The sequence below is a fragment of the Erwinia sp. JH02 genome (assembly GCF_013074405.1).
Taxonomy (GTDB): Bacteria; Pseudomonadota; Gammaproteobacteria; order Enterobacterales; family Enterobacteriaceae; genus Erwinia; species Erwinia rhapontici.
On record NZ_JABANZ010000002.1, the window covers coordinates 748,612 to 806,282 of the forward strand.

A 57,671-nucleotide genomic window follows, 5' to 3' on the forward strand; every position below is an offset into this window, starting at 1 on the left:
TTCCCGACGGGGAAAAGGTTAACACTATTAATTTTCACGCCCCCTCGTTTCACCGTAACAGGCAACCCTGAGCCCGCCTGACCCGCAGCCACCTTGTCTCGCCGCGTATGTCGCCCTCACACATCAGCCGATCCGTCTGCACGCCCTGCTTATCAATTATTCGGATTTCGCCACATTAACTTAAACAAAGGCTAAACCACAGTGATCCAACCCCCTGTAACCTCACATTTTCCTGTCCACCTTGAATGTTGCCAGGGATAATTTGTTGCGTTAAATTAATTCGTTACATTTTTGATTCATCACTTCGCAGGCACCTGACAAGGATTGCGTCACAGACAGGGTAAAAATCGATCTCATGGTTTCAGAATGGTTATCGCTACTCTTTTTTACTGCATCAGCTTCTCTCTACGCATGGAAGGCGGGACGTCATAAGCTGTGGTTTTCTGCGGTGCTGGCTCTGCTCGGCATCTATATCATTCTTAATGCGTCCCTGTTTGCCAGTAACTATTTTACCGGTGAAGGCATTAATGACGCGGTGATTTATACGATTACCAGCAGCCTGAGCGGTGCCGGATTACAGAAGTATATTCTGCCGGCAGTCGGGCTATTAATAAGTTTATTCCTGGTTTTTTTATTATTATCCTGGGTATTACGACTGCGAAAAAGCCACAATTACAGTCAACTTTATAGTGCGCTGGCACTGTTGCTGGCGCTGGCATCGATAAAAACCACACCGGCGTATCAACAAGTGACTGCATTAATAAAGTCACAGGTCAGCAAAGGGGAGTCGGACTTTGACGCCCACTACAAAGTGCCGGGAAAAACCCTGCGCGGCGAGCGTCCGAACCTGGTCTATATCTACGCGGAGAGCCTGGAGCGCACCTACTTTGATGAAAACGCGTTCCCGAAACTGGCCCCGGAGCTGTCTGATATCAAAAACAGCGCGGTGGACTTCAGCAACACCGAACAGCTTCCCGGCACCGAATACACCATTGCCGGTATGGTGGCTTCGCAGTGCGGCATCCCGCTGTTTGCGCCGTTTGACGGCAACGCCTCCAGTTCACTGTCCAGCTTTTACCCGCAAAACATCTGCCTGGGTGACATTCTGAAGTCCTCTGGCTATCAGAACTATTTTTACCAGGGTGCCAGCCTGAGTTTTGCCGGAAAAGATCTGTTCCTGTCGTCCCACGGCTTCGACCATATGTATGGCTTTAAAGAGCTTTCAGGCGTGGTCAAAGACCCGAAATACCGTAATGACTGGGGCTGGTACGACGATACCGTGCTCGACATCGTGTTTGAGAAATACCTCGAACTGGCGCAAAAAAACCAGCCGTTCTCGCTGTTTGCCCTGACCGTGGATACTCATCATCCCGATGGATTTATCTCACGCAGCTGCCAGCGCAAGTCGTATCCGTTTGAAGGCAAAGAGAACAAATCCTTCGCCGCCGTGGCCTGCGGTCAGGAGCATATCGCAAAACTTATCGCGAAAATCCGTGCCACACCGTACTTTAAAAACACCATTATTGTCGTCAGCTCCGATCATCTGGCAATGAACAACACGGCGTTTAAATACCTGAATCAGCACGACCGCCGCGATCTGTTCTTTATGCTGCGCGGTGATGATGTCAGCAGCCGGATCATCAACGTTAAGCGCAGCACGCTGGATAACGGTGCCACGGTGCTGGATGCCATGGGCGGCGATAACTTTATCGGCCTGGGCCGCAGCAGCCTGTCGTCAACCTCACTTTCCACCACTTATCTCAATATCAAAGAGAAAATTAATCAGTGGAAGCCGGACGTGATCCAGCTGTGGAACTTCCCGAAAACGATCTCTGATTACAAAGTCGATACGGAGAAAAATACCTTTAGTTTCTCCGGCTCACATTTCAAGCTACCGCTGTTGCTCTCCGTGATGCCCGGCAAAATTGAACCGAAGTTCGATACCTGGCTTGCCACGCCACTGAAGCAGCAACTGGCAAAATTCGCGCCTGATGAAAAGTTTGTCTGGATTGATCGCTGCTACAAGATCGGCAGCGTGTGGGATGAGAAGCTGGCGATGCACAGCGGCCTGTGTGTGGCGAACGGTACGCTGAATACGTCCCCGACGATCTCAGAGGTTCAGGCGGGCGGTACGCTCGGCAAGATTACCTTCCCGGCGAAAACCGTATCGAGTGATGAACAATATCAGCGCAGCGTCACGCAATTACAGATTGCTGATGTCGACCTCAAGTATCGTTCTGACAGCATCCTGTTTAACCTGCCTGGCCTGCCACAGCAGGTACAGAAAGTGTCGGGTCTCTCCTACGTTGAGCCCTGGGGCCGCTGGTCCGATGCCAATCTGCTGCCACAGATTACCGTGCAGTATCTGGAGCCGTTACCTGCCGACTTTACGCTGACGCTGACCGCGCGTGCCTTTGGCGAGAATGCCCTGCGGCCGATCACCGTCAAGGTAGGCGAGTGGCAACAACAGGTCACTTTTGGCGAGCAGGATAGCACGCTGACGCTTCAGGTCAGCAATCCCGGGAAGGTGCGCGACATTGTGATCATACCTCCCGCGCCGGTGGAGTCCAGCGTGGGTGTTATTGATGGCTTTGCGGCCCGAAAACTGGGCGTTGGCCTTGTCAGTCTGCGGGTTACCCCGCAGCCCTGACAGGGCACGTTTTCTCCACAGGAAAAACTTGCAGATAAAATCAGAAAATCTACTATAAAGCGTTATCCATTTACTGACAGGGATGCACGCCCTTTGAAATCATCGCTTTATGCTTTTCTGCTGCTCCCTGCGCTGGCGCTGCCACTGCAAAGCCAGGCACAACCCAAGCCCGATCCGCTGCTGGCGTCGCAGACGGTCGAACGCTACGCCGACAATATTTTCTACAACACCAAAGCCAGCGGTATGGCAATGGTGGCGATTGATGCCAACCAGCGAATTTTTGTCAGCCGCGGAGTCACACGTCCCGGCAGTGCGCAACGACCGCAAAAAGATTCACTGGTGCGCATTGCCTCGCTCAGCAAGCTGATGACCAGCGAAGTGATGGTCAAACTGGCCGAAGAAGGCCGGCTTCAGCTTAACGATCCTCTGAGTAAATTCGCCCCGCCTGGCAGCAAGGTGCCCAGCTTTAACGGCCAGCCGATTCGCCTGATCAACCTGGCGACCCACACCAGCGCCTTACCGCGTGAGCAACCCGGCGGCAAAGCGAATCGCGCTGTGTTTACCTGGCCGACCAACAGTCAGCGCTGGAACTGGCTGCGCACCGCACAGCTTAAATGGGCGCCGGGTGAACGGGCAGGTTACTCTAACCTCGGCTTTGACCTGCTGGGTGATGCGCTGGCCCGCGCCGGGGGCAAACCCTATCCTGCGCTGTTGCAGGAAAAAGTCACCCGTCCCCTGGGGATGAAAGACACCACCTTTACGCCTTCTCCTGAGCAGTGTGGCCGTCTGATGATCCCGGCCAAAAGCCCAAGCCCGTGCAATAACTCGCTGGCAGCCATCGGCAGCGGCGGCGTTTACTCCACACCGGATGATATGGGCCGTTGGATGCAGCAGTTCCTCGCCTCTGATGTTCACAGCCGCAGCCCACAGGCAGACCGTCTGCAAACCATGATTTATCAGCGCAGTCAGTTAACCAAAGTCGATGGGATGGATGTACCGGGCCGCGCCGATGCACTGGGAATGGGTTGGGTGTATATGGCACCGCGTGACGGCCGCCCTGGCATTATTGAAAAAACCGGCGGCGGCGGCGGTTTCATCACCTATATGGCGATGGTGCCGCAGTACAGTGTCGGGGTATTTATCGTGGTCGCCCGCTCACCGGAGACCCGTTTTACACCGATGAGTGACGGCGTAAACAACCTGCTGACCGAACTGATTGGCAACACCTCTGGCAGTGCCCAGCTGGCCGCCAGCATTATGGCTAACTGATCCCTTCCCTGCGACAGACGCTGTTACGCCAGCGCCTGTCGCGGGACATCTGCAATTTGCGAGACGTTTAATCCTGTCTGAGCTCATCCCCAGGTACTGACTGAGGCTGACTGTGTTCCTCGACCTGCAACGGCGTCACATGATGCCGTCTGGGGGTTCTCAACAACTGTTCACGCGCCAGCAGTTGCCCACGTTTATCGTAATACCGACTGGGCCAGATCTCCGACGGATGGATTCCCAGTGCAGCGGCAATAATGAACTCCCCTTTTGGCCAGGGCCTTTTCAGGGCATTAGCCAGTGTTCCCGAACATAATCCTACCTTGCGGGATAACTCCGCCAGCGATGTCTGCCGTTTCTTGATCGCCGCGATGATATCGGCGGGGTGCATATCAGTTTTTTTCTTCATGCCTTCCTCTGCTTGTAAGCCAACTCCTGTTATCTTCCAAATTCAACACTAAGCAATACTTAGTACATTTTACACGAGCAGCTAAGAGAATCCTGTTAATTATTCAGAAGTCAGGATCGACATGCTGCCACATCGTTTGAAAGAAGCCCGGGTAAGGAAAGGGATATCACAACAGAAGCTTGGTGTTTTAGCAGGGATTGACGAAGCTACCGCCAGCGCACGGATGAACCAATATGAGCGCGGTATACACGTCCCTGACTTTGAACTGATGTGCCGCCTGGCTGAAGTTCTGAGTGTTCCTTCCTGCTATTTTTACACGGTTGAAGATGAACTGGCCGAGCTGGTGCGTTTGTGGCATCCTGAGACCAAAAAACCTTAATCCCGTGCCCGCCCTGCCTTACAATCTCTGGTTATAACGCCACCCTTTTTATCATAAGCCCCGACATTGACTCCGTGCCTCGTTTGCGGTTGTTTGTTACGCCTTCAGCTTATTGAAATTAAGGAAAATAACGTGGATCTTACCCTGAGCCGTACTGTCAAAACTGCCGCGCTGATGCTGGCTATTCTGCTCGCAGGCTGTGACCAGAAAAATAACGATGCCCACACGATTAAAGTCGGTGTGATCAACGGCGCTGAACAGGATGTGGCCGAAGTAGCCAAAGCCGTGGCGAAAGAGAAGTACGGGCTGGAGGTGGAACTGGTGGGATTCAGCGGTTCACTGCTGCCGAATGACCCCACGGCGCACGGCGATCTCGATGCCAACGTGTTCCAGCATCGTCCGTTCCTCGAACAGGACAACAAGGCCAAAGGCACCACCCTGGTCGCGGTAGGGAATACCTTTGTTTTCCCGATGGCGGGCTATTCGAAAAAAATCAAACAGATTAGCGAGCTGAAAGACGGTGATACCATCGCCATTCCGAACGACCCGACCAACCTCGGGCGTGCGCTGCTGCTGCTGCAGAAAGAGAAGCTGGTCACGCTGAAAGCGGATACCGGACTGTTGCCAACGGCGGTGGATATTACGGCCAACCCGCTGCATCTGAAGATTATGGAAATGGAAGGCGCGCAGCTGCCGCGCGTGCTGGATGACGCTCAGGTGACCGTGGCGATTATCAGCACCACCTACCTGCAACAAACTGGCCTGAACCCGGTACGCGACAGCGTATTTATCGAGGATAAACAGTCGCCGTACGTCAATATCATCGTGACCCGTGAAGACAATAAAGACGCGCCAAACGTGCGTGACTTTATCAAATCCTACCAGTCACCTGAAGTGGCGGCCGCGGCGGATAAGATCTTCAACGGTGGTGCGGTAGCGGGCTGGTAAGCGGAAAGCGTCAACCACGCGGTAAGCCGCATGGTTGACGTATTACTCAGTGCAATAACCACTTCGCATGGAGAGCGATCGCCGCCGGGCGGATCGCCTCAATGCTCTGCTCGTACGCTTCCGGCGTCAGCGTTTCCAGCTGGGAGAGGTTTTCTTCCTCGCCGTGCAGGGCAATCGCCGCCAGCGCAGGCTGCAAGGTGGCCGGCAGTGACGACCAGTCGCCCAGCGCCACGCCTTTCAGATAACCGCAACACCAGTCTTCCACCACGACAAACTCCTGATCGTCCACCGTGTTCAGGCCAAACAACGGCTCAAACTGGTCAGGATATTCATTCAGGCGGTCCGCGATATCGTTCATATGCTGGGCGATGAGATCCATAAACTGCTCAAACTCTTCATCCGACTCCCATTCCGGGTCATTCTCTTCGCCACCCCAAATCAGCGGCAGCCAGACCTGCGGCTCAACCAGCACCGGACCGGAGAGAATAGCGGTGAACAGGCCATCCAGTTCAGAGGCATCCACCACCGACTCTTCGCTGCCATATTTGATTAAGACATCGTCCAGCCATTCCAGCTCTTCTTCCGTCAATGGTCCTTGTTGCATGCTGTTACCTCGCTACGCATATCGGTTTTCACCCGGCGTTTACCGGTTTATGGGGGGTATTTTGGTTGCCAGGCAGGGAAAAAGCCACCGCCATCACGTTATATTTGCGGTTAACGCGGTGGCGTGCTCACCCTGCCCGATGGCATCCAGGCTGAGGCCGTGCGTTTTTACTGGATCTGCGCGGCGGTTCAGGCTATTAACATCCGGTAAAAATATTCCAATGGATACACCATGAGACGGATAGCGTTACTCTGCTTTACCCTTTCCCTGGGCGCCCATGCGGCGAGTTTTGACTGCACCAAAGCCAGCAGCGTCAGCGAGAAACTGATCTGCACCACGCCTGCCCTGTCCCAGGCTGACGACCAGTTGGCAAAGGTTTACCGCGAGGCCAAAACCGCCAGCGGCAACAGCAGTGAATTCCGGCAGATGACCAAAGAGAACTGGGCGCTGCGCGAGCAGTGCAAGACCGCCGCCTGCCTGAGCGAGTGGTACAGCCGTTCACAGCAAAAATATGTGGCGCTGACCACTCCGCCCCCCACCGCCTGCCCGGAAGAAGGCACTGAAGTGACGCTGACAGGTAAGCTGCTGCGCATCACCTTCCCCGGCCCGCCGAACTACGAGAGCGTTGAACAAGGCGATGAAGCCGAGGTTTACTGGGTATTGCAGGCGGATAAGCCAGTGTGTGCGGATGATGCTGCTAACTGGGGAGACCAGGCACAGATGCAACTGCTGGTGCAGGCAGGCATGTATAAAACCCATCGCCACCTGATCGGCCAGCGCGTGCGCGTTAACGGTTCACTGCTGTTTGCCGAGACGGGTCATCACCATACGCCGATGATGATTGGGGTAGGGAAACTGGAGGCGGAATAGTCTCCCGGCGCGCATAAAACGCGGTTATCGCCTATCGTTGAGCAACCCTCCCCAAAACGGAGTTTGACTATGTCACCGCTATTCGTCCCTGCGAGTCATTTCAGTATTGTGCAACTCAGTGACATTATGACCACCTGCTTTCAGCAGTATGTCGTACCGCTGTCGGTCACCCCGGACTATTTCGCCGCGCGCTTCTGTTCCGAAGGGCTGAATTTCACTGAGTCATTGGTGTGGATGCAGGGAGAGCAGCCGATCGCCATTGCGCTGGTCACGACCCGAGGCCTACGGGCACGCATCGCCGCCTTTGCGCTGCACCCGGACGCTCGCGGCAACGGGCTGGCGAAGCCAATGATGCTGGCGCTGTTATCCCGGCTGGCTGAAAAAAACTATGTTCAGGTTGCGCTGGAAGTGATTGCTGAAAACCGTGCGGCGGTGGCGCTTTACCAGGCGCTGGGCTTTGAAACCCGGCAGACACTGCTGGGCTTTACGGGTCAGGAGTCACCCAACGGCCCGACAAGCCCGCTGCCCATCGCCACTACCGACGCGTTGTTACGTGCTATCTGGCGCGCCCCGCAGAATGAGATCCCGTGGCTGCTGGACCCTCTCTCCTTTCCCGCGTTGCCCTGCCAGGTGGTTCGCGATGGCGAGCAGGCATGGGCCGTGATTGACTGGCTGACGGGTGCCCCGCAGTTGCGCTATTTGTTTGTCGAGCCCGATTTCCGCCATCAGGGGCGGGCCCGTACGATACTGGGTAAGATAAATGCGCACTATCCGGGGATCCGCACGCCGGTGTCTGTGCCGGAAAGGTTTGCCCCGTTGTTTATTCAGGCGGGGTATCAGCAGGTGGCATTACAGCAGTATGAGATGGTGAGCAGTCTGGATAAATAACCTCCCCTGAGCGGGGAGGCTCGGCATCAGTCAGGATTGAGAAATCAGCGCTTAACACTGTCGATAAAGGTTTTGCGTGCCGTTTTCGAGCCCAGACGCTCCGCTTCATCCAGCAGTTTCAATGCCTTATCAACATCACCCGCTTTGACTGCTTTCGAAATCGCGTCATTAAAGTAGCGTTCAGAATCGTCGAGCATCGGTGCGTCCGGCTTCGTCACGGCTGGCGCCGCTGCCGGAGCTGTCCTGCCGACCATGACAGGTGCCGCCGCCGGGGCCGATGACGGGAAGACCTGACCAATCATCACGTTGCCACTCTTCTGCTCGGCAGACACTTTGAGGCTCAGCAACCCCGTTGTCGTATGGCGGGCAATCGGGTCCGGGATATCCGGCACAGCGTTACCCACGCCCGCCGCATAGGCTTTCGCCGGGTTCACCATCTGCGTTGTCTCTGCCAGATCTTGACGCGTGGTATACACCAGCAGGTAAATTTGTTTTTGACCCAGCGCAGGCGTCAGTTTCAGTGTGCCTTCCAGACGATCGCTGGAAACAATGCCCGGCTGCTGATACGGGAAGTAGCTGGAGGGGTAGAAAGCCGCCGGACGCATCTGTTCATCCAGCACTAATACATTCGGTGCATACACCGTTTTCCCCGTCGCAATACTGCTCAGGGTGATTTCAAGCGATCCCCGGTCGGCAGGCAGTGCAAAGGCCGCAACGGCCCCCTGAATATCCCCCTGATTAATCGTGGCGCTGGCAGTGCCGAGCGTCACATCCTGCGTCACTGGCGGCACCAGCGGCGTCCATGAAAGCGTGTGTAAGGTCTGGCTCGCGATCGCCGGTGCGGTACTGGCATCCTGCTGCGCGGCGTAAACCCCGGCAGGCAACGCCGCCAGCAGGCTCAGCGACAAACACAGTGACAGCAGATTTTTTCTCATGGTTGTTTCCTTTTGATCACCTGAAGGCTGGCGGCTATCCACTGATATACCGCCAGCCAGCGCTTCTTAGCTCATGTTGAACGCGGCTTTTTCCAAACTGTTTCGTGTTGCTGGAAGGCGGCAAGCGGCCAAGTCCCCGGGAGCGTAGATCACTACGTGACCGGGGCGAGGCCGCGCAGCCAACGCATCAGCAGCGCGAAACAGGAAGGAAAAAGTTACCACCAGATTTCCATTTGCGCGCCGAAGGTCACCTCATCATCATTGCCACGGCTGAAAGTACGCGCACTGGTGTCATTCATCGCTAACCCATTGCTGGTGCCGGTATCCGTGTCATAACCCCACTTCTCATCCCAGTTCGCATAGGTGGCGAACACGCGGATGGCCGGGCGTGACCAGATGCTGTTACCCGCCTGCCATTGCTGGGCCAGGGTCACTTTGTACTGGCCGTTACGATCGCCGGTGCGCTGGGACTTCACGTTGTCGTAACCGACTTCCAGCAGGGTGCTCATGATCGGCGTCCATTTGTACATTGGACGCATGCCCACGGTGTACCAGGTGGTGCCGTTGTTGTTATCACGGTCAACGTCCTGATACATGCCCACATACATCAGGCTCCAGGTGTCGTTGAAATCAATCGCACCGTGGTCGAGCACGCGCACCATGCTGCCGTTGTTGTTGATCGCCGAGCCGTTAGAGTGGCCGTTTGCCGCGCCCTGGCCCGGATCGGTCATCGAGTCTGCCGCATACTGCAACACAAACTTGTTGAAGCCGTTATAGATACTCTGCGTGTGTTCTGCCGTCAGCAACCAGCCGTCTTTGGTGGCATCGTTCGCCAGGGAGTAGCCATCACGCGCATTAGCACGTCCGTAATCCACGCCCAACTCCAGCACGCCGCCGGGGTTAGTATTCAGCCCGGCAAGACGCACGTCGAACACGTCATTCGAGGTGGCCACTTCATTACGCTGGTCGGCGATATAGCCGAACGACCCGCCGCTTTCGGTGTTACGCGTTGCCGCCAGAGACAACTTACCAAAGCCCAGATCGATATCTTCCAGACCGGCACCCGGGCCGGAAATATCCCAGTAGTAGAAGTCGATCATGTGGACGTCATGACGCTGATAGAAGCGCTTACCGGCCCACATGGTAGAACCTGGCAGCCATTCGATCAGGTTTTTCCCTTTCACATTCGCTTCGCGGAAAGCCGGATCGGTTGACTCCCAGTCATTCTGCTGTGAAACGGAATAGGCCACGTTGGTATCGAAGTAGAAGCTCTTGTCCCCTTCTTTCCACACTTCCTGGCCCAGTTTTAATTCTGCATAGGTTTCGCACTCGTTACCCAGACGGTATTTGCTGTCTGCCCCGGTCGCTTTGAAGCACTGCTGCTCGCCGCCGCTGCCGGACCAGCCAATGCCCGAACGCGCATAACCGGTAAAATCAACCGCCATCGCTTGTGTAGAAAGGATACCGGCAGCCACTGCCAGCGACAGGGAAGCAATACGCATTGTTCTCATCATTTTCTCCTGTAGGGGATCGCGTGCTTTCAAACGCCGGGTTCCGGGTGTAACCGGCGACATGCCGTTCCGTCTTCGCGGAACAGATGACAGCGGTGTGGCGGCAAACCAATGGCGAATGTTGCACCTTCTTCTACCAGCACCACGTCATTCTGGCGGTACACCAGGTTCTGACGAATGGCCGGAATTTGGATATGAATCTGTGTTTCGTTACCCAACTGCTCAACCACCTGTACCTCACCGGACAACGTGACCTCAGCCACGTCACTGGGCAGCAGATGTTCAGGACGAATGCCCAGCGACAGATTGCTGCCGACGATCACCTCCGTGCCCTCTACAGGCAGCCAGACCTGCTGACGATTAGGCAGCTCAACCTGCACACGCGTGGGTTCCGCTCCGGTGACTTTGACCGGCAGGAAATTCATTTTGGGGGAGCCGATAAATCCGGCGACAAAGCGGTTAGCAGGGTAGTGATACAGCTCAAGGGGCTTACCGACCTGGGCGATATGTCCGGCGTCGAGCACCACGATCTTGTCGGCCAGCGTCATCGCTTCCACCTGATCGTGCGTCACGTAAATCATGGTGCGCCTGAGGCGCTTATGCAGACGGGAAATCTCGATACGCATCTGAACGCGCAGCGCGGCATCCAGATTAGACAGCGGTTCATCCAGCAGGAACACCGTCGGTTCCGCCACCAGCGTACGACCGATCGCCACGCGCTGCCGCTGCCCACCCGACAGGGCTTTTGGCCGGCGATCCAGCAAATGGGCCAGTTGGAGCACCTCAGAAACCTGGTTGACCCGTTGATTGATTTCGGCTTTTTTTGCCCCGGCCAGCTTCAGGCCGAAAGACATGTTCTCGGCCACCGACAGGTGCGGGTAGAGCGCATAAGACTGAAAGACCATGCCGATGCCGCGCTCTGAGGGCGGCACGTCGTTCATGCGTTTATCGCCGATCTTCAGCTCACCGGAGGTGATGTCCTCAAGGCCGGCAATCATGCGCAGAAGCGTTGACTTGCCGCAGCCGGAAGGCCCGACAAACACCACAAACTCGCCTTCTTTTATCTCCAGGTTGATATCACTGGAAATCACCGTCTTGCCAAACGCTTTGTACACGCTGTTAAGGGAAACGCTCGCCATCCTGAACTCCTGTACTTGACGCCTGCGAGAAAACTCGATGCAACGAAGAGTGAAGGAGTGGTGGGTAAACGTAATCACCCGTAACAAAGTTTTTCATGGCGGAGGCGCAGGGAGGACGGTCACTTCATGGCAACGGCTGAAAGTTCACTGCCCCGCTCAAATTCGTGATCGGGGTAGCAAAAAATGAAGCCACAAACTGAGCCTTCCACCACATAACGTCTGAGAGTGTCGGTGGGATCACACTCTGAGGGCCGGGGGCGTAGAGGGGGGGATGATGAAGGCAGAGCAGGTTGAATCCACACTGGCGCCGTACCCTGTCATTCCTTCTGTGACACGAGCAATACCGACTCCTAACAGGATAAAAAAGGATTGGATTATGACTCTCAGCATCAAGGTTCCTTTCGTTAAAAAAGTCGTTAAACAGACCCTGGCCCTCACCGCGCTCGCGACGCTGGTGCTCTCTTCCTCTGCGTTTGCCAAAATCGAAGAAGGCAGGCTGGTCATCTGGATCAACGGTGACAAGGGCTATAACGGCCTGGCGGAAGTCGGTAAGAAATTTGAAAAAGACACCGGCATTAAAGTCACCGTCGAGCACCCGGATAAGCTGGAAGAAAAATACCCACAGGTGGCCGCGACCGGTGGCGGCCCCGACATCATTTTCTGGGCGCACGATCGCTTCGGCGGTTACGCGCAGTCCGGCCTGCTGGCTGAGATCAGCCCGGACGCGGCCTTTAAAGATAAGATTTTCCCCTTCACCTGGGATGCCGTCACCTTCAACGGCAAGCTGATCGGCTACCCGGTCGCGGTGGAGGCGTTGTCGCTGATTTATAACAAAGACCTGATCAAAGAGGCACCGAAAACCTGGGAAGAGATCCCGGCACTGGACACCTCGCTGCGGGCGAAAGGCAAAAGCGCCATCATGTGGAACCTGCAGGAACCCTACTTCACCTGGCCTGTCATCGCGGCTGACGGCGGGTATGCCTATAAATATGAGAACGGCAAATACAACATCAAAGACACGGGCGTGAACAATGACGGTGCCAAAGCCGGTTTACAGTTCATTATCGACTTAGTGAAAAACAAACACATCAACGCCGACACCGACTACTCCATCGCCGAAGCCGCCTTTAATAAAGGCCAGACCGCCATGACCATCGACGGTCCGTGGGCGTGGTCGAATCTCGACAAGAGTAAAATCAACTATGGCGTTGCCCTCCTGCCCACCTTCCATGGCAAACCGTCTAAGCCGTTCGTCGGCGTGCTGACTGCCGGTATCAATGCCGCCAGCCCGAATAAAGAACTGGCGAAAGAGTTCCTGGAAAACTACCTGATCACCAACGAGGGCCTGAGCGCCGTCAATAAAGACAAACCGCTGGGCGCGGTCGCGCTGAAATCCTATCAGGAACAGTTAGAGAAAGATCCGCGCATCGCCGCCACCATGGCGAACTCGAAAAACGGCGAAATCATGCCAAATATCCCGCAGATGAGTGCGTTCTGGTATGCCGAGCGCAGCGCCATCATTAATGCGGTGAATGGCCGTCAGACCGTTGAGCAGGCGCTGAAGGACGTTGAAACACGCATTACCAAGTAATTAACGTTAACTGACTGATGCCGTTGAGGTCATGAAATAAACGGCAGAGAGCCAACCCGCTCCCTGCCGTTACTACAAGGATAGCCCCTATGCCAGTAGCCCAAACCGGTCTGACCGCTGACAAAAAATGGCCGTTGCGTCAGGTGATAAAATGGCTGGCCATTGGCCTGCTCACCTGCTTAACCGGTTATCTGATCGTGCTGATGTATGCGCAGGGTGAATATCTCTTTGCCGTTCTGGCGCTGATCCTCTCCAGTGCCGGCCTGTACATTTACGGTAACCGCCGCGCGTATTCGTGGCGCTATGTCTATCCTGGCCTGGCCGGGATGGCGTTATTTGTGCTGTTCCCGCTGGTCTGTACTATTGCGATTGCGTTTACTAACTACAGCAGCACTAACCAGCTGACCTTTGAACGTGCGCAGTCGGTACTGATGGGCCGTGAATTCCAGGGCGGTAAAGCACTGAACTTTGCGCTTTATCCGGCAGGCGAACAGTGGCAGCTGGCCCTCACTTACCCTGACAACGGTGAGGTCCTGGTTTCCCCGCCTTTCACCTTTAACGCGTCGGCCCCCCAAACGCTGACCATGACGCCGCAGGCTACCCCCACCGGGGAGAAAGCCGGGCTGCGCGTGGTCACCCAGAACCGTCAGGCGCTCGGCCAGTTAAGCGCCAGATTGCCCGAGGGTGCCACGCTGCGCATGAGTTCACTGCGCCAGTTCTCCGGCACGCAGCCGCTGTATCAGTTGAACAAAGAGAACCAGCAGCTGACCGATGCCCAGTCCGGCGTGGTTTATCAGCCGAACCGCGAGACAGGGTTTTATCAGGCGGTGAACGCCCAGGGAGAATGGCAGGCAGAGAAACTCAGCCCCGGTTTTACCGTTGGCATCGGCTGGGGCAACTTCCTGCGCGTGCTGCACGATGACGGCATCCAGAAGCCGTTCCTTTCTATCTTCGTCTGGACGGTTATTTTTGCGCTGCTCACCGTGGTGCTGACCGTTGCCGTCGGCATGGTGCTGGCCTGTGTGGTGCAGTGGGAGGAGCTGAAAGGCAAAGCGGTGTACCGCATCCTGCTGATCCTGCCCTATGCCGTTCCGGCGTTTATCTCCATTCTGATTTTCAAAGGGCTGTTCAATCAGAGCTTCGGGGAAATCAACCTGATGCTGAATGCGCTGTTTGGCATTAAACCGGCGTGGTTCAGCGATCCCTGGACGGCGAAAAGCATGATCATCATCGTCAACACCTGGCTGGGGTATCCCTACATGATGATCCTGTGTATGGGCCTGCTGAAGGCGATCCCGGACGATCTCTACGAGGCCTCGGCGATGGACGGCGCAACGCCGATGCAGAACTTCTTCCGCATTACGCTGCCGCTGCTGATCAAACCCCTGACGCCGCTGATGATCGCCAGTTTTGCGTTTAACTTTAATAACTTCGTGCTGATCCAACTGCTGACCAACGGCGGGCCGGATATGCTCGGCACCACCACCCCGGCCGGGCACACCGACCTGCTGGTGAGCTACACCTATCGCATCGCCTTTGAGGGCGGCGGCGGGCAGGACTTCGGGCTGGCGGCGGCGATTGCCACGCTGATCTTCCTGCTGGTGGGCGCACTGGCTGTCGTCAACCTGAAAGCATCACGCATGAAATTCGACTAAGGAGTGATAACAATGCCAATGGTAAAACCGAGGTCGCAAAAAGTCAGGCTGCTGGTCACACATCTGTTACTGCTGAGCTTTCTGGCGCTGATCCTGTTCCCGCTGCTGATGGTGTTTACCATCTCGCTGCGCCCGGGCAACTTCGCCACGGGCAGCCTGATCCCGGATCAGGTCTCCTGGGATCACTGGAAGCTGGCGCTGGGGATCACCGTGACGAACAGTGACGGCAGCCTGACGCCGCCGCCGTTCCCGGTGCTGCTGTGGTTATGGAACTCGATCAAGATCGCCGGGATCACCGCCGTGGGAATAGTGGCGCTTTCCACCACCTGCGCCTATGCTTTTGCCCGCATGAAGTTTCGTGGCAAAAGTTCGCTGCTGAAAGGCATGCTGATCTTCCAGATGTTCCCGGCGGTGCTGTCACTGGTGGCGCTCTACGCCCTGTTTGACCGCCTGGGCATTTACATCCCGTTCCTCGGGCTGAACACGCATGGCGGGGTGATCTTCGCCTATATGGGCGGCATCGCCCTGCACGTATGGACGATCAAAGGCTATTTCGAAACCATCGACAGTTCGCTGGAGGAAGCTGCCGCGCTGGACGGTGCCTCGCCGTGGCAGGCGTTTCGCCTGGTGCTGCTGCCGCTGTCGGTGCCGATTCTGGCGGTGGTGTTTATTCTGTCGTTTATTGCCGCCATTACCGAAGTGCCGGTGGCCTCGCTGCTGTTGCGCGATGTGAACAGCTACACGCTGGCGGTGGGAATGCAGCAGTACCTTAACCCGCAGAACTATCTGTGGGGCGACTTCGCCGCTGCCGCTATTCTCTCAGCCATCCCGATTACGGCGGTGTTCCTGATTGCCCAGCGCTGGCTGGTGGGTGGCCTGACGGCGGGTGGGGTGAAGGGTTAGTTTATAGCGATGTTTTTGCGCGTTATCCCGGTAACGGGTGTAGTACTTTTCCCTGTGTCCTGGGCGGCTGAATAAGCCGCCCTTTTTTATGTCAGGTCAGCGAGGGGTTGCTGCTGTGAGTTCTGAACAGCCACGCTACAAGGGCCTCTCGCAAAGGCCGCCCACTGGGGGCTCCCCACCAATATTAATGGCTGACAGACTGGCTTCAGGTCTGAGGCCAGTCTGAGCACGCCGGATCGGCAACAACCGCCTCCCTGCGGGCCTCGGCACGCACCATCCCTGGTGCGTGACGTCCGGCTTACCTCAGACTGGCCCCATCCCCGCAGAACGATTGTTCGCTGTAAGTTTTAAAACAGCAATAACATGACGCTCTCTGCGAATTGGTTTGGATGTTGACCTGGGTTTTGACGTTCAGGCGGCATTCAGCAGCGCTGAGGAAGCACAGCGGGAAAGCGAAACGCCCTTGACGTTGACCTGGACCATCGTGCAGACCTGCGTCACTGGTCGATCGGAACAGAAGACCGGCCACGGATAATGCCCGTGTAGTTTTATAGGAATACCTCAGTGGCCGCCCCCTGATTATGATGGTTTTTACCCAACAAAAAAGGGTTCCCCCACCAGAAGGAACCCTCTTTTTACTGCATTAACCTCAGCTTACCGACACCTTACGCCGCCGTTTATCCAGGTCCTTAATCAGCTTATTCACCTGGTCATCCGCGAACATTTCCTCCAGCGTATGGGAGAGCTTACGCCGCCAGTTCGGATACTCATCGCTGGTGCCCGGTACGTTCACCGGGGTGGACATATCCAGCCAGTCCTCTGGCTGCAAGCCCAGCAGCGCGCTGGCGCTGTCGGCCACATAGCGTTGCAGGCCACGGTTAATCACCGGGGTCATCGCCATCAGCTCCGCATGGCTGCCGGTTTTCTTCGGAATGCAGTCGTAATGATGCAGCCCGTCGAGCAGCCCCTGACGCGCCCGTGCCCGGTCGAGATACAGCTCCTGCAACACGCTCTCGTCGCGATACAGTCCGAGCATTTTCCCGAGCGTCAGATCGTCTGCCTGCCAGTAGCCGCGCAGCGTCGGCAGATCGTGCGTGGTGATGGTGGCCATCGCCTGCACCGGATACGACTGCGGCGCACGGAAGTTGTTCTCTTCATCGCGCTCAAAATAGAGCACCTTGTAGGAGTAAACCCCGCCCTCGCGCAGCTTGCTGACGATCTCCACCGGCACCGTGCCCAGATCTTCGCCGATCACCATACAGCGATGCCGTTGACTCTCCAGCGCGAGGATCGCCAGCAGATCGTCCACCGGATAGTGCACATACGCGCCTTTATCCGCCGTCTCGCCCGCCGGGATCCACCACAGACGCAGCAGCGCCATCACATGATCAATGCGCAGCGCGCCGCAGTGGGTCATATTGGCCCGCAGCAGATCGATAAACGGCTGATAGCCCCGGTTGACCATCACATGCGGGTCCATCGGACGCAGATCCCAGTTCTGCCCCAGCGGCCCAAGGATATCCGGTGGCGCACCCACCGACGCTTTCAGGCAGTACAGTTCGCCGTCGCTCCAGGTTTCAGCGCCTCCGCCCACCACGCCCACCGCCAGATCGCGGTACAGCCCCATCGACATCTGCTGCTGCTGGCTGGTGTGATAGCACTGCGCGAACTGGGTTTCCGCCAGCCACTGGAGCCACAGATAAAACTCCACCTCCTGCGCGTGCTGCTCGCAGAACGCCCGCACCGCCGGGCCGCGGGCGTCATGATACTGTTCCGGCCAGTGGTTCCAGCCCGTAGCGATGCCGTTTTCCTGCACCAGATGTGCGTACAGCGCATCAAAAGCGGCCTGTAACCACAGGCTTTCGCCCCCCTGGCGGGTAAAGTTTGCCAGCGCTTTAACCTGCGCATCCTGCGGCTTACGCCCGAGGAAATGCGCGTACGCCAGGCGCAGGCCTTCCAGCTTCAGCGGCATCACGCCGGCGTAGTCCACCTCGTGGCTGGCACGTGCCGCCGTTAAGCGTTGCTGCGTGTCGGGCAACCGCCACCAGCGCTGTGCCGCCTCGCTCTGCCTGAAATCGTCCACCGCGCTGACGTCGATATAGACAACGTTCAGCCAGCGGCGCGACGACGGGCTGTAAGGGCTGGCCGCCGCCGGGTTGGCCGGATAGAGCGCATGGATCGGGTTCAGCCCGACAAAAGCCCCGCCGCGTTCGGCAATCTTTTTCAGCAGCAGATTGAGGTCGCCAAAATCACCGATGCCCCAGTTACTGTCCGAACGCAGCGTATAAAGCTGCACGCAGGCGCCCCACAGTTTTTTTCCGGCCAGCAAGGCGTCCGGTTCATAGCAGCGCTTCGGGGCAACAATCACCCGGCAATCCCACGTCTGCGCGTCCTGCGTCAGGGTCAGCTGGTGGTAACCCGGCGGGATTTTCCCCGCCAGCGCCAGCGTCATTTTGCCGCTAATCCGGCCGCGCTGGGTGGCCCCACTCTCCAGTTGCAACGTCCAGAGGTATTCACCGTCGCCCTCGACGGGCAGCGCCAGACGCTGGCCCGCGACGAAAACTTTTACTCCCGGCACGGGCGTGGAGGCCTGGCGGCGCTCCCCCGTCCAGCCCATCGCGGTTAACAGCTCGCGTTTGGTTTCCGCGGCAATCGCCTGCTGCTGCCCGTGCGCATTAATAAAGCCGGAGGAGATCCCCGCCTCCCTGGCCGCCTGCTCCAGTGTGTTGTGCTCCATGGGGGCTCCTTAGCGTTTCGCCTGCCAGATACGCTGCTGATAATCGCGGATCGAGCGGTCTGAACTGAACATCCCGACGCGGGCGGTATTGAGGATGGTTTTACGCGTCCACTCATCGCTGTTGCGATACAGGGCATCCACCTTCTGCTGCGCGGCGCAGTAATCCGCGAAATCGGCCAGCACCAGATACGGATCCCCGCCTCCCAGCAGGCTGTCGAGCATCAGGCTGAACGCCTGCTTATCGCCATTGCTGAAGAAGCCGTTTTCCAGCTCTTTCAGGATGCTGTCCAGGTGCTTGTCTTTCTTGCGGATGCTCAGCGGATCGTAGCCACTGGCCTGCAACGCTTTCACCTGATCGACGGTGTTGCCGAAGATAAAGATATTGTCTTCGCCCACCTGTTCGGCGATCTCGACGTTGGCCCCGTCGAGCGTGCCGACGGTCAGCGCGCCATTCAGTGCCAGCTTCATGTTGCCGGTGCCGGAGGCCTCTTTACCTGCAGTTGAGATCTGCTCGGAGACGTCCGCCGCCGGGATCATCAGCTCCGCCACCGAGACACGGTAATCCGGGATAAACACCACTTTCAGACGATCGCCCACCAGCGGATCGTGATTGATCTTCTCTGCCACCTGGTTGATGGCGTAAATAATGTTTTTCGCCAGGTAATAGCCCGGCGCGGCTTTGGCACCAAACAGGAACACGCGCGGTGCCATATCCCTTTGCGGGTTATCGCGCAGCTGGCGGTAGAGCGACAAAATGTGCAGCAGGTTGAGATGCTGACGTTTGTACTCGTGCAGACGTTTGATCTGCACGTCGAAAATCGCTTCCGGGTTAAGCACAATTCCGGTGACCTGCTTCACGTACGCGGCCAGTGTGATTTTGTTATCACGCTTAATCTGCTGATAGCGCTGGCAGAACGCCGCATCATCGGCGAAAGGCTCCAGCCCTTGCAGCGCATCGAGATTATTCACCCATTCGGTTTTCAGCGTGTCATCGATCAGCGCAGAGAGCGCCGGGTTGCACTGCTTTAACCAGCGGCGCGGGGTGATGCCGTTGGTAACGTTGTGGAATTTGTTTGGCCACAGCTGGTGGTACTCCGGGAACAGATCTTTCACCACCAGCTCAGAGTGCAGCGCCGCCACGCCGTTTACCGCAAAGCCGCTGACCACGCACAGGTTGGCCATGCGCACCTGACGGTTCTGGTGCACCGAGAGTTTTTCCCACACCGCTTTGTCGCCCGGCCACTGTTTTTCCACCACTTTCTTAAAGCGGGCATTAATGGCTTTGATCAGCGAGAAGTGGCGCGGCAGCAGGCTGCGTACCAGCTTCTCATCCCAGCACTCCAGCGCTTCCGGCATCAGGGTATGGTTGGTGTAGGCGAAGGTCTTCTGGACGATCGCCCAGGCCGCGTCCCACTCCAGCTGGTGCTCGTCGAGCAGGATACGCAGCAGCTCCGGGATGGCGATAGTCGGGTGGGTGTCGTTCAGCTGGATCACCTCATAGTCGGGCAGATCCTGAATAGCGCGCCCGAGGAAGTGATGACGGCGCAGAATGTCGGCGACCGAACAGGCACACTGGAAATACTGCTGCATCAGGCGCAGCCGTTTTCCGGCATCGTGGTTGTCATTCGGATACAGCACTTTCGTCAGCTTCGCGGCATCGATACCTTTCTGCTCCGCCTTCAGGAACGCGCCGTCGTTAAACAGCGTCAGATCGAACGGATGCACGTCGGTGGCCTGCCACAGACGCAGCGGCTGGGTGACGCCATTTTGATACCCCACCACCGGCAGATCCCAGGCTTCACCGCGCAGCGTAAACGCGGGCTGCCACTGCTCTGCGCCCTGCGCGTTCTTCACCAGTTTGCCGCCGAAGGCGACATCGACTGACAGCGCGCTGTTGTGGCTGAACCACGGATAGCTTTCGCGATGCCAGTTGTCCGGTGCTTCCTGCTGCTGGCCCTCTTTAAAGGACTGGCGGAACAGACCGTACTGATAATTCAGGCCATAGCCCGTAGCGGGCTGCCCGACGGTGGCCATCGAGTCAAGGAAACAGGCCGCCAGACGCCCCAGCCCGCCGTTGCCCAGCGCCGGATCGGTCTCCTGCTCCAGCACATCGGCCAGCTCAACGCCCTGCTCTTTCAGCGCCTGGCTGACCGTGTCATACCAGCCCAGGTTGATCAGGTTGTTGGCGGTCAGACGGCCAATCAGAAATTCCATCGAAATGTAGTTCACATGGCGCTGCGGCTGCCGGGTCGCTGTGGGTGCAGGCTGTGCGTTCAGTTGTTCTGATAACGCCGCACTGGTCGCCTGCCACCACTGGTGGGGCGTCATATCCTGCGCCTGCTGCAAACCGAACCCCTGCCACTGGCGTTTTAGCGCAGCGATAAACTGTGTTTTATCTAACGTCACCTGCATCACATGCCTCTTTATTCGGGAATCTGTAGGAAAGTAGAGTGTTAGAGCCTATCCCAGTAGGCGTCATTGTCGCGGCCAGTTTGGACATGGACAGCGCGGAAAAACCGGAGCGTACACGCAGTACGTGAGGATTTTGAGCACTGCCCAGGGCCAAAATGGCAAGTAAAATAGCCTAATGGGATAAGCTCTTATATCCCTATGCTGAAGCCTTCTACGACGTGCAACATCCTCCCGCCAGCGATTAGACGGGGAGGAGCACCGGGGCGTAGCCGGAGGGGATGCAGGGTCAGGGGGAGTGGTGCAAAATTTGTCTTTAGAAGTGTGATGCAGAGCAAGTTAACAGCATGTAAATACGTAACATTGTTGCATTCGATGTTTCAAAGGAGGACTTTAGAAAAAGTGATTAATTACACGCTGCGAAATAATTATTACGCCCTCTGACTACCGTCAAAAGAATCGAAAAAAATGCTGATCCCATCAAAATTGAGCCGCCCGGTGCGGCAGCAAAATACCGTGGTGCGCGACCGACTGCTGAACCGGCTGTCGGCAGCGCCGCATTATCGTCTGACTCTGGTCGGCAGCCCGGCGGGGTATGGCAAAACCACGCTGGTCGCGCACTGGGCGGCGGGTAAGAGCGATCTGGGCTGGTATTCTCTTGATGAAAGCGACAACCTGCCGGAGCGTTTTGCCAGCTATCTGATTGCCGCCATCCAGCAGGCCTGCGGCGGCCATTGCGGCAAAAGTGAGGCGCTGAGCCTGAAGCATCAGTACGCCAGTCTGCCGGCGCTGTTCGCCCAGCTGTTCGTCGAGCTCTCCGACTGGCATCGCCCGCTGTTGCTGGTGATCGATGATTATCATCTGATCACCAACGATGCGATCCATGAAGGGATGCGTTTCTTTTTACGTCATCAGCCGGAGAATCTCTCGCTGGTGGTGCTTTCGCGCACCCTGCCGCCGCTGGGGATCGCCAACCTGCGCGTGCGTGAACAGCTGCTTGAACTGAATGCCACCCATCTGGCCTTTACGCACCCTGAAACGCAGCAATTTTTCGATAACCGCCTTAACGATCCCATCGACCAGGCCGACAGCAGCCGTCTGTGTGATGACGTCGCGGGCTGGGCCACCGCCTTACAGCTGATTGCCCTCTCGGCGCGCCAGTCCAGCACGCCTTCACGACAATCGACTCAGCAGTCTGCCCGTAAGCTGGCAGGGCTGAACGCCAGCCACCTTTCCGACTATCTGGTGGATGAGGTGCTGGACCGCGTCGATGCCCCGACCCGTGATTTCCTGCTGCGCTGCTCGTTGCTGCGCTCGATGAACGATGCCCTGATTGTGCGCCTGGCCGGGGGGGATAATGGCCAGCAGCGTCTGGAAGAGTTAGAGCGTCAGGGCCTGTTTATTCACCGCATGGATGACAGCGGCGAGTGGTTCAGCTTCCATCCCCTGTTCGCCACCTTCCTGCGTCAGCGCTGCCAGTGGGAACTGGCGAGTGAGCTGCCCGCCATTCACCGTGCGGCCGCCGAAGGCTGGCTGGCGCAGGGGTTCCCGGCGGAGGCAATCCACCACGCGCTGGGTGCCGATGACATCGATATGCTGCGCGATATTATGCTGCAACACGCCTGGTCACTGTTTAATCAGAGCGAGCTGGCGCTGCTGGAAGAGTGCCTGGCCGCCCTGCCTTATGACCGTCTGATCCAGAGCCCCAGGCTGGTGCTGTTGCAGGCCTGGCTGGCGCAGAGCCAGCACCGCTACGCCGAGGTCGATACCCTGCTGGCGCAGGCGGAAAGCGAGATGCAGAAGCGCGATATCGTGATGGATCAGGACCTGAACGCGGAGTTCAATGCGCTGCGTGCGCAGGTCGCCATCAATGACGGACGCCAGGATGAGGCAGAACAGCTGGCCGCCGAGGCGCTGCGTTTTCTGCCGTATGAGAGCTTTTACAGCCGGATTGTCGCCACCTCCGTCACCGGGGAGATCCAGCACTGCAAAGGCGACCTGGCCCGCGCCCTGCCGCTGATGCAGCAGACGGAACAAATTGCCCGCCGTCACGAAGCCTATCACTACGCGCTGTGGGCGCTGATACAGCAGAGCGAGATCCTCATCGCTCAGGGCTTTTTGCAGGCCGCGTTTGAGATGCAGGATCGCGCGTTCGAACTGGTGCGCGAACAGCATCTTGAACAGCTGCCGATGCACGAGTTTTTACTGCGTCTGCGATCGCAGCTGTTGTGGTCGTGGTCCCGCCTGGACGATGCCGAAGATGCCGCACGTCAGGGGCTGGAGATATTGACCAACTTCCATCCCCAGCAGCAGTTGCAGTGCCTGGCCATGCTGGCGAAGTGCTCGCTGGCACGCGGTCAGCTGGATAATGCCCATCATCATTTACAACGCTGCGAGGCGCTGCTGAAAACCGGCCAGTATCATATCGACTGGCTGACCAACACCGATAAGCCGCGTGTCACTTACTGGCAGATGGTGGGCGATAAAGCCGCCGCACGCCAGTGGCTGCAACAGGCGCGTAAACCCGATATGGCCGATAACCATTTTCAGCAGGGCCAGTGGCGCAATATCGCCCGCGTGCAGATCCTGCTGGAGAAGTTTGATGAAGCCGAAGTGGTGCTGGATGAGCTGAATCAGAATGCGCGCCAGCTGCGCCTGACCAGCGACCTGAACCGCAATCTGCTGCTGAGCAACCTGCTTTACTGGCACACGGGCCGCAAAGGGGAAGCGCAGCATGCCCTGATTGAAGCGCTGGGGCTGGCGAACCGCACCGGGTTTATCAGCCACTTTGTGATTGAAGGGGAGATGATGGCGCAGCAGCTGCGTCAGTTGATCCAGCTTAACCTGCTGCCCGACCTGGAGCAGCGCCGGGCGCAGCTGATTTTACGCGAGATTAACCAGCATCATCGCCATAAGTTTGCGCATTTCGACGAAGGTTTTGTCAATAAACTGCTGACGCATCCGCAGGTGCCAGAGCTGATCCGCACCAGCCCGCTCACCCAGCGTGAATGGCAGGTGCTGGGGTTGATTTACTCCGGCTACAGCAACGATCAGATAGCCGGGGAGCTGGACGTGGCCTCCACTACCATCAAAACCCATATCCGTAATCTGTATCAGAAGCTGGGCGTGGCGCACCGTCAGGAAGCCGTGCAGCAGGCACAGCATCTGTTGCAGGTGATGGGGTACGGGGCGTAAGGGCCCCGGAAATGCTTTTACTGGCTGCCTGTTCAGCGACCGGTCCGGTACTGGCTACCTGTTCAGCAACCGGTCTGGTACTGGCTGCCTGTTCAGCGACCGGTCTGGGGCCAGTTTGAGCACGCCGGATCGGCAAAAGACGCATCCCTGCGGGCCTCGGCACGCGACGTCCTGTCGCGTGACGTCCGGCTTACCTCAAACTGGCCCCCTCCCCGCAAGATAGCGCTCGCTGTGGGGTTTAAAACCATCAGAACGTGACGATCTCCGCTCATTAATGAGAATCAGGATTTTGGGCTTGAGTTTTGACCTGGATTTTGACATTGAGGCGGCATTCAGCAGCGCTGAGGAAGCACAGTGAACCAGGACGAACCGCCAGGACGGCGGTGAAAGGGAGAGCCGGCACAGGGATGTGCCGTCACGACCGCTCCGTCGGTGAACGACGCTTGCGAAGGCACCCGCTGAAAGCGGGCGATGCGCCTGCCGCAAGCCCGGATTCCAAAGGGCGGGGCGACTGCCGCCCTTTGGTCGCTCAGCCCGCGCAGCGGGAAAGCGAAACGCCCTTGACGTTGACCCTGGCCTGGACCTGGACCATCACCAGGGTGAAGCCTGGCATGGCGGGACCCGATATCACCTTGAGTTAATGGCATATACCTCGATGGTCGGTATCACATCCACCCCATCAGAAGTATATAAAACGGCGTTGGTGAAATCATAAATCCTTCCTGTGATCCTGACCGTCACCCGATTGCCCACTTTTGTGACGCTAGCCCCATCACTGTCCGAAGTAAGAAAAGGTACCGTATTTCCCAATACCTTTAATACATCCTTTTGTATTTCACCTGCCAGATAATAACGGTAGACATCCGAAACCGTCGCCCCGCCTCCCTGATATTTCGTCACGTATAACCAGGTATCTTCATTAAGCTTCTGGGTTTTAAAAAGGGCATCATTATAGGGAGGGCCAACGTAATAGCGGTAAGCCACGTTACCGACAACCAGCACCAGTAAAACTGCCGTTAGCAGTCGGTGTATCCATTTAATAACCGTGCTGCCTTGCATAGTCGATTCCTTGATTAATCCATCTTTGGTCTATGGGATCATCACCATATGGTGGTAAATCATACCAATGCCCCCACTCTGCTTTTGATGTTCCTGCCATCTTCTGCGCAAATCCCGCCCCCATTAACAATATATCGATCGGAATACCAACAGCATATCCCGTTGCTCCAAAATTGAAATTACCAAAGTCAGCCCAGGCTCGATTTCTCTGCTTATAATCCCATGGACCGCGATTTCTGACCTTTTGATAAAACCAATAATATGTCGTCGGTGTTGCCATATTTTTACCCGCACTTCGAAATCTTGCTTCATTCAAATTTTTTCGAAGAATATCAAAACCACCATCAGGCATGATGGGAATTATCGCCATAACAAGTATCCTTACTCAGTTGTCTATAGCTCCATTATCTTGGATGGAGAATAAAACCCATTCCCATCTTGAAAAAGATCATTAACTATCAATCAATTGAAATAAATTTATCACATTTTCAATTCTGAACAATGCTATAAAAATCCAAATAAACCCCATGATGACCTTTGAAAACAACATCATTATTTTATTATTATCGGAACCAGTATTAGTAATCAGAGTAACGCCCCCCTACATTGCTCCATCAGAAATATCATTTACCCTTAGATCAATACGCATACCCACTTCTGTAACTGAGAAGCGTGTTGCGCAGATAATTGCCGTGGAATATCAGCAGAAAGTGTTGAGGTAGCATGACGGGGTAAAGAATGCAGCCTGGTTTCAGTTTCATCGTCTAATCCCTTTTTGCGAGGCATCCCGCATTTTTGGTTTACAACCGCCCCCGTTTGTTATGTGATCACGTTACTTGTCCGGCTTACACTCCGGGCGCACACCGTAGCGGAACACATCTTCTATGCGCTTCTATCAGGCCGATCCGACGCTGGAGAACTACTGGCGCGGGGTGATCCTTTTTGGCAGGAATGTTGCCTCGTACAAATTCGCCCTCGCCCATGCGCTGTACGATTTGCAGCAGCATCAGGACGACCTGATCACGCTGGAAACCCTGGCTGCACCCTTTGCTCGCCATCTCTGCACGCACCTGCACCATGCGCCGAAACAAATCACCTCTCGCGGCAGCCAGTTTCTGGCGAGCTGCGTACAGTTCAATAACGATGAGATCGATGAAGCGCAGCTGATTGAACAGACCGTGCGCCATGGCTTTGCCAACGTGATTGATGCTTTCCATAACGTTAACCGCGCAGAGATCGATAAACGCTTTTTTATCGACGAACGTAAATCCAGCAAAGGCATCCGCCTGACCGATAACTTCTACCAGCTGACACAGACCACGCAGTTTCACAACCTGGTGAAGGAAACCGACGCCCGCTGGCGGCTGGTCGAACAGGCTTGGGCGCTCGGTGTTTCCAGCCACCTGATCGCGGTGGAGTATGACCCGGAAGACCAGCTGCTGTTCAGCCGCCAGAACAAGCGTCGCGTCAATATCACCCGTTGCCGCGACAGCCTGAACGGCTACCAGAAGGGCCGCTGTTTCTACTGCTATCGCGATATCAGCCTGCAATCCGGCCACGAGAACCTGGCCGACGTGGACCACTTCATCCCCTGGATGCTCAACGCCACCCACGCCAACCTGAACGGCGTGTGGAACCTGGTGCTGGCGTGCAGGAACTGCAATCGCGGCCAGGGAGGCAAGTCTGCACTTATTCCATCAGTGGAACTGCTGGAACGGCTGGAGGATCGTAACGAATACTTTATTAACAGCCACCTGCCGCTGCATGAAACCCTGACAGAACAGACAGGTAAAACATTTCACCAACGCCATGATTTTCTGCAAACCCAGTGGCAGAACGCGCGTAATGCCGGACTAAGCACCTGGCATCCCACCGCGCAGGGAGACGCTATTTTCTGATGAACAACGACTACTACCAGCAGCATGCCGAGCGATTTTTCAGTGAGACGGTGACAGTGGATATGTCGGCGCTGTATCAGCCGTTTGTCGCACACCTGAAGCCTGGTGCACCCATTTTAGATGCCGGTTGCGGCTCCGGACGTGATGCAAAGGCGTTTCACGAGATGGGCTATGACGTGGAAGCATTTGATGCCTCTGCCGAACTGGTGGAGCTTGCGCGCCAGCACAGCGGCCTACCCGTGGAGCAGAAGCGCTTCGAGGACGTCACCGACGTGGAGCGCTATGACGGTATCTGGTGCTGCGCTTCGCTGCTGCATGTGCCGCTGGCAGAGTTGCCTGAGGTGATGTCGCGGTTAGCCAGGGCGTTGAAACCGGATGGGGTTTGGTATGTGTCGTTTAAATATGGCTGCGGAGAAAGAGCAAAGGATGGGCGGGTGTTTACGGATATGGATGAGCCGGGGTTGAAGGCATTGGTTAGAGGGCTGGCAGGGATTGAAGTGGTGGAAATGTGGCAGACAGGGGATCAGCGACCGGGAAGAGCTGAAGAGGGATGGTTAAACGTAACCATGAATAAAAACCATAACGCCCGTTGTTAACAACTTTCAGAGTGGATGGACGGAAAAAAATGAATATTACTGAAGATCAATTACTGGAAGTTGCGTGGTTTTTGTCAAAGTTCGGCGAAAAAGAACCACCAAAAATACTGGAAATAACTAAGTGGAAAGAGGCCTTCGCACTCTTTTACCCCCGATTTGGTGCAGGAAAAACGTCAGTTAAATTTCATAACAGCCTTAAGAATAGCCGGGATCGTTTTGATTCATGGATCAGCGTCAGCCGCCGGGGATGGCGAAATAAAGATGGCACGCCTGCAGAACTTTCCATGGCAGAACAAAAAGCCATGACCAGAATGAGTTTGCTGTCTGAACAATCAGTTGCACAGCGGATTCTCTCTTTGATTGCAGACAGCACTGAATCCTCTGAATTGCATGACGTTACGCTCATTGAAAACGATAAACATCTGGATGAAACAATACGCCAGAGATTGATTGCCGCACGGCTTGGACAAGGTGAATTCAGAAAAAACTGCCTGAAACAGTATCCTGCATGTCCTGTTACCCATATAAACTTTTCACCGTTGCTCAGAGCCAGCCATATCAAGCCCTGGTCTGACTGCGACAATGCGCAGGAGCGTCTTGACCCTCATAATGGCCTGATGCTCGCTGCACATATTGATGCACTTTTTGATAACGGTTGGATTTCATTTAGCAATGAAGGCGATATCCTGATTAGCCCGGAACTGGATGAAGACGTTGTTAAGCAGTTTGCATTAAGCGATAAAAAGATCCCTGCATTTCCCGAGGCCGCGCATATTTATCTTGAATGGCATCGGGAGAAATTGCTGCGGTAAATTTTATGCTAATCGGAATGCATAAGGTTGCCGACTATTTAACTCGTATCTTAACAGTCGCCAGCTTGAACATTACTCAAAATAGTCCATATCTATTTTCGGCACGCGTAATATACGAGAAGTCACTCCAACTTCATTATCCATCATCAGGTGGACCAGGCGTTGACCATCGATCAGCACCAGCCCTTCAACTTTGCGCGAATAGTCATGCGCCTGTGAGGTAAAACCGGATGTGGTGATAAACACGCCGCGTCTGGCTTTCTGCCCGGCCAGTGCGCCAAAAAATGCCTGCAGCTCAGGGCGGCCCACCGTGTTCTGCCAGCGCTTTGCCTGCACATAAACCTTTTCCAGGCCCAGCTTATCCAGCGAGATAATGCCATCAATGCCGCCATCGCCTGAGCCCCCCACACGCTGAAGATCGTCCCGGTGCCCGCCGTAGCCAAGGCGGTGCAGCACATCAAGAACAATCACCTCAAAGCGCGCAGGAGAGACCTGTTTAAGGTTTTCCAGCAATTCATCCGCCACGGCACTGCGTATCTCATTCAGCGCCTGCTCAAGACGATCGTCAGGGCTACTCAGTGCCAGTTCTTCTATAGTGAGTGGCTTAGGCTGTGGATCGAGATCGACAGAATCGGGCTGCTGTTTCAACTTCACGCTATTAAAATCAAAGGCCAGATGAGTGATATCCTCTGCTGTCATTGGCAGAGGATGGGCGATAACCCAGCGCTGCCCTTCGGGTGTCAGGCACCATTTCCCACGAGACAGACTTTGCGACAATCCCGCACGCTTTAGTCGGTCGTGTGCCCAGCCTGCCCGGTTTTTATAAGTCAGCTGACCGCTTGCAATCACCTCTGCGCGCTGATTTTCATCCAGATTGAGCATATCTGCCGCCGCCTCTTGCGCTTCGCGGGCAGTCGCTCCTTCAGGCCTGGTAGCCAGAAAGCGCAACACGGGTTCAATAAATTTATCGTAAGTCGGTACAGACATGGCACTTCCTTATGTGTATGACAAAAATGATGAACCTGCTGTTCAGGCCCCCTTCAACATATCAAACACCACTCGGGCAAATCCTCTGGCCAGCTCAGGACTCGACAGATACTGCATCATCATTTCCTGCTGCGCTTCACTGCTGTCCATCACGGCATCATCAATGGCTTTAGGGAAATCACCCAGCATCGCCTGCTCACGCGTATTGTTAGCAATCTGCGTCATAACGGACTTATTTTCCGAGAGTTTGTCACGAACGGAAAACGCATAATTGACCATATCTTTGTCGGTCAAATTATCCGTAATAAACAGCTCATTTAACCGCGCCAGAATATGCGACATGAACTCTTCTTTCTTGTCCTTCGGCTTGGCGGTTCCCACATCATTACTGGGATGCAGTTTATATTCCGGTGAATCTTCCTGCAGCTTAAGATGCTGAGCATGGATTTTCGAGAGACGATAATGGCTCATCTGGATATTGCTGACATCCACCTCATCCTCGTCCAGTCTCTGTTCATGCAATAGCGGGCGCAGATGGCGGGCGTAGAGGCTGAGTTTCTCCAGCTCTTTATCGTCGTAATCCACGATCTGAGACATAAATTCATAAAAACGTACGAAACTGCCGAGATCCTTTTTAAAGATCTCCAGTCGATCTTTCTCCTGCTTGCAGGCTTTAAAGCTGTTTTCTGCGTTGGTGATCAACACGATATCACCGGTTTTTTTTGTGCGTTCAAACATCTCTTTCGCCAGAAGATAGGCATCAATCGAAGAGGAATAGCGTTTCTTCCAGCGCTCAACCGCAGGCTTACAGATATTACTGATCGCCGCGTTGGACTTATTTTTCATAAAGAAGGCATCGCAGAACTGCTCGACTTCATTCCACAGGAAAACACCGCTGGCGCGCAGTTTCTCGAACAGGTCAAACACCAGACCAGGATCGGTGACGTCCATCAGTTCAGCGGTCTGGTAATAGGGCTGGAACGCGGCCAGAATCTCTTCCGGGTCATTATAGAAATCCAGCACGAAGGTGCCGGACTCGGCTTTACCCGGATAGGTGCGGTTAAGACGGGACAGCGTCTGCACGCACTCTACGCCACCCAGCGGTTTATCAACGTACATGGCGCACAGCTTAGGCTGGTCAAAACCAGTCTGGAACTTATTAGCCACCAGCATCACCTGATAATCATCGCTATCAAAGGCTTTGCGCATATCGCGGCCTTTCAGGCCCGGATTCATATTGGCTTCGGTGAACTTTTTGTTTAACAGCGCCAGACTGTTATGGTCGCCTTCATTAAATTCGACCTCGCCGGAGAATGCCACCATTGCACTGATTTTCTGGTAGTTATTCTCGGCAATATACTTATCAAACGCCAGCTTATAGCGCACCGCCGCCTTGCGCGAACTGGTGACGACCATGGCCTTTGCCTGCCCGCCCAGCAAGTGCATCACGTTTTTACGGTAATGCTCCACGATCACTTTCACCTTCTGCGAAACGTTATGATCGTGCAGCGTGACCCACTGGTTCAGTTTAATTTTGGCTTTTTTGCTATCGACTTCTTTATCGCCATCTTCCAGCTTCTGCAGCAGCTGATAAGCCACCTTGTAGTTGGTGTAGTTCTTCAGCACATCGAGAATAAAGCCTTCTTCGATGGCCTGCCGCATGGAGTAAACATGGAAGGCCGCCGGTTTATTGGTTTTGGACGCCGGTTCGTCCGGTTTCGGACGGCGGCCAAACAGCTCCAGCGTTTTCGATTTCGGCGTGGCGGTAAAGGCGTAGTAATTCAGGTTGCTGCTGCCCTTACGCGCTGCCACGGTGGCATCCAGAATATCTTCTGAAGACAGTACGACATCCTCATCCGTCTCTTCCACCATCAACACTTCTTTCAGCTGACGTGCCGTGGAGCCGCTTTGTGATGAGTGTGCTTCATCGGCAATCACCGCATATTTGCGCGTTTTCAGGCTGACGCTGTTTTCAATCGCCTTTAATACAAACGGGAAAGTCTGAATGGTGACAATAATAATCGGTTGGGAACTTTCCAGCGCAGCAGCCAGTTTCTCTGACTTCGATCCATCGCCTTCCTTATTATTGATGCGCCCGACCACGCCGTCCTGATGCTCAAACTGATAGATCGTGTCCTGCAGCTGGTCGTCCAGCACCGTGCGGTCGGTGACGACGATCACCGAATGGAACTGCTTTTCTCCCTGCGCATCATAGAGCGTGGAGAGCTGATGCGCGGTCCAGGCAATCGAGTTGGATTTACCGGACCCGGCGCTGTGCTGGATCAGGTATTTATGCCCGGTGCCTTCGGCCTTGGCCGCGTTAATCAGCTGACGCACCACGTCCCACTGATGGTAACGCGGGAAGATCAGGCTCTCTTTTTTAACCTTCAGCCCGTTCCAGTCCTCTTTCTCTTCGATTTGTAGATGAACGTAACTGCTGAGGATGGTCAACAGATTTTCCGGTACCAACACTTCATTCCACAGGTAGTCCGTGGCATAGCGTTCAGGATCGTCCGGGATATCGTTGCCCGCACCGCCCTCTTGGGTGCCTTTGTTAAACGGCAGGAAGAAGGTCTCCGCCCCGGCCAGTTTGGTGGCCATAAAGACTTCGTACTGGCTGACGGCAAAGTGCACCAGCGCGCCGCGTTTAAAGGTCAGCAGCGGTTCAGGTTTATTGGTCACCGGATCTTTTGGCAGCCGGGTGTGCTTATACTGCTTAACCGCGTTTTGCACCGCCTGCTTGAACTCAGACTTCAGCTCAAGGGTAGCCACCGGCAGGCCGTTGACGAACAGCACTAGGTCGATACGCCACTTTTTGGCTTTCACGCCGGTTTCAGCAAATACACTGCTGCTGGCGTGAGGGCTATAGACCAGCTCTGGCACAATGCGGCAGATATTTTGCTGATAGCGCGCCAGGGTTTCCGGGTTGAGATTGTGTTCCGGTTTAAACTGGCACAGGGAAAAACGCGCATTGCGAATTTTTAAGCCGTGGCGCAAAACGCCGAGGGTGCCATATGCACGTGACTGGATATCGGTGGCATTGATATCGGCTTTTTTTAGCTGTGCTACCAGGTTATCCAGAAAGTGACGCTCAGTATCGTTCGGATAGACTTTGGCAAATTTTTCCCACTCTTGAGGTTGGGTGGTTTGCACAAAGTGCAGCGCATCCTGCGTATAGAGCGCACGTTCACGATCGTAGCCGTCACCTTTGCCGACGATCCAGCCGTTGCTCACCATCTGGGCGATCATCTCATTCTGGAAAATCAGCTCTTGGGTGGTATCGGTACTCATGCGTTCACCTCCTGTGATGCGTTCTCAGCGGCTGCCTCGCTGGCGGCAGGGGCAACCCAGTTGCGTAGGTCGATTTTGCCGGTGACGGCGGCGGAGATAAGGGCGGTGCGGCGTTCTTTAAGGAACATTATTTGCTCTTCTCCAAGTAATTGAAGTTGATCAAATCTCTTTGACTTCTCATCTAATAACTTAGCGATTTCTCTTTGTTCATGCCTTGGTGGGATAACTCCTGGCATCGTCTTTAGTAAGTCTTGACTAAGAGATGCCCTAGTTATCAAATTCATTTCCTTCGTAAAAAAAACACGAAGTAACTGATTGGAAAAGTAATACTTTGAATACGCTACATTTAAATTCAATGAATTTGGACGAAACCGAATCAAAAAACCGGCAAAACAGGCATTTTCTATAGTTTTTAAACAAGCCGATGCAAAGCCAATTTCCTCAATTGTTTCTGATGTTCGGGTAAAAAGCACATCGCCTGTCAAAAGCGAATATTTCTTCCTATCCTCACTCGTTGACTGTACTAATCCGCTACCGAACTCCGGCAACACTCTATTTTTATACGCATCACCATAACTCACAAATGGATAACCAGAACCGAACGCCTCGGCCCCAATATTAATTCCATTCTGGAAATCACCCAGATATCTTAGTGGTTTGACAATCCAATGCTCAGGCACCTCTCCCAACCACTCAACACCAGAATCCTTCATCGGTAGATCAGGGTTTAGCCCTTTGGTGACAGCATGGCTAATCACTGCCTGACGTTTTTCTTTAAGTAGTTCTATCAGTTGCTGCTGCTTTTCAATCAAGCTGTCTATTTTTGCAGTTTCGTAATCAAGGAAGGAAGCTATCTTCGTCGCATCCTGAAAATCCGGGACAAGTAGAAAAGAATTTTTGATGAGTTCTTGATTTAATATTTTCGCACCGTAAATATTAGTTGATGCATTTTCTATAATAAATTTAGGAAGAACATAATATAAATATGCCAATGGAAGTGCTGCCCCCCCCAGAAATGAAGCAATTGCTTCATTTGTATACAAATCACACTCAGCAAATGAAACATTGCCTACTGATAATTTGAAGCTAAAAAGTAATGACCCTTCAGGCGTTATTTCCATAGAGGCTTCTTTAGCAGCAACATCTGAGATGCATTTTGCTGTTGAGGAAATATACTTACCTTTCAAGTCAGAAATATTTACCCACAAATTTTCGCCAATAAAATTGGCATCATTTTTAGTTGGTGGAGTCCAGCCAACCTGAAACGGAGCTATATGTTTTACTCTACTAACTTCCCACTTCTTAGGGATCTCCCCCAGCCACTCCACCCCAGAATCTTTATACTCCGGATAAGCCTGATACTTAGTCATCAGGAATGTACCTCCTGCAGCAGCTTCATAATTTCTTTGCTGACCGCATCCAGATCGGCATCAATCTCTTCTAACGGGCGCGGCGGCTGATAAACATAGAAATGGCGGTTAAACGGAATTTCATAGCCAACAATACCAATATCCTCATCTTTAGCATCACGCTTGTCGGCGTTAATCCAGGCATCCTTAACGTGCGGGTGCACCTCTTTTATGAAGTAACCTTCAATCAGCTCACTGGTGGCGATTGCAGGATTTAACGGCACGTTCTCGTTATCACGCAGATCGCCATTCTGCTCAAACTCCACCACTTTGCCTTTGTATTCAAAAGCACCGTACAGCGGCTGAGCCTCTTCCTTCAGCACCTTTTTTACCACCGGTTCAGCATCCGGGTTTTTCGTGGTGATGGCGTCAATAAACTGCTTGTTCTCTTTGGCATCCAGCTTGACGCCAGCGGCTTTGATCGCGCCTTTCAGGGCCAGCTGGAACAGATTAAAGTCATTGCTGACCTGCGCCCTGCCGCCTGCCTGGGCACCTAACGCGCTCTGGATCTGCTGCGCTTTGGCCATCAGATCGCGCTGTGCCAGCCACAGCTTGCTGTCCAGCAGGTCTTTAACCTGCTTCTCTTTCAACTCGCTAAACTCTGCTTTGATAATGGCACGCGCTTCCACCTGAATGTCAGAGAAATCGCCGTACTGCTCGCCCTGCCACTGTGTGCTGAATACTTCATGCAGGCGCTCCATCGGCGCATTAAACGGCTTCGGTGCAAAGCGCAGGGTGCTAATGGCCTCATCCGTCACCTGCGCGGATAAGCGCAGCGGGCGCTCAATGGTCAGACGGCGGTAGCCAAAGTCGGTGCTGTTAAAGATTTTGCTGGCGAAGGTTTTCGGCGCTTCTTTTTTAGCAGTGGCGGACTGGCGACCACGGTTCGATTTCTGCTCCGGCGCTTTATCCAGCCCCAGCTCCGCCAGCGCCGTCGCTTCCAATACCTCGAAGTTACCGAAGGTGCGGGTGATAAGCCGGATATCCTCTTCGCCCATCAGGTTACGCTTCGAGCCGAGTGACTTACGCATCTTGCCGCACAGTTTCGTGCCATCAATCAGCTGGACCTTACCTTTGCGCTCCTGCGCCTTCTTGTTCGACAGGATCCATACATAGGTCGCAATGCCGGTGTTGTAGAACATATCGGTCGGCAGCGCGACAATCCCTTCCAGCAGGTCGGCTTCCAGAATATAGCGGCGGATTTCACTCTCGCCGCTGCCGGCTCCGCCGGTAAACAGGGGGGAACCATTAAGGATAATGCCAATACGACCACCGTCACTGGCGGTGCCATCAACGTTTTTGGTATCGCGCATTTTGCTGATCAGATGTAGCAGGAACAGCAATGAACCATCAGAGACGCGCGGCAAACCGGGGCCAAAACGCCCGTTAAAACCTTTCTGGCTGTGTTCGTCGTTGATTTCACCTTCAATCTTTTTCCAGTCCACACCAAACGGCGGGTTAGACAGCATATAGTCAAACTGATCGGCAGGCAGCTGGTCATTCGACAGCGTGTTACCCAGTTTAATACGGCTGACGTCCTGGCCCTTGATCAGCATATCTGCTTTACAGATAGCGTAAGACTCCGGGTTCAGCTCCTGACCAAAGGCACGCATCACCGCCTGCGGGTTCAGTTTATGCAGATACTCCATGCCCGAGGAGAGGAAGCCACCGGTTCCGGCCGTTGGGTCATAAATGGTGCGGATAATACCCGGCTTTATCAGCGCATCGTCATCTTCCATAAACACCAGCGAGGTGGTCAGGCGCACGATATCGCGCGGGGTAAAGTGCTCTCCTGCGGTTTCATTCGAGCTTTCAGCAAAACGGCGGATCAGCTCTTCAAATACCAGCCCCATATCGTGGTTAGAGATGGCCTGCGGACTAAGGTCGGTGGTGGCAAATTTTTTCACCACCTTGAACAGCAGATTGGCCTCATCCAACTGGCTGACAAACTCGTTAAATTTAAAATGATCGAAGATTTCACGGGCGTCCTTCGAGAAACACTGGACGTAATTCTCGAGGTTGTCTTTGATATCGTTCTGCCCCATTTTGCCCAGGTCCATCGGCGAGGTGTTATAGAACGACAGGTTGTTGGTGGCGCGTAAGATAAATTTTTCCTGACCTTCTTCCGGCAGGCTTTTCATCGCTTTGACTTCGGCGGCTTTAGCCACCACCGCGTCTTTACTGCTGGCCAGTACGCACTCCAGACGACGCAACAGCGTAAACGGCAGGATCACGCGCCCATACTGTGATTGCTTAAAATCACCACGAAGAAGATCGGCCACCGACCAGATAAAGGCAGCAGTGCTGGAAAAGTTATGAGTAGACATTATGCGACCTGAGGAATTAAAAATTTATCTGATTGTACCTGTTTTGCTTACGATTGGGGCTGATGTTTTAAGGGATACTTGTGATAAAACAGGGGCAAAACACTCACCTGAAGACTCTCATCAACACGACAACCGTCCACTATGACAAAGCCAGATCAGAGTCGAGTAGCTTGAAGCGGCAGCCTTGCCTAACCAGCTCAACACGATTAGCCAGAACAAGTGGATGAAGTAATGGCTGGTCATTATGCTCCCCGCTAAAATTGACCTGCAACCGCTCAAGGGCATAGTGAAGCAGTGGGACTCGTTGATGAATCAACAGCTTTCCATCATCCATTGCATAATCACTGGCGATAATATTTTGCTGAACAGCACTCAATCCCGGGTTAGGGATTACAACGGCCGTTATTACCGTATTCCACTCAATATCTTGTTCACGCCCGTGTTCCGAAACATCAAGCAGATCAGGCACTCCGCGAAATCTACTCATTACAAAATCAAGATAATCGCCTTTCTTCTCGCAATAAGCCCGCACATGCCAGCGGATACCATCATAGACCAGCGTATGCGGAACAATATTACGCCCCGTTTTTTCTTCGGAGCTAAGTGATACATAGTCCACATCGACTCTTAATTGATCGCGTGCGGCCTGCACCAGTCCTCTAACGATCAACGGATCAATGTGACGCGTTGGCACATTCAGGATGTCAATATGACCAAAACCCATGTCCATAACAGGTAATGTCATATTCCTTTCATGCTGCTGTGACTGTTGCTTCTCCTGATGCAGTAATGTGAGGTACTCATCCACTTTTCCTTCACTAAACATCGGCACAAAATGAGCTGTCGGCTTATAGCCCCTGAGTTGTGCGTCGTATTTCAGACCGCTGGGGGAGTGAAAACGAATGTAGTCTTTAATCACTGTTGACGCTTGCTGACGACCGATATTGAAGGCAGAAGAAAGATGATTTGAAGTCAAACGCCCCTCCCACTGCAACACAATTTCAAGTAACCGAAAACGTAACGTTTGATCCCAGGTGACCTCTTTCACTTCCATATGTGCTCCAAAATGCGACATGTGTATTTAACCAGTATCGGAATGCTATCTACGGCCAATTATACTGAACCTGTTCACAACATATAGCGCAATTAAGCATAATTTAAACCTTGAAGTATTCACTGGCATCTCAACAGGTGACGATATGAAACTGGAATTAGCACACAGTATTGAATTAGGAAAAGACATTTCTGCCGATAATGCAGATGAACTGTTTCAAAGTGGAACTATTACATCAAAGCACTTCTTTGAATGCCCGGAAGAAAACTGCCATGCTCAGGTAACCTGTGCCAATTTGGATAAACCTAAAAAACTAAGAAAACGAGATCCTTACTTCAAATTTGTCTCCGAACATCGCACAGGCTGCCCTGTTGAAGCCGAAAATGACGAGGACTTAAGACGGGTAAAAACAACATGGGATGATCCTGAAGCATTGCCCTTCATCTGCGATGATATGGTTGATTTGGATTTATCAGCACCAAACAATCGTATCGTGCATGACCTCAATACAGATGATGATGAGCAAGGCGTCATAAAGAAAATACGCCCAGCTCTGGCTGATGATGATGAGGAAAGGTTTAAGCGCCGTCATTCAAAAAAACGACTCTCAGGCCTGGTGCATGCATTTATCAATAAAGAAAATTTCTTCCTCAACACAGCCGAAGGGAAAATGCACCTCAGAGATTTTTTCATCAAGATTGGTGACAGCAAAGACCTAAAATATTTTCAAGATGAACCCCGTATTTACTTTGGTAAAGCATGGCTCAATGCTAAGGAAAATTACTATCTAGTTCGTTTTAATGATGCAATGCGCTCAGGAGAAGTAAAATCCAGACCAACTTTTTTCATCCCTGCGCGTCTGATTGATAACTCTACCTATCGCCGAACATCTCGAGAAAAACTGGATGAGATTGCAAAGGCATCCCCAATAAAGCCTTTATATTTATTCATATTTAGTGAGTTGCCACCGGTAAAAAAGAACACAGAAAATTACATTAATTTTAAACTAGATGATTTGACTTATTTATATTTTCTTCCATGGGGAAAGTAAATTGCGGTTTTTATAAAAAACAGGATAACATTTGAATGAACATAATTGATATTATAAAAGATTCATGGTTTTTTGATGATCACATGAAGAATATAACTGGACCATTGATTGTGGCTGCTTTAATATGGTCAATAAAGTCCTTAAGAAAGATCTTCAATCCATTAATTTTTATTTTCACAAACAACCTCTCATCAAAGTTCATTAAAATCTCTACTGATGAAAAAGTGAACGCATTAAAAATAATACAAAACTATAACGAAAACGATGACAAACACTTAACACTCATTAATGAACACAGACTCAGAGACTATGGCTTGCATTACCCCATACCTGTATTGAGAGTTTTATTCGATTATGTTCATGATAAAAACATTCGTCTCAACAGCACCGGGTTTTTATCTTTCCTGGATTGCAACCAGATTTTTAATTACGAGAGACACACAATGCCAGTGCATTCAAAAAGTAAAATACTCAAACACACCTCCATGTATTTAGGGGTTGTATTGTTTTTTATAATAAACTTTTCCTACATACCATCAACACTTAAATCGCTATATCACTCTACTGTTAATTTCACTAACGTAACAACAATTCTGAGTGCCACCCTTTTAGTCTGTGTATTAGTCAGAGCTTCATATATAATGATTGAGCAAGTTATTTCATTTGCATGGGCTATTAATTTCTCAAAAAAACTAAATGAATATGAAAAAGAAATGAAAAACAATAAAATTATTACGAAATTTAAAATATAGAAAAAATAGAGCTTGTATATATTTATATAAGAAATTACAACTAAGGATAATTTTGAGTGAAATCCTCCGTGCAAATAAAATGAAACTAAATCTATTCTGTTATCTGCTGCTGGCCTCAGCAGCGATGGGCAGCGCATTGCTTCCTCATCCTTTTTTGATGTGGTTCCTGCTTGCCAGCACACTGACGCTTCTGATTTATGGTGGGGGTAAACTCGCTGCCCGCTAAGGCTGGCGACGGATACCAGAGCCTACGTTGTTGGTGTTTGATTATTGGGTGGATGGCCAGGGGCGATGGTTGGTCAGCAAATATTCCGTCATAAAACACAGAAGCAGTCTTTCAAAACCTGGTTCCTTATCACAGTCATAGTTAATCTGCTCGTACTGCTGATAACTGCATATGCGTTTTATTTTCATTGAATAATGTCATACAGAAACCGTGGTGGGGTCATCTAAGCACAAGCGGCTTCATCGCGAGAACGGCCTTAACCAGAATACTGCTTTTTCTGTGATTTGGATGTTATCGACGTCGGCTAGTACGCTTAGTCAGTAACCAGCCGGACCACCGCCACCAAAGTGCTAATATTCTTTCTCTTAAACCTTTATATGGCAATAATATTAGCACTCTCGCATGCTATTTCGACAAAGGCCTTCTGTTGTATGCTGTGATCTGAGCAAGCTGTAACTCGTCCTCGCAATCAATGCAGGCCTGATTAAAATCACGCATCGTTATGCGGGATGGCATCAATGCTGAATAATCCAGAAGCTTCGCTGTGGATAGCTTCAAAGGCAGGGGTTTTAAATTTACGCTTTGCGATCATTGCAGATCTCCATCCGTTCTTTGCAGTCGATCCGCTGCATTAATCTTAAGGATCACACCCAGCGATCAACCATGCGCAGCTTTGATAAGCGCGTCGTTGATCCATTGATTAACGCTTTTGCCAGCAACTTCCGCTGCAACATTAATAGCGGAATGGCTCTCTGGAGCAATGCGAAGACTAATTTTGCCACTCGCCGGGCGGAGCGGTTCACGCCCCTGTGCGGCGCAATAGGAAATATCGTCATCCACGCTCTCTTCAAATGCTTTTCGCAGTTCGACTACATTGTCAGCGTGGAACCCAATGATATCCCTGATACCCGCAACGTGGCCCACAAGGCAATGATCTTCTTCACAATATTCAATCTTTGCCGAATAACCTTTATATGTCACGGTATTCATCATGGTGTTACTCCTGGCGCTAATAAAAATGCCTTCGCATCACGAACCTGGTACGCTTTAGCCTCTTTTCTTGCCCGCCACAAGACCCTTAATGATATCAAAAAGTGATATCAACCCAAATTCAAAAACCATAGCCCTAATCACAGAGCTTAGAGGCTGGCACATACACGACGGGAGATCAGGAAGTGGTTAGGTGAATTTTAGGCACAAAAAAACCACCTTTCGGTGGCTTTAATGTTCATACGCTTTATGGTGCCGAAGGCCGGAATCGAACCGGCACATCTCTCGATGGTTGATTTTGAATCAACTGCGTCTACCGATTTCGCCACTTCGGCACTGAAGGGTATGCGGAAAACGTTGTGGATTATACCGTTACCGCCTGCATACGCAACCCTATTCCGCAGGGTCTGCGTCTGAGTGCTGAAAAAACGTGCGCCGGGCCAGCGTATTGATATCCCGTTCGGGCTTGGCTTGCCCCGCCCCTGTGATGTTTCAGTGCAGATAATTCTTAAACCCTGGACCATAATGGCTGTACGGCGCTGTGCAGTGGAACTCACCCGCTCTCCGGCAGTCGGAACAATCAGATATCAGCGCGTGGCCAGGAGGGCGGCGTGCGTCACATCACATCGAATAGGGCTAACAATGAAAGCAGCAATGAAATGGGTTCTGGCAGGTTCAGTGGCCACCGCACTGTTCAGCGCCACGGCGGGTGCCGCCAGCTGGCAGGATCAGCTTAACTCAGCCGCCAGCGCGCTGGGCCAGAACAACAGCAGCACCAATACCTCCGGTGCTAACGCAGCGCCTGCGGGTAACTCGCTGGGCGCGTTGACCGGGTTACTGAACGGCGGCAGCCAGTCGCTCAGCGCAGGCACCATGACCAATGCGGCGGGTGTGCTGGAGTACTGTGTGAAAAACAATATTGTCGATAACAATGTGTCATCGGTGAAAGACAAACTGCTCGGTAAGCTGGGGCTGGCGGATACGCAGAAGCAGCAGGAAACCACCGACTATAAGCAGGGCCTGATGGGTCTGCTGAACACCGGCAACAATCAGCAGGTGAACCTGAAATCGCTGGGTGATACCGCCATCGGCAAGAAGGTGAAAACCAAAGCCTGTGATCTGGTGCTGAAGCAGGGCAAACAGTTTATCTCGTAATCTCTCTCTTAAGGCGGCAGGGCTGTCCCCTTGCTGCCTTCTTCCCCCGGCCACCGTTGTGTGGCCTTTTTTTATTTTACAATCAGCCGAATGCCCAGCAGCGCCATCACGCCGCCCCCTAAACGGTCGAGCGGGGCTTTGAAGCGCAGATAGGTGTTACGCGGCCCGCGTGACGACAGCGCATAAGCCACAAACAGATACCACAGGCCATCCACCATCATCGCCACCAGCGGGATGGCAATCAGCATGCCGTTGCTCACATGGGCAGGCAGCAGCGCGGCAAACACCCCGGCGAACACCATCGCGGTTTTAGGATTACTGATCTGGGTGGTAAAGGCGGTGAGAAAGGCGCGCTTCAGCGTTTTACCGTTGCTGCCTGGCAGGTCCAGCACCAGCGGTTCGCGGGCACCGCGAAACATCTTGTACGCCATCCACAGCAGGTACAGGCCCCCCGCCGTCTTCAGCGTCAGCCACAGCACAGGCACGGCATTTAACAGCGTATGCAGCCCCATCAGGGCGATAATGGCGAAGATCAGGCTACCCGCGCCCATGCCCAGCGCGGCACCGATGCCGGCACGGCGTGAGGAGGCCACGGCGGTACGCGCCACCAGAATAAAGCTCGGTCCCGGACTGATGGCACCCAGCGCCAGCGCACCGCCGATTGAAATCACTGAAAGTACTGCTGCATCCATCTTCCACCTCCATCATGTAATATCGTCTAACTTACTGAGAGTGGACATTAACTGGCAAGCCGTAATTGACGGAGACGCCTGCTATGCTTACAAAATATTCTCCGTCTTACCACCAAAGGGATCGTTGACGATGACCGAGCCGCTGCTGATTGCCCAGACCACGGAACAACAACTGCATTTGCTGCCCGCGATGGCGAACCGCCACGGGCTGATCACGGGTGCTACCGGCACCGGTAAAACCGTCACGCTGCAAAAGCTGGCGGAGAGCTTCTCAAATATCGGCGTGCCGGTGTTTATGGCCGATGTAAAAGGTGATTTAACCGGGGTTGCCAAAGCCGGGACGGAGTCAGAGAAACTGCTCGCCCGTCTGGCGAAGATTGGCGTCACGGACTGGTCACCGCAGGGTAATCCGGTGGCGCTGTGGGATATCTTTGGCGAACGCGGCCACCCGGTGCGCGCCACGGTATCGGACCTCGGGCCACTGCTGCTGGCACGCCTGCTGAATCTGAACGACGTACAGAGCGGCGTATTGCAGATTATCTTCCGTGTGGCCGACGACCAGGGCCTGCTGCTGCTCGATTTTAAGGATCTGCGCGCCGCCACGCAGTATATCGGCGAGAACGCCAAAGCGTTCCAGACCCAGTACGGCAATATCAACAGTGCCTCGGTGGGCGCCATCCAGCGCGGGCTGCTGTCGCTGGAGCAGCAGGGAGCGGAATACTTCTTTGGTGAACCGATGCTGGATATCAAAGACTGGATGCGCACCAATGAGAACGGCAAAGGGATAATCAACATCCTCGCGTCGGAGAAGCTGTACCAGATGCCAAAACTGTACGCCACCAGCCTGCTGTGGCTGCTGTCGGAGCTGTATGAGCAACTGCCGGAGGCGGGCGATCTGGAGAAGCCGAAACTGGTGTTCTTCTTTGATGAGGCGCATCTGCTGTTTGACGATGCGCCCGCTGTGCTGCTGGATAAGATCGAGCAGGTGATCCGTCTGATCCGCTCAAAAGGCGTGGGCGTGTGGTTTGTCTCACAGAACCCGTCGGACGTGCCGGATGCGGTGCTCGGCCAGCTGGGTAACCGCGTGCAGCATGCCCTGCGTGCCTTTACCCCGAAAGACCAGAAGGCGGTCAAGGTGGCGGCGCAGACCATGCGCGCCAACCCGGCGTTTGATACCGTGACGGCCATTCAGGAGCTGGGCACCGGCGAAGCGTTGATCTCCTTCCTCGATGAGAAAGGCAGCCCCTCTGTGGTGCAGCGTGCGATGGTCATTGCCCCCGGTTCCCGCATGGGTCCGGTGACCGACGACGAGCGTAACGGGCTGATTAACCACTCGTCCCTCTCCGGCAAATATGAAGAAGCTGTCGATCGCGAATCCGCTTATGAGATGCTGCAAAAAGGGATACAGAATGCCACGAACACCGCCAGCGCTCCCGCCGCCAAAGGCGAAAACGTGGCGGTGGATAACGGTATTCTCGGCGGACTGAAGGACATTCTGTTCGGCACCACCGGGCCGCGCGGCGGCAAGCATGATGGCGTGGTGCAGAGCGTGGCCAAAAGCGCAGCGCGACAGATCACCAATCAAATCATCCGTGGTGTGTTAGGCAGCATTATGGGCGGAAGGAAACGATAAGGGCTTTATGGATAAGGAACGTGAGTTAATCCGGGCGAAGCGCCTGCCGCTGCTGTTGCTGGTCGGTGCGGCGCTGTTGTTTATCGCCACCATTCTCTGGCCGCTGTACTGGCCGCCCAATCCCTGGGTCGCCGGGCTGAAAGCGGTGGCAGAGGCGTCGATGGTCGGGGCACTGGCGGACTGGTTCGCGGTCAGCGCGCTGTTCCGCCGGGTGCCGATCCCTCTGGCGGGCCGTCATACGGCGATTATCCCGCGTAATAAGGATCGTATCGCCGACAATCTCGCCCTGTTCGTGCAGGACAAATTCCTCAATACCGATTCGCTGCTGGCGCTGATCCGCCGCCATAATCCGGCGCAGATTATTGCTAACTGGCTGAGCCACCCGGACAACGCCGCCCGCCTGAGCGGGATGGTGCTGAAAACCGTGCGCGGCTTTCTCGATCTGGCCGACGATCAGCGTATTCAGGGGTTTATGCGCCGGGCGATCCACAAAGCGATTGATAAAGTGGATCTCAGCCAGTCGGCGGCCATGATCCTCGAAAGTCTGACGAAAAATAACCGCCATCAGCAGCTGCTGGACGATGCGCTGGCGCAGATCCTGCAACTGGTGAACAAGCCCGGCACACATGAGTTTATCGCCCATCAGGTGGTGAGCTGGCTGAAGCGCGAGCATCCGCTGAAGGAGAAGATGCTGCCGAGCGAGTGGCTGGGAGAGAAAAGCGCCGAGCTGGCGGCCAATGCGGTGCAGTCGATCCTCACCGAGATTGAACACGATGATGCCCACCAGCTGCGCCAGGGCTTTAACCGCGCCGTGCAGCGGCTGATTAACCGCCTGCGAAACGACCCGGAGATGGCGGAGAAAGCGGAAGAGATTAAAGCATATCTGAAGCAGGATGAGACGCTGAACCGCTATATCGGCCAGCTGTGGAATGATTTGCGAGGCTGGCTGAAAGACGATCTGGAGCGCCCCGACTCCACGCTGCACGCCAAAGTGAGTGCTGCCGGGCAGTGGTTCGGTGAAACCCTGATGCAGGATGAGCCGCTGCGCAACTCGCTCAACCAGCATATGGAAGAGGCCGCCAGCAACGTGGCACCGGAGTTCTCGGCGTTTCTCAGCCGTCATATCAGCGATACGGTGAAAAGCTGGGACGCGGCGGATATGTCGCATCAGGTGGAGCTGAATATCGGCAAGGATTTGCAGCGTATCCGCATTAACGGCACGTTAGTCGGTGGGGTGATTGGGTTGATTTTGTATCTGCTGTCGCTGGTGCCGCAACTGCTGGAAAGGACGCAGGTGCTGTAGAGGCTTAACGGACAGGGCCAGGTCAAGGGCATTTCGCTTTCCCACTGCGTGGGCTGAGCGACAAGGGGCGGCCCGAACTTTCGCCGACGTCCTGTCGGCTCATCCTGGTTCTCTTCGCTTTCTCAGCGATTCTTAATTGCCGCCTGAAAGTCAACATCCCAGGTCAAACCCAAACCAAACCAACCCAAAAAGTGTTTCTGGTTTGGGTTTTGACGTTGAGGCGGCATCTTAGCTGCGCCGAAGGAAATCGGATTTCCAGGACGCGCCAACAGGACGTTGGCGAGAGGGTGTGCCGGGACAGGGACGTCCCGTCACACCCGGTCCGGCAGGAAAGTCGATTTTCTGAGGGAACCCGCTGAAAGCGGGCGCGGCGCCTGCCGCAAGCCCGGGGGTGAAGGGGGAAGGGGCGACTGCCTTCCCCCTTCCCGACCGCCTGCAAGGCGGCCGGAACGCCCTTGACGTTGACCTGGCTTTAACACCACAGGCTGACCAAAACAAAAAGTCCGCCTTCGGGATAGGCCGGAGCCCCCTGATTACCGCCGCTTCAGCAGCATAAACACACTGATCGCAAAGAACGCGGCACTCGGCAGCAGCGCGCCCAGCAATGGCGGAATGTTATACACCAGGCTCAACGGCCCAAAGATCTGGTCCAGCACGTAGAACAGGAAGCCAAAACTGATCCCGGTGACCACACGCATCCCCATCGACACGCTGCGCAGCGGACCAAAGATAAACGACAGGGCCATCAGCATCATCACCGCCACCGACAGCGGCTGGAAGATCTTGCTCCACATGTTCAGCTCATAGCGGCCAGACACCTGCCCACTCTGCTTCAGATACTTCGTATAGTTATACAGCCCGGTGATCGACAGCGCCGTTGGGTCCAGCGCCACCACACCCAGCTTGTCCGGGGTCAGGGTGGTTTTCCATTCGCCACTCAGCGTCTGGGTGCCTTTCACCTGCTGCGGGTCCGTCAGGTCGGACTGATCCACCTGCGCCAGCTCCCACAGTTTTTTCTCCGCGCTGTACTGCGCAGAGGCGGCATAGCGCACGGTTTGCAAACGGCGCTCTTTGTTAAAGCTGTAAATACTGATGCCCGCCAGCTGGTTGTCGCCGCGAATACGTTCGATAAAGATAAAGTTATCGCCGTCTTTCGCCCACAGCCCGCTCTGCGTGGAGAGCAGCGAACCGCCCACCAGTTGCTGCGCACGGTAGTTACGCGCCATCTGCTCACCCTGCGGGGCCACAAACTCACCAATGGCCATGGTCAGCAGCACCAGCGGGATCGCGGTTTTCATCACCGAAGCGGCAATCTGCATACGGGTAAAACCGGAAGCCTGCATCACCACCAGCTCGCTGCGCTGGGCCAGCGTACCTAAGCCCAGCAGTGCCCCAAGCAGCGCGGCCATCGGGAAGAAGATCTCAATATCTTTCGGCACACTCAGCAGGGTATACAGCCCGGCACCGAGCGCGGTGTATTCGCCCTGCCCGGTTTTACGCAGCTGATCGACAAATTTGATGATGCCGGAGAGCGACACCAGCATAAACAGCGTCGCCATAATCGTATTGAAAATCGTTTTACCGATATATTTGTCAAGAACGCCAAACATCAGACCGATCCTCCGCGAGTGAAACGCGCGCGCAGTCGGCGCATTGGCACCGTATCCCACGCATTCAGCAGTACGGCCAGCGCCAGATACCCGAGGTTAACCCCCCACATCCACAGAGCCGGATCGAGGCGCCCCTTATTACCGCTGGAGCGCAGCGAACTTTGCAGCAGGAAGAACACCAGATAGAGCAGCATCGCTGGCAGCATCGACAGCACGCGTCCCTGACGCGGGTTGACCACGCTGAGCGGCACCACCATCAGCGCCATGATCAGCACCGAGAACACCAGCGTCAGTCGCCAGTGCAACTCACTGCGGAAATCAGGTTTATCAGAGTGCCACAGCTCGCCGAAGCTCATCTGCTCAGAGTCATTCGGGTCAAGGGTAGCGGTCTGATGGCCGACAATCGCCTGATAATTTTTGAAGTCAGTAATGCGGAAGTCACGCAGCAGCGCAGTGCCTTCGAAACGGGTGCCGCTGTCGAGCGTCACCACCTGCGAACCGTCTTTACGCTGTTCCATATGTCCATGGTCAGCGACCACCACGGACGGCCGGGCATTGCCTTTCGGCCGCAACTGCGCGAGGAAAACATTGCCAAAATTGTTGCCTTTGACGTTTTCGATAAACAGCACAGATTGACCATCGCCAGACTGCTGGAACTGACCGGCGGCCAGCGCCGCGGCACCCGGGTTCGCTTTCGCGTTCTGCATCACTTCACTTTGATAACGAGAAGACCACGGCCCCATCCAGCCGACGTTGACCGCGGCAACCAATGCCGTGAACAACATCAGGATCATCGCCGCCTTCACCAGCACGCTCTTGCCTAAACCACAGGCGTGCATCACGGTGATCTCACTCTCGGTGTATAATCGGCCAAGCGTCATCAAAATGGCTAAAAAGAGGCTTAACGGCAGGATCAGCTGTGCCATCTCGGGCACGCCAAGGCCCAATAAGGTCAGCACTAAATTTGTAGGAATTTCGCCATCCACCGCGGCTCCCAGTATCCTGACTAACTTCTGACAAAAGAAGATCAGCAGCAGGATGAACAGGATAGCCAGCTGGCTTTTGAGCATTTCCCGAACCAGATATCTAATAATGATCACGCTGAGTACGCCTGTGAAAACTTGTCTTTTTGCAGGAAAATCGCTAGTTTCATCGCTTATACGCCATTTATTCTCATCAATGGCCCATGTCACTACTAAAATAGTATGACAACAACCGCGTTCTGGTGATGCAAAAAAAAATAATCCTCACCAAAACCCAATCTGACAACAGCGTTATGCGACAGCGCTATACGTTACGAAAGCGGTCTATTCTAGCCGCAGCAAGCGCCGTTGTCTTTAAGATTCAGGAGAGTGCATGGAGTTCAGTGTAAAAAGCGGTAGCCCGGAAAAACAGCGCAGTGCCTGTATTGTGGTGGGCGTGTTTGAACCGCGCCGGTTGTCACCGATTGCTGAACAGCTGGATAAAATCAGCGATGGATACATTAGCGCCCTGCTGCGCCGTGGTGAACTGGAAGGAAAAGTCGGCCAGACTCTGCTGCTGCATCATGTGCCGAACATTCTCTCTGAACGTATCTTGCTGATTGGTTGTGGCAAGGAGCGTGAGCTGGATGAGCGTCAGTACAAGCAGGTCATTCAAAAGACCATTAACACGCTGAATGACACCGGATCGATGGAAGCCGTCTGCTTCCTCACCGAGCTGCACGTCAAAGGGCGCAACACCTACTGGAAAGTACGCCAGGCGGTAGAAACGTCAAAAGAGACGCTGTACAGCTTCGACCAGTTGAAAAGCAACAAGGTTGAGCCGCGTCGTCCGCTGCGCAAGCTGGTGTTCAACGTGCCGACGCGCCGCGAACTGACCAGCGGTGAACGTGCGATTCAGCACGGTCTGGCGGTGGCTGCGGGCGTTAAGGCCGCGAAAGATCTCGGCAATATGCCACCGAACATCTGTAACGCCGCTTATCTGGCGTCACAGGCGCGCCAGCTGGCGGATACCTGGGCCAACATCACCACCCGCGTCATCGGCGAACAGCAGATGAAAGAGCTGGGGATGAACGCCTATCTTGCCGTCGGGGCCGGTTCGCAGAACGAATCCCTGATGTCGGTGATCGAGTACAAAGGCAACCCGGATAAAGAAGCACGTCCCATCGTGCTGGTCGGGAAAGGCGTGACCTTTGATACCGGCGGTATCTCGCTCAAGCCGGGCGAAGCGATGGACGAAATGAAGTACGATATGTGCGGGGCGGCCTCAGTGTATGGCGTCATGCGCATGGTTGCTGAGCTGGGTCTGCCGCTGAACGTGGTGGGCGTGCTGGCGGGCTGTGAAAACATGCCGGGTGGCCGCGCTTACCGTCCAGGTGACGTGCTGACCACCATGTCAGGCCAGACCGTAGAAGTACTGAACACGGATGCGGAAGGTCGACTGGTTCTGTGCGATGCCCTGACCTATGTTGAGCGCTTTGACCCGGATGTGGTTATCGACGTGGCTACGCTGACCGGAGCCTGCGTGATTGCGCTGGGCCACCATATCAGCGGCCTGCTGTCGAACCACAACCCGCTGGCGCATGAGCTGATTGGTGCTTCAGAACAGGCAGGCGATCGCGCATGGCGTCTGCCGATGGCGGATGAATATCAGGAGCAGCTGGATTCCAATTTTGCCGATATGGCAAACATTGGCGGCCGCCCGGGTGGTGCCATCACCGCAGCCTGCTTCCTGGCGCGCTTCACGCGTAAGTACAACTGGGCACATCTTGATGTGGCCGGAACCGCCTGGCGTTCAGGAAAGGCCAAAGGCGCGACCGGTCGTCCGGTTGCCCTGCTGTCTCAGTTCCTGTTGAACCGCGCAGGTCTGAACGGCGACGATTAAACCGACGGTAACAGGTGCCTGCAGGGTGCCTCGTTCGGGTCAGGCATGCCTGACCCCTGCGACACCGCCATCGTATTTGTAGGGGCCAGCTATGCCTGGCCCCTGCGGATCTGACCAACCCAACTGGCATCATTATGAAAAACGCAACTTTCTATCTGCTGGAAACCGATACCCCGGTTGACGGGCTGAGCGCTCATGAAGCGCTGGTCTGCGATCTGGCTGAGGCCCGCTGGCGTGACGGGAAACGCGTGCTGATTGCCTGTGAAGACGAAGCGCAGGCCATCCGGCTGGATGAAGCCCTGTGGCAACGCCCGGCAAATGCCTTCGTGCCGCATAATCTGGCCGGAGAAGGCCCAAAGTATGGTGCCCCGGTCGAGCTGGCCTGGCCACAACGTCGCGGTAATTCACCGCGCGACCTGCTGATCAGCCTGCTGCCGCAGTTTGCAGATTTTGCCACCGCTTTCTATGAAGTGGTAGACTTCGTCCCCTATGAACCATCTTTGAAACAGCTGGCGCGCGACCGCTATAAAGCTTATCGCAGCGTTGGATTCCACTTGAATACGGCAACGCCCCCTTTGCCTAAGACATAGCAGACATGGAAAAGACATATAACCCGCAAGATATCGAGCAGCCGCTTTACGAGCACTGGGAACAACAGGGCTACTTTAAACCGCATGGCGACACCAGCCAGGAAAGCTTCTGCATCATGATCCCGCCGCCGAATGTAACCGGTAGCTTGCATATGGGTCACGCCTTCCAGCAGACCATCATGGACACCATGATCCGCTACCAGCGCATGCAGGGTAAAAACACCCTGTGGCAAGCAGGGACCGACCACGCGGGCATCGCCACGCAGATGGTGGTAGAGCGTAAGATCGCCGCGGAAGAAGGCAAAACTCGTAAAGATTACGGCCGCGATGCGTTCATCGAAAAAATCTGGCAGTGGAAAGCCGAATCCGGCGGCACCATTACCCGCCAGATGCGTCGTCTGGGCAACTCCGTGGACTGGGAGCGTGAGCGCTTCACCATGGATGAAGGCCTGTCGAATGCCGTGAAAGAGGTGTTCGTTCGCCTGCACAAAGAGAACCTGATCTACCGTGGCAAGCGCCTGGTGAACTGGGACCCTAAACTGCGCACCGCCATCTCTGACCTGGAAGTGGAAAACCGCGAGTCAAAAGGCTCCATGTGGCACATCCGCTATCCGCTGGCCGATGGGGTGAAAACCGCTGACGGTAAAGATTATCTGGTGGTCGCCACCACGCGTCCGGAAACCGTACTCGGTGATACCGGCGTGGCGGTCAATCCTGAAGATCCGCGTTATAAAGATCTGATCGGCAAGTTCCTCGTGCTGCCGCTGGTCGGTCGCCGTATTCCGATCGTCGGTGATGAACACGCTGACATGGAGAAAGGCACCGGCTGCGTGAAGATCACCCCGGCGCACGACTTCAACGACTACGAAGTGGGACGTCGCCACAAGCTGCCGATGATCAACATCATGACCTTCGATGGCGACATCCGTGAAACAGCCCAGGTGTATGACACCAACGGCGAAGAGTCTGATGCCTGCGATCCGACCATTCCGGCTGAATTCCAGAAGCTTGAACGCTTTGCGGCGCGTAAAGCGATCGTGGCAGCGATTGATGCCCTCGGCCTGCTGGATGAGATCAAACCCCACGACCTGACCGTGCCTTATGGCGATCGCGGCGGTGTGGTGATCGAGCCCATGCTGACCGATCAGTGGTACGTGCGCACGGCCCCGCTGGCGAAAGTGGCGGTAGAAGCGGTGGAACAGGGAGAGATCCAGTTCGTACCGAAGCAGTATGAAAACATGTACTTCTCGTGGATGCGTGATATCCAGGACTGGTGCATCTCGCGTCAGCTGTGGTGGGGTCACCGTATCCCGGCCTGGTATGATGCCGAAGGGAACGTCTACGTGGCGCGCAGCGAAGAAGAAGTGCGCGCCGAGAACAATCTGGGTGCCGATGTGGTGCTGACCCAGGACGAAGACGTGCTGGATACCTGGTTCTCTTCCGGGCTGTGGACTTTCTCCACCCTGGGCTGGCCGGAGAACACCGAAGCGCTGCGCACCTTCCACCCGACCAGCGTGCTGGTCAGCGGCTTCGACATCATCTTCTTCTGGATTGCCCGCATGATCATGCTGACCATGCACTTCATCAAAGATGAAGACGGCAAACCGCAGGTGCCGTTCAAAACCGTGTATATGACGGGTCTGATCCGTGACGACGAAGGGCAGAAAATGTCCAAGTCCAAAGGCAACGTGATCGACCCACTGGATATGGTTGACGGTATCTCGCTGGAAGATCTGCTGGAGAAACGCACCGGCAACATGATGCAGCCGCAGCTGGCGGAGAAAATCCGTAAGCGCACCGAGAAGCAGTTCCCGAACGGTATTGAGCCGCACGGCACCGATGCTCTGCGCTTCACCCTGGCGGCGCTGGCCTCAACCGGCCGCGACATCAACTGGGATATGAAGCGCCTGGAAGGTTACCGCAACTTCTGTAACAAGCTGTGGAACGCCAGCCGCTTTGTGCTGATGAATACCGAAGAGCACGACTGCGGTTTCAACGGCGGCGAGCTGGAACTGTCGCTGGCGGACCGCTGGATCCTCGCGGAATTCAACGAAACGGTGAAAGCCTATCGTGCAGCGCTGGACAGCTATCGCTTCGATATCGCCGCTAACATTCTGTATGAGTTCACCTGGAACCAGTTCTGCGACTGGTATCTGGAGCTGGCTAAGCCGGTGATGAACGGCGGTTCTGAGGCTCAGCTGCGCGGTACGCGCAACACGCTGGTTACGGTACTGGAAGCCCTGCTGCGTCTGGCGCATCCGATTATTCCGTTTATCACTGAAACCATCTGGCAGCAGGTGAAAGTGCTGAAAAACATCAGCGACGACACCATCATGCTGCAACCGATGCCGGAATTCAGCGAAAGCCGTGTTGATGTGGCGGCGATGACCGACACCGAGTGGATGAAGCAGGCGATCGTCGCGGTGCGTAACATTCGCAACGAGATGAATATCTCCCCATCCAAGCCGCTGGATGTGCTGCTGCGTGGCGCCAGTGCCGATGTGGTGCGTCGTGTTAACGACAACCATAACTTCCTCAAAACCCTGGCGCGTCTTGAAACGCTTGAGCTGCTGCCAGCGGGCGAGAAAGGCCCGGTTTCCGTCACCAAACTGGTTGACGGTGCTGAGCTGCTGATCCCGATGGCTGACCTGGTGGATAAAGCGGCGGAGCTGGAGCGTCTGGTGAAGGAAGTGGCTAAGCTGGAGGTGGAGATGGAAAAAATCACCGCTAAGCTGGGCAATGAAGGGTTTGTGGCGCGCGCACCGGAAGCCGTCGTGGCGAAAGAGCGTGAACGTCTGGCAGACTTTGAGCAGGCGAAGATCAAACTGATTGAGCAGCAAGCGGTGATTGCCGCGCTGTAATGGTGAAGGGAGGGGCATGCCCCTCCCCTACAATATCAATCCCTGTGGGGCGGCATGCCCTGCCCTACAACATCAATCACTGTGGGGGCGGCGTGCCCTGCCCTACAACACCGTTCCCTGTAGGGGCCAGGCATGCCTGGCCCTTTTTATTGCATGCCGAGTTGACGGGAGGGGCATGCCCCTCCCCTACAATACCGTTCCCCGTAGGGGCCAGGCATGCCTGGCCCTTTTTTATTGCGTGCCTCGCCTTTCTGACAGATTTACTCCGCCGCCTGAATGGCTTTGATGCGCGCAGGCATATCCGGATGGGTACTCATCCATTCCGGCAGATTAATCCCACTGCTCTCCTTCTCTGCGGACTGTTCAAGCTGCCGGTAGATCTCAGACATCGCTGCCAGAGAACGCCCCTGCGCCTTCATCTGCACAATGGCATACTCATCGGCCTCACGCTCCATGCTGCGTGAGAACTGAAGCTGATCGACAAACGCCGCCGACTGTAACAGCGTGTCACCAATCCCGCTGACATCGCCGGTCAGCCAGAGATAGCTCAGCGACACCAGCGACGAACGCACCAGCATACGCATCACATGACGATGCTGATGGTGCCCTATCTCATGCAGCATCACCGCGACAATCGCATCGTCACTTTTCGCCATCCGCACCAGGTCATCGCTGACGATCAGCGTACCGTCTGCCAGCATAAAGGCGTTCGGCCCCCCGGCGAAATGCATGATCTTCAGCCGCAGCGGCGTCGGGTCATCTTTCATCTCTGCCGGAATACTGTCACGGAACAGCCGGTTGATACGCTGCTGTTGCTCTTCCGTCAGGCGTCCAACGCTGAAGCCGGTATGCTGTAGCAGAGTGAAGGTTTGCTGGCCGACCTGGCGCTCAACGTACGCGGGAATATGCTGCGCCAGCACACGGCTGGTCACGGGCAGGATCACCCAGATGTAGAACGCAATGGCGGCCAGCGTGGCCAGCAAAGTAACAACGACACCCCGGCGATGCTGTTCCAGCCGGTGAACGAGGCCTGGACGACGACGCTGCTGCCACCACTCGCGGAACGCCGCATCATCATCCGGGACAAAGCGCCCGCCGTCCGGGAAGGAGATCGTCAGCGGGATGGTCCCGAGCGCGTCAGAGACCGTCACATCGTTCAACATCAGGAGCTGCCGGTGCGTGCCCTGATCCAGCGTCACATGCTGTTCCGCTAATGTGAGACGGGCAGCCTCGCGAGCTGCCCGTCCAGGGTACTGATAAAAACCGTTCAGCTGCAAGGTCAGATGCCAGCGTTCAGATCGAATGCGGAAACAACTTCTTCTGCTACGGCGGTGCCGGCAGTGTCATGGTGCGCCTGCACGTCCAGCAGAGAGATATCGCCTTCCAGCGCCGTGCTGTTCGCCATATAGCGTGCCAGACGAACTTCAGCAATTGGCGTCCCCAGACCCAGGGTGAAAATCACAATCAGGGTATTGGTCAGCGTCAGGCCTAAGAATGATCCTGTAGACATAGTTGACTTAAGGCGGAGTTTTTCACCTAATTGAGTCTGGCCAAACACGCAATTACGCTGTGCCACGACTAAATAAGCAGAAGAAACTAAACCACCGAAAAGTAATATTAAGAAGGTCAGGAAGATATTAAACAGCTGACCATTCATCTGGCTGCCCAGAATTTCAGGATCGGTGATGCCCATTGCCATGGCATAGAAAATCGAGACAAACAGAGAACCAATCAACATTCCCGCGATGATCAGGAATGGCAGCATAATCAGGAAACTGATTAACACCATTTTGATGAACGCTTTTTTGCTCAGTTCGGCTTTAAATGGCAGCGAACCGTAGGACATGTTGTTGATATACAGATCGTGGTTCAGTGCAGCAACGGTGCCCTGCACTGCCGCCAGACCAGCCAGGAACAGCACAAATGCCAGGATGCCAACGGTCAGAGCAGCGCTGATGCTGCCACTGTTCGCGGCTAACATACCGATCACACCAACGACCAGATAGAGCGCCAGCACCAGCAATACCGGGCACAGGAACATGGTCCAGTAAGCACGGCCCACGCGGCAAAGGTAGTTAAAACGCACACCACGGAAGCTGCTCATCAGCGCGTTGTAACGCCAACTGCGGATGACAATCCACGGTATTAACGCGAAGAACGCCAGCGCGAATACCAGTGAGATTCCCGGCATGGCTGAAGAGAGGATAAAGAACAGCACCAGGCCCACGAAGACAATAATACGGCCTTTCAAGATATCAATGGGACGAGCGTGGTAATCAAAGCGATCGCCCGCAATTTCGGTATTGCCATAGAAATAGCGACGGCGACGGACGGTGGCCCAGGCAGAATAAATACCCAATGTGATCATGGTCAGCAGTGCATTGACCAGCCAGATAGAGAAATATTCACCAGAACGACCGTGAAACAGCACCGCATGACGCTGCTGATTCGAGGTATTGTTTTCCATTTGTTTTTCTTCCTGAAATAGAAATAGACTGCTGGGAAGCAGAAAATAAAAGCGTAATAAATAGCCGCGCTATTTAAGCATGGCATTGGAAACCCGACAATAAATAATTATCATTTAGATAACATACTCAGAGACGTTAACCCCTGATGCACAGACATTGCATCCGCACGCTGGCAGTGTTATTACACTACCTGCAACCGACAGACCATGAGCGAAATGTATGACAACCGCAATTCAGACAACCCTGCGCGTGCGCCCGATCGTTCCCGCTGACAACCCGCATATTGCTGCGGTGATCCGCACCGTATCGGCAGAATTTGGCCTGACGGCAGATAAAGGCTATACCGTTTCGGACCCTAATCTTGACCATCTCTATGAAGTCTATAGTGAAGAGAACTGTGCTTTCTGGGTGGTCGAAGTGGAAGGAAAGGTGGTGGGTGGCGGTGGCATCGCGCCACTGGCGAGCAGCGATGCGGATGTCTGTGAACTGCAGAAAATGTATTTTATGCCGTCGGTGCGTGGCCTCGGGCTGGCACGCCGTCTGGCCATTCAGGCGATGGACTATGCCCGCCAGCAGGGCTTTAAACGTTGCTATCTGGAAACTACCGCGTCACTGACGCGCGCCATTCGCCTGTATGAACATCTCGGTTTTGAGCATATCGATGGCCCGATGGGCTCCACCGGTCATGTGGATTGCGAAGTGACGATGCTGAAAACCCTTTAACCGCGGCGGACGGCCCCTGCAGGGGCCGTTCGTGTGTTCCAATCGGCCCTTTTATCCGCTCGCCTCTCAGGCGAAGTTCGGAACGCCACTGTGAAAACGCAGCTGGTTGTCCGGTTCCATGATCAGACGCGCTTCCGTTTCCCCGATTTTACGCACCCGCACGCTGATATCCGTCGGTGAGATCAGTGCAGCCAGCGCCAGGTAATCCTGATAGTGTCGCGCCTCTGAGCGCAGCAGCGAAATATAAAACCCCGCCAGTTCATCATCAAGATACGGTGCCAGACTGGCAAAACGCTCGCAGGATCGCGCTTCGATATAGGCTCCGCAGATCAGTTTATCCACCAGCGTTTGCGGTTCATGCGTGATGATCTCGCGGATTAACCCTTTGGCATAGCGGCTGGCGGTGATGCGCATATAGGGAATACCACGCGCCTGCATAATCTCCAGCACCTGATAGAAATGGTGCAGCTCTTCTTTGATCAGCAGCACCATCTTATCCACCAGCTCATCGCCATAAGGCACCTCTTCACGGCTGATAATGGTTTTTGACAGACCTTTATGCTGTTCGAGGAAAGCAAGATCGGCCTGATCGTTGTGAACAAACTGTTCCCAGGGTTTCAGCCACGCCAGCAGGGCATCGCCACTGGCTTTGTCCGCAACATATTTACGGATCAGCCACATGGCGGTCTGGGCTGCTTTCAGCTCACATACCAGATGGTCGGTCAGTAACAGAGGAAGATGTTGCGGCTGACGGGCTTCGTCAATCCAGGCTTGAGGCGTACGGCAGTGCAGGAAATCGAGGACAGGGGCCAGCAGGTGTTCGGTATTCATTTGCTCAACGTCATGAAATGGCCGGGCATGCCCGGCCAGAATTTACAGGGGAGAATCAGTGGCGGATGCCGTTATCTTCGCCGTCGATGGCTTCGTCATCTTCATCGCCTTCGTCGTCATCCTGCGCGTCCGGATCTTCGAAGTAGGTGCCCCAGCCGTCGTAGTCAACGTTGAACTTGCCCGCCACATCGATCAGCTGCTCAACCTGCGCGTCGATCAGTTCAGCGTTCAGCGCGCCTTCGCTGAGAATATCGCAGCACATCACTTTGGTGCCATCTTCCAGATCCAGCTCTTCCGGCTCAGTGACTTCGTAACCCAGCTTAAAAGCTTCCACGGCCGCTTTCTCCAGCGCATCGAAGCTGTCGCAAGAGAAATGATGCTCAATGGTGTACAGCGCGT

The 57,671-nt window shown here is 54.5% G+C and carries 44 protein-coding genes, 1 tRNA gene and 2 pseudogenes (1 of these 47 running past the window's edge); 23 read left to right on the forward strand and 24 right to left on the reverse strand.

The genetic code is table 11. The annotated features are described in order from the left end of the window. Positions 1–355 precede the first annotated feature (355 nt). On the forward strand, positions 356–2,650 hold the full coding sequence (gene opgB, locus HHI26_RS08180) for a phosphatidylglycerol--membrane-oligosaccharide glycerophosphotransferase (RefSeq protein WP_171148885.1): 2,295 nt from the start codon (positions 356–358) through the stop codon (positions 2,648–2,650). A 93-nt stretch (positions 2,651–2,743) separates the two neighbouring features. Further along, the gene (gene ampH, locus HHI26_RS08185) at positions 2,744–3,919 is read left to right on the forward strand and encodes a D-alanyl-D-alanine-carboxypeptidase/endopeptidase AmpH (protein ID WP_133843905.1); all 1,176 of its coding nucleotides are present in this window, start codon (positions 2,744–2,746) and stop codon (positions 3,917–3,919) included. 67 nt (positions 3,920–3,986) lie between these two features. On the opposite strand, the gene HHI26_RS08190 is transcribed toward ampH, so the two are convergent. Beyond that, on the reverse strand, positions 3,987–4,325 hold the full coding sequence (locus HHI26_RS08190) for a helix-turn-helix transcriptional regulator (protein ID WP_133843907.1): 339 nt from the start codon (positions 4,323–4,325) through the stop codon (positions 3,987–3,989). Between the two features lie 121 nt (positions 4,326–4,446). Here HHI26_RS08190 and HHI26_RS08195 point away from each other — a divergent pair, with 121 nt between their 5' ends. After that, positions 4,447–4,704 carry a helix-turn-helix transcriptional regulator gene (locus tag HHI26_RS08195; RefSeq protein WP_133843910.1) on the forward strand — a complete coding sequence of 86 codons (258 nt, stop codon included), beginning with the start codon at positions 4,447–4,449 and terminating at the stop codon, positions 4,702–4,704. A 144-nt stretch (positions 4,705–4,848) separates the two neighbouring features. Next, complete coding sequence (nlpA, locus tag HHI26_RS08200; RefSeq protein ID WP_259151110.1) at positions 4,849–5,652, forward strand: lipoprotein NlpA; 804 nt, start codon at positions 4,849–4,851, stop codon at positions 5,650–5,652. A gap of 46 nt (positions 5,653–5,698) precedes the next feature. Here the strand turns inward: nlpA and HHI26_RS08205 are convergent, their stop codons facing one another. Continuing rightward, positions 5,699–6,256: a YecA family protein gene (locus HHI26_RS08205; RefSeq protein WP_133843914.1), complete on the reverse strand. Its 558-nt coding sequence runs from the start codon at positions 6,254–6,256 to the stop codon at positions 5,699–5,701. Between the two features lie 231 nt (positions 6,257–6,487). Between HHI26_RS08205 and HHI26_RS08210 the strand changes: the two genes are divergently transcribed. Further along, complete coding sequence (locus HHI26_RS08210; protein ID WP_171148886.1) at positions 6,488–7,126, forward strand: DUF4431 domain-containing protein; 639 nt, start codon at positions 6,488–6,490, stop codon at positions 7,124–7,126. Between the two features lie 69 nt (positions 7,127–7,195). Further along, positions 7,196–8,014 (forward strand): GNAT family N-acetyltransferase, encoded by an 819-nt coding sequence (locus tag HHI26_RS08215; RefSeq protein WP_171148887.1) that lies wholly within the window; start codon positions 7,196–7,198, stop codon positions 8,012–8,014. Between the two features lie 44 nt (positions 8,015–8,058). Here HHI26_RS08215 and malM read toward each other — a convergent pair whose 3' ends face one another. The 3 genes from malM to malK all read right to left on the reverse strand — a co-directional run bounded on the left by malM (position 8,059) and on the right by malK (position 11,599). Further along, positions 8,059–8,949 (reverse strand): maltose operon protein MalM, encoded by an 891-nt coding sequence (gene malM, locus HHI26_RS08220; RefSeq protein ID WP_167863412.1) that lies wholly within the window; start codon positions 8,947–8,949, stop codon positions 8,059–8,061. Between the two features lie 215 nt (positions 8,950–9,164). Further along, positions 9,165–10,460, reverse strand: a complete 1,296-nt coding sequence (locus tag HHI26_RS08225; protein ID WP_133844238.1) for a maltoporin — start codon at positions 10,458–10,460, stop codon at positions 9,165–9,167. A 29-nt stretch (positions 10,461–10,489) separates the two neighbouring features. Next, on the reverse strand, positions 10,490–11,599 hold the full coding sequence (gene malK / locus HHI26_RS08230; protein WP_133843925.1) for a maltose/maltodextrin ABC transporter ATP-binding protein MalK: 1,110 nt from the start codon (positions 11,597–11,599) through the stop codon (positions 10,490–10,492). A 376-nt stretch (positions 11,600–11,975) separates the two neighbouring features. Between malK and malE the strand changes: the two genes are divergently transcribed. The 3 genes from malE (at position 11,976) to malG (ending at position 15,748) form a co-directional block, all read left to right on the forward strand. Then, a complete protein-coding gene (gene malE, locus HHI26_RS08235; RefSeq protein ID WP_159337342.1) occupies positions 11,976–13,190 on the forward strand; it encodes a maltose/maltodextrin ABC transporter substrate-binding protein MalE in 1,215 nt (404 codons plus the stop codon). Between the two features lie 89 nt (positions 13,191–13,279). After that, complete coding sequence (malF, locus tag HHI26_RS08240; RefSeq protein WP_171148888.1) at positions 13,280–14,845, forward strand: maltose ABC transporter permease MalF; 1,566 nt, start codon at positions 13,280–13,282, stop codon at positions 14,843–14,845. Positions 14,846–14,857: 12 nt separating this feature from the next. Further along, positions 14,858–15,748 (forward strand): maltose ABC transporter permease MalG, encoded by an 891-nt coding sequence (malG, locus tag HHI26_RS08245; RefSeq protein WP_159337340.1) that lies wholly within the window; start codon positions 14,858–14,860, stop codon positions 15,746–15,748. 649 nt (positions 15,749–16,397) lie between these two features. Here malG and malQ read toward each other — a convergent pair. Further along, on the reverse strand, positions 16,398–18,485 hold the full coding sequence (gene malQ, locus HHI26_RS08250; protein WP_171148889.1) for a 4-alpha-glucanotransferase: 2,088 nt from the start codon (positions 18,483–18,485) through the stop codon (positions 16,398–16,400). Between the two features lie 9 nt (positions 18,486–18,494). Then, positions 18,495–20,897 (reverse strand): maltodextrin phosphorylase, encoded by a 2,403-nt coding sequence (gene malP, locus HHI26_RS08255; protein WP_171148890.1) that lies wholly within the window; start codon positions 20,895–20,897, stop codon positions 18,495–18,497. 465 nt (positions 20,898–21,362) lie between these two features. Between malP and malT the strand changes: the two genes are divergently transcribed. After that, on the forward strand, positions 21,363–24,089 hold the full coding sequence (gene malT / locus HHI26_RS08260) for an HTH-type transcriptional regulator MalT (RefSeq protein ID WP_171148891.1): 2,727 nt from the start codon (positions 21,363–21,365) through the stop codon (positions 24,087–24,089). 627 nt (positions 24,090–24,716) lie between these two features. Here malT and HHI26_RS08265 read toward each other — a convergent pair. Further along, entirely contained in the window at positions 24,717–25,148 is a 432-nt protein-coding gene (locus tag HHI26_RS08265) for a hypothetical protein (RefSeq protein ID WP_171148892.1), read from the reverse strand. Then, positions 25,126–25,518 carry a polymorphic toxin type 44 domain-containing protein gene (locus HHI26_RS08270; RefSeq protein WP_171148893.1) on the reverse strand — a complete coding sequence of 131 codons (393 nt, stop codon included), beginning with the start codon at positions 25,516–25,518 and terminating at the stop codon, positions 25,126–25,128. The genes HHI26_RS08265 and HHI26_RS08270 overlap by 23 nt, the downstream gene beginning before the upstream one ends. A 514-nt stretch (positions 25,519–26,032) precedes the next feature. On the opposite strand from HHI26_RS08270, the gene HHI26_RS08275 reads away from it, so the two are divergent. The 3 genes from HHI26_RS08275 to HHI26_RS08285 are packed head-to-tail and all read left to right on the forward strand — an operon-like array spanning position 26,033 to position 28,454. Further along, positions 26,033–27,046 carry an HNH endonuclease gene (locus HHI26_RS08275; protein ID WP_167863404.1) on the forward strand — a complete coding sequence of 338 codons (1,014 nt, stop codon included), beginning with the start codon at positions 26,033–26,035 and terminating at the stop codon, positions 27,044–27,046. After that, a complete protein-coding gene (locus HHI26_RS08280; RefSeq protein WP_171148894.1) occupies positions 27,046–27,642 on the forward strand; it encodes a class I SAM-dependent methyltransferase in 597 nt (198 codons plus the stop codon). The genes HHI26_RS08275 and HHI26_RS08280 overlap by 1 nt, the downstream gene beginning before the upstream one ends. A 29-nt stretch (positions 27,643–27,671) precedes the next feature. Next, complete coding sequence (locus HHI26_RS08285) at positions 27,672–28,454, forward strand: HNH endonuclease (protein ID WP_171148895.1); 783 nt, start codon at positions 27,672–27,674, stop codon at positions 28,452–28,454. Between the two features lie 72 nt (positions 28,455–28,526). Here the strand turns inward: HHI26_RS08285 and HHI26_RS08290 are convergent, their stop codons facing one another. From HHI26_RS08290 to HHI26_RS08310, 5 genes are all read right to left on the reverse strand, one after another. Beyond that, positions 28,527–29,441, reverse strand: coding sequence for a restriction endonuclease (locus tag HHI26_RS08290; protein WP_171148896.1), 915 nt, complete (start codon positions 29,439–29,441; stop codon positions 28,527–28,529). A 42-nt stretch (positions 29,442–29,483) separates the two neighbouring features. Further along, positions 29,484–32,732, reverse strand: a complete 3,249-nt coding sequence (locus tag HHI26_RS08295) for a DEAD/DEAH box helicase family protein (RefSeq protein ID WP_171148897.1) — start codon at positions 32,730–32,732, stop codon at positions 29,484–29,486. Further along, complete coding sequence (locus HHI26_RS08300; protein ID WP_171148898.1) at positions 32,729–34,102, reverse strand: restriction endonuclease subunit S; 1,374 nt, start codon at positions 34,100–34,102, stop codon at positions 32,729–32,731. The genes HHI26_RS08295 and HHI26_RS08300 overlap by 4 nt, the downstream gene beginning before the upstream one ends. After that, positions 34,102–36,468 carry a class I SAM-dependent DNA methyltransferase gene (locus HHI26_RS08305; protein WP_171148899.1) on the reverse strand — a complete coding sequence of 789 codons (2,367 nt, stop codon included), beginning with the start codon at positions 36,466–36,468 and terminating at the stop codon, positions 34,102–34,104. Before HHI26_RS08305 ends, HHI26_RS08300 begins: the two co-directional genes overlap by 1 nt. Positions 36,469–36,607: 139 nt before the next feature. Next, positions 36,608–37,522 carry a WYL domain-containing protein gene (locus HHI26_RS08310; RefSeq protein WP_171148900.1) on the reverse strand — a complete coding sequence of 305 codons (915 nt, stop codon included), beginning with the start codon at positions 37,520–37,522 and terminating at the stop codon, positions 36,608–36,610. Between the two features lie 145 nt (positions 37,523–37,667). On the opposite strand from HHI26_RS08310, the gene HHI26_RS08315 reads away from it, so the two are divergent. The 3 genes and pseudogenes from HHI26_RS08315 to HHI26_RS08325 all read left to right on the forward strand — a co-directional run bounded on the left by HHI26_RS08315 (position 37,668) and on the right by HHI26_RS08325 (position 39,742). Then, positions 37,668–38,573: a hypothetical protein gene (locus HHI26_RS08315; RefSeq protein ID WP_171148901.1), complete on the forward strand. Its 906-nt coding sequence runs from the start codon at positions 37,668–37,670 to the stop codon at positions 38,571–38,573. Positions 38,574–38,608: 35 nt separating this feature from the next. After that, on the forward strand, positions 38,609–39,325 hold the full coding sequence (locus HHI26_RS08320; protein ID WP_171148902.1) for a hypothetical protein: 717 nt from the start codon (positions 38,609–38,611) through the stop codon (positions 39,323–39,325). A 79-nt stretch (positions 39,326–39,404) separates the two neighbouring features. Beyond that, positions 39,405–39,742 (forward strand): annotated as a pseudogene (locus tag HHI26_RS08325) (DUF1294 domain-containing protein). 280 nt (positions 39,743–40,022) lie between these two features. On the opposite strand, the pseudogene HHI26_RS08330 reads toward HHI26_RS08325, so the two are convergent. From HHI26_RS08330 to HHI26_RS08340, 3 genes and pseudogenes are all read right to left on the reverse strand, one after another. Then, positions 40,023–40,143: pseudogene (locus HHI26_RS08330) on the reverse strand (transcriptional regulator); the annotation flags it as partial. Positions 40,144–40,208: 65 nt separating this feature from the next. After that, the gene (locus HHI26_RS08335; RefSeq protein ID WP_241008239.1) at positions 40,209–40,544 is read right to left on the reverse strand and encodes a type II toxin-antitoxin system HicB family antitoxin; all 336 of its coding nucleotides are present in this window, start codon (positions 40,542–40,544) and stop codon (positions 40,209–40,211) included. Between the two features lie 247 nt (positions 40,545–40,791). Continuing rightward, positions 40,792–40,876, reverse strand: a tRNA-Leu gene (locus HHI26_RS08340). A 307-nt stretch (positions 40,877–41,183) separates the two neighbouring features. Here HHI26_RS08340 and HHI26_RS08345 point away from each other — a divergent pair. Further along, positions 41,184–41,696 (forward strand): DUF2501 domain-containing protein, encoded by a 513-nt coding sequence (locus tag HHI26_RS08345; RefSeq protein WP_171148903.1) that lies wholly within the window; start codon positions 41,184–41,186, stop codon positions 41,694–41,696. A 71-nt stretch (positions 41,697–41,767) separates the two neighbouring features. Here HHI26_RS08345 and HHI26_RS08350 read toward each other — a convergent pair whose 3' ends face one another. Further along, positions 41,768–42,388 (reverse strand): LysE family transporter, encoded by a 621-nt coding sequence (locus HHI26_RS08350; RefSeq protein WP_171148904.1) that lies wholly within the window; start codon positions 42,386–42,388, stop codon positions 41,768–41,770. Between the two features lie 130 nt (positions 42,389–42,518). On the opposite strand from HHI26_RS08350, the gene HHI26_RS08355 reads away from it, so the two are divergent. Next, a complete protein-coding gene (locus tag HHI26_RS08355) occupies positions 42,519–44,021 on the forward strand; it encodes a helicase HerA-like C-terminal domain-containing protein (protein WP_171148905.1) in 1,503 nt (500 codons plus the stop codon). A 7-nt stretch (positions 44,022–44,028) separates the two neighbouring features. Beyond that, positions 44,029–45,324, forward strand: a complete 1,296-nt coding sequence (locus HHI26_RS08360; protein WP_171148906.1) for a DUF445 family protein — start codon at positions 44,029–44,031, stop codon at positions 45,322–45,324. A gap of 533 nt (positions 45,325–45,857) precedes the next feature. On the opposite strand, the gene lptG is transcribed toward HHI26_RS08360, so the two are convergent. Both lptG and lptF read right to left on the reverse strand, forming a co-directional pair. Next, positions 45,858–46,934, reverse strand: coding sequence for an LPS export ABC transporter permease LptG (gene lptG, locus HHI26_RS08365; RefSeq protein WP_171148907.1), 1,077 nt, complete (start codon positions 46,932–46,934; stop codon positions 45,858–45,860). After that, positions 46,934–48,034, reverse strand: coding sequence for an LPS export ABC transporter permease LptF (gene lptF / locus HHI26_RS08370; protein WP_159337326.1), 1,101 nt, complete (start codon positions 48,032–48,034; stop codon positions 46,934–46,936). The genes lptG and lptF overlap by 1 nt, the downstream gene beginning before the upstream one ends. 256 nt (positions 48,035–48,290) lie before the next feature. On the opposite strand from lptF, the gene pepA reads away from it, so the two are divergent. The 3 genes from pepA to HHI26_RS08385 all read left to right on the forward strand — a co-directional run bounded on the left by pepA (position 48,291) and on the right by HHI26_RS08385 (position 53,250). Next, complete coding sequence (pepA, locus tag HHI26_RS08375) at positions 48,291–49,799, forward strand: leucyl aminopeptidase (protein WP_133843979.1); 1,509 nt, start codon at positions 48,291–48,293, stop codon at positions 49,797–49,799. 134 nt (positions 49,800–49,933) lie between these two features. Beyond that, positions 49,934–50,389 carry a DNA polymerase III subunit chi gene (locus HHI26_RS08380; protein ID WP_133843981.1) on the forward strand — a complete coding sequence of 152 codons (456 nt, stop codon included), beginning with the start codon at positions 49,934–49,936 and terminating at the stop codon, positions 50,387–50,389. Positions 50,390–50,394: 5 nt separating this feature from the next. Beyond that, complete coding sequence (locus HHI26_RS08385) at positions 50,395–53,250, forward strand: valine--tRNA ligase (RefSeq protein ID WP_171148908.1); 2,856 nt, start codon at positions 50,395–50,397, stop codon at positions 53,248–53,250. Positions 53,251–53,510: 260 nt separating this feature from the next. Here the strand turns inward: HHI26_RS08385 and HHI26_RS08390 are convergent, their stop codons facing one another. Both HHI26_RS08390 and HHI26_RS08395 read right to left on the reverse strand, forming a co-directional pair. Then, positions 53,511–54,527, reverse strand: a complete 1,017-nt coding sequence (locus HHI26_RS08390) for a M48 family metallopeptidase (protein ID WP_171148909.1) — start codon at positions 54,525–54,527, stop codon at positions 53,511–53,513. Positions 54,528–54,529: 2 nt separating this feature from the next. Next, positions 54,530–55,717, reverse strand: coding sequence for a DUF898 family protein (locus HHI26_RS08395; RefSeq protein ID WP_171148910.1), 1,188 nt, complete (start codon positions 55,715–55,717; stop codon positions 54,530–54,532). Between the two features lie 220 nt (positions 55,718–55,937). On the opposite strand from HHI26_RS08395, the gene HHI26_RS08400 reads away from it, so the two are divergent. Further along, positions 55,938–56,441 carry a GNAT family N-acetyltransferase gene (locus HHI26_RS08400; RefSeq protein WP_133843989.1) on the forward strand — a complete coding sequence of 168 codons (504 nt, stop codon included), beginning with the start codon at positions 55,938–55,940 and terminating at the stop codon, positions 56,439–56,441. A 66-nt stretch (positions 56,442–56,507) separates the two neighbouring features. Here HHI26_RS08400 and miaE read toward each other — a convergent pair whose 3' ends face one another. After that, positions 56,508–57,272, reverse strand: a complete 765-nt coding sequence (miaE, locus tag HHI26_RS08405; RefSeq protein WP_133843991.1) for a tRNA isopentenyl-2-thiomethyl-A-37 hydroxylase MiaE — start codon at positions 57,270–57,272, stop codon at positions 56,508–56,510. Positions 57,273–57,327: 55 nt separating this feature from the next. Then, a protein-coding gene (gene rraB / locus HHI26_RS08410; protein WP_133843993.1) for a ribonuclease E inhibitor RraB crosses the window boundary here: on the reverse strand, positions 57,328–57,671 show its 3' portion. Its footprint extends 85 nt past the window's final position; only the last 344 of its 429 coding nucleotides appear in the window; the start codon falls outside the window, past its right edge; the stop codon is at positions 57,328–57,330.

What these genes read in the sequence shown, in the direction of transcription:
- opgB (WP_171148885.1), top strand. Translation starts at nt 356, where the DNA reads ATGGTTTCAGAATGGTTATCGCTACTCTTTTTTACTGCATCAGCTTCT.
- HHI26_RS08190 (WP_133843907.1), bottom strand. Translation starts at nt 4,325, where the DNA reads ATGAAGAAAAAAACTGATATGCACCCCGCCGATATCATCGCGGCGATC.
- HHI26_RS08195 (WP_133843910.1), top strand. Translation starts at nt 4,447, where the DNA reads ATGCTGCCACATCGTTTGAAAGAAGCCCGGGTAAGGAAAGGGATATCA.
- HHI26_RS08205 (WP_133843914.1), bottom strand. Translation starts at nt 6,256, where the DNA reads ATGCAACAAGGACCATTGACGGAAGAAGAGCTGGAATGGCTGGACGAT.
- HHI26_RS08210 (WP_171148886.1), top strand. Translation starts at nt 6,488, where the DNA reads ATGAGACGGATAGCGTTACTCTGCTTTACCCTTTCCCTGGGCGCCCAT.
- HHI26_RS08215 (WP_171148887.1), top strand. Translation starts at nt 7,196, where the DNA reads ATGTCACCGCTATTCGTCCCTGCGAGTCATTTCAGTATTGTGCAACTC.
- malM (WP_167863412.1), bottom strand. Translation starts at nt 8,949, where the DNA reads ATGAGAAAAAATCTGCTGTCACTGTGTTTGTCGCTGAGCCTGCTGGCG.
- HHI26_RS08225 (WP_133844238.1), bottom strand. Translation starts at nt 10,460, where the DNA reads ATGAGAACAATGCGTATTGCTTCCCTGTCGCTGGCAGTGGCTGCCGGT.
- malK (WP_133843925.1), bottom strand. Translation starts at nt 11,599, where the DNA reads ATGGCGAGCGTTTCCCTTAACAGCGTGTACAAAGCGTTTGGCAAGACG.
- malE (WP_159337342.1), top strand. Translation starts at nt 11,976, where the DNA reads ATGACTCTCAGCATCAAGGTTCCTTTCGTTAAAAAAGTCGTTAAACAG.
- malF (WP_171148888.1), top strand. Translation starts at nt 13,280, where the DNA reads ATGCCAGTAGCCCAAACCGGTCTGACCGCTGACAAAAAATGGCCGTTG.
- malG (WP_159337340.1), top strand. Translation starts at nt 14,858, where the DNA reads ATGCCAATGGTAAAACCGAGGTCGCAAAAAGTCAGGCTGCTGGTCACA.
- malQ (WP_171148889.1), bottom strand. Translation starts at nt 18,485, where the DNA reads ATGGAGCACAACACACTGGAGCAGGCGGCCAGGGAGGCGGGGATCTCC.
- malP (WP_171148890.1), bottom strand. Translation starts at nt 20,897, where the DNA reads ATGCAGGTGACGTTAGATAAAACACAGTTTATCGCTGCGCTAAAACGC.
- malT (WP_171148891.1), top strand. Translation starts at nt 21,363, where the DNA reads ATGCTGATCCCATCAAAATTGAGCCGCCCGGTGCGGCAGCAAAATACC.
- HHI26_RS08265 (WP_171148892.1), bottom strand. Translation starts at nt 25,148, where the DNA reads ATGCAAGGCAGCACGGTTATTAAATGGATACACCGACTGCTAACGGCA.
- HHI26_RS08270 (WP_171148893.1), bottom strand. Translation starts at nt 25,518, where the DNA reads ATGGCGATAATTCCCATCATGCCTGATGGTGGTTTTGATATTCTTCGA.
- HHI26_RS08275 (WP_167863404.1), top strand. Translation starts at nt 26,033, where the DNA reads ATGCGCTTCTATCAGGCCGATCCGACGCTGGAGAACTACTGGCGCGGG.
- HHI26_RS08280 (WP_171148894.1), top strand. Translation starts at nt 27,046, where the DNA reads ATGAACAACGACTACTACCAGCAGCATGCCGAGCGATTTTTCAGTGAG.
- HHI26_RS08285 (WP_171148895.1), top strand. Translation starts at nt 27,672, where the DNA reads ATGAATATTACTGAAGATCAATTACTGGAAGTTGCGTGGTTTTTGTCA.
- HHI26_RS08290 (WP_171148896.1), bottom strand. Translation starts at nt 29,441, where the DNA reads ATGTCTGTACCGACTTACGATAAATTTATTGAACCCGTGTTGCGCTTT.
- HHI26_RS08295 (WP_171148897.1), bottom strand. Translation starts at nt 32,732, where the DNA reads ATGAGTACCGATACCACCCAAGAGCTGATTTTCCAGAATGAGATGATC.
- HHI26_RS08300 (WP_171148898.1), bottom strand. Translation starts at nt 34,102, where the DNA reads ATGACTAAGTATCAGGCTTATCCGGAGTATAAAGATTCTGGGGTGGAG.
- HHI26_RS08305 (WP_171148899.1), bottom strand. Translation starts at nt 36,468, where the DNA reads ATGTCTACTCATAACTTTTCCAGCACTGCTGCCTTTATCTGGTCGGTG.
- HHI26_RS08310 (WP_171148900.1), bottom strand. Translation starts at nt 37,522, where the DNA reads ATGGAAGTGAAAGAGGTCACCTGGGATCAAACGTTACGTTTTCGGTTA.
- HHI26_RS08315 (WP_171148901.1), top strand. Translation starts at nt 37,668, where the DNA reads ATGAAACTGGAATTAGCACACAGTATTGAATTAGGAAAAGACATTTCT.
- HHI26_RS08320 (WP_171148902.1), top strand. Translation starts at nt 38,609, where the DNA reads ATGAACATAATTGATATTATAAAAGATTCATGGTTTTTTGATGATCAC.
- HHI26_RS08335 (WP_241008239.1), bottom strand. Translation starts at nt 40,544, where the DNA reads ATGATGAATACCGTGACATATAAAGGTTATTCGGCAAAGATTGAATAT.
- HHI26_RS08345 (WP_171148903.1), top strand. Translation starts at nt 41,184, where the DNA reads ATGAAAGCAGCAATGAAATGGGTTCTGGCAGGTTCAGTGGCCACCGCA.
- HHI26_RS08350 (WP_171148904.1), bottom strand. Translation starts at nt 42,388, where the DNA reads ATGGATGCAGCAGTACTTTCAGTGATTTCAATCGGCGGTGCGCTGGCG.
- HHI26_RS08355 (WP_171148905.1), top strand. Translation starts at nt 42,519, where the DNA reads ATGACCGAGCCGCTGCTGATTGCCCAGACCACGGAACAACAACTGCAT.
- HHI26_RS08360 (WP_171148906.1), top strand. Translation starts at nt 44,029, where the DNA reads ATGGATAAGGAACGTGAGTTAATCCGGGCGAAGCGCCTGCCGCTGCTG.
- lptG (WP_171148907.1), bottom strand. Translation starts at nt 46,934, where the DNA reads ATGTTTGGCGTTCTTGACAAATATATCGGTAAAACGATTTTCAATACG.
- pepA (WP_133843979.1), top strand. Translation starts at nt 48,291, where the DNA reads ATGGAGTTCAGTGTAAAAAGCGGTAGCCCGGAAAAACAGCGCAGTGCC.
- HHI26_RS08380 (WP_133843981.1), top strand. Translation starts at nt 49,934, where the DNA reads ATGAAAAACGCAACTTTCTATCTGCTGGAAACCGATACCCCGGTTGAC.
- HHI26_RS08385 (WP_171148908.1), top strand. Translation starts at nt 50,395, where the DNA reads ATGGAAAAGACATATAACCCGCAAGATATCGAGCAGCCGCTTTACGAG.
- HHI26_RS08395 (WP_171148910.1), bottom strand. Translation starts at nt 55,717, where the DNA reads ATGGAAAACAATACCTCGAATCAGCAGCGTCATGCGGTGCTGTTTCAC.
- HHI26_RS08400 (WP_133843989.1), top strand. Translation starts at nt 55,938, where the DNA reads ATGACAACCGCAATTCAGACAACCCTGCGCGTGCGCCCGATCGTTCCC.
- miaE (WP_133843991.1), bottom strand. Translation starts at nt 57,272, where the DNA reads ATGAATACCGAACACCTGCTGGCCCCTGTCCTCGATTTCCTGCACTGC.